This is a genomic window from Paenibacillus sp. FSL R7-0026, from assembly GCF_038004485.1.
GTDB lineage: Bacteria > Bacillota > Bacilli > Paenibacillales > Paenibacillaceae > Paenibacillus > Paenibacillus xylanexedens_A.
Genome location: NZ_JBBORG010000001.1, coordinates 519,044 through 576,714 on the forward strand (window position 1 = coordinate 519,044; position 57,671 = coordinate 576,714).

Below are 57,671 nucleotides of genomic sequence, written 5' to 3' on the forward strand. Positions count from 1 at the left end.
CAATATGGGCGTGAGCAGAATCAGACAGATCGAACAAAGGTGCGGCCGGCATATGGCAACATCTATGAGAACTTGGTCATGCTAGGGCAGCTAGAGGAAGGCGTCCGACTGGGGATTTTTACAACGGAAGACTTCGATCTGCTTCGTGAGACGTTTGAGAACATTAATGAGCAGTTAGAAACATACCAGCATCACGCAGGGACATGGGGGATCATTCATGGGGATATTACTCGCAACAATCTGCTGATAACGGAGCAGGGAATTTCCATGATTGATTTTTGTCTACACGGTTATGGTTATTATCTTTTTGATGCCGGAGGGGCAGCACTTATGTTCAATCGGGAGGAACGTGACATATTCTTATCCGGTTATACCCAACAGATCGCGCCACTGACGGATCGTGATATTCGATTAATGGAAGGGTTCATGTTGATCTTTACACTGGGTTATTATGCCTTTCAGATGGCGAATGAGTCGAGGCACGAATGGATGAAAGATCGCATGCCGAAGCTATGCAGCAAGTATTGCCGACCTTATGTACAGAACAAGAGCATCTTCTACGAACTGTGATTTATAATCCAGATGTGCAGACTCGGATGGGCTACTGAGTAGTGCGGTTCAAAATAGATGGTTGCCTGAATACCCGAACGGTTTCGTGGACAATATCATAAATAGTAGTGAGCACATCATTGATTGAAGTAGAACGAAATAACCTGTTTAAAAGATCTTTTTATCGCATTAATGTAATGAAAGCTGACAAAATATTCTGGTTTTCCTTGGTTCAATAGGAAATGATGGATATACACCCAAAGAAATCGTCAAGTTTGTTGACACTGATCTTCCGGTCGATTAATCTTAATGAAGAAGAAATGAATGACTTCCATGACTGTTCTGACATAAGCTCAGAATGGTTCCATACGGCGGATGATAACGAGCGGGAGAGACCTGGGTTAGCCAAACAAAATGGCTAGTAGTTCAGGCACCGAAGGAGCAAGCTGCTGCGCACCCGGCGCAGTGGTTAATCTCTCAGGTAAATGTACCATCGTTGGACGCAACTCTGGAGAGTGCGCGAACTGCGCCACCCAAGGGGTATATGATCAGTCAGCCCGGTGAACTTGTCTGTAATCGCAGGCAATGCACCTTGTCATCAGACACTGCTGATCGTGAAACTCTCAGGTATCGAGGACAGAGAGAGGGCCTGAGGCCTTCTTCTGTCCTTTTTTGATGTCATCATTCAGTAAATAAGGAACAATGTGGATCAGATTCTGGATGGAAATGACGAATACAATTGGAGGGTTACAAGTGCGATTTAAAGATGTTTTTTCAATTATTGGTCCGTCGATGACGGGGCCTTCAAGTTCACATACAGCTGGAGCGGCAAGGTTAGGGAGAATTGCTCGACAGTGGCTAGGATGTACGCCAGATCGTGCTCGGCTGACGTTGTACGGTTCATTCGCTGACACGTATCAGGGGCACGGAACAGATCTGGCACTGATCGGCGGTCTGCTGGATTATGTCACAGACGATCCGCGTATCCCGGATGCAGAGCAATACGCAGAGGAAGCGGGCATGGAGGTTGAGTTTTATACAAGTGGCCTGCCTGCTCCTCATCCAAATACGGTCAAAATTGAGTTGTGGCATGGAGAACGTGCCTGCTCCTTGATTGGTGCATCCATTGGTGGTGGAAGCGTATCGGTGCATTCGATGAATGATTTTCGTGTTCAGATTAGTGGTGAGTTCCCGACACTCGTTCTGCGACATGCAGACAAAGCAGGGGTGCTTGCGTCGGTAACGTCCACGATCAGTTCATCGGGGGTTAACATCGGCTATATGCAGGTGGACCGGAAAGCCCGTGATGGCGAAGCACTGACTGCGATGGAGATGGACGGTGTGCCTAATCCTGATATGCTCAAGCGTCTAAGGGAGCTGGACCATGTGTTAGACATTCGTGTCATAGATTTGAAGAGAGGAGTTGATTCGGATGCGGTTTAAACATTTGCACGAACTGAATACGATCTGTACAGCGGAATCCAAAACCATTGCTCAGCTGATGATCGAGGAGCAAGTTCAGGAGACCAATACACCGGAAGCGGATGTTGTGCAGCAGATGTCAGAATATTATCAGGTGATGAAGGAAGCGGTACGCAAAGGGTTAACGGAAGATACGACATCACGCAGTGGACTAACAGGTGGAGACGGTAAAAAATTGGCCGAGTACATTCGCAAAGGTGAGACTTGTTCAGGAGATGCTTCCGCACTTGCCATGGCGTATGCCCTGTGTGTATCTGAAGTGAATGCCTCCATGGGTCGGATCGTGGCAACACCAACAGCCGGTTCCTGCGGCATTATCCCCGGTGTGTTTATCAGTTCACAGGAGCGGTTTGGTTGGACGGACGAACATTTGGTGAACGGGTTGTTCTGTGCGGGAGCGATTGGTTATGTTATTGCCAACAATTCATTTATCTCCGGTGCCGAAGGTGGCTGTCAGGCGGAAGTGGGTTCCGCGATCGGCATGGCTGCGGGTTCCATGGTTGAACTGCGTGGAGGTACACCGGAACAGGTCGTTCATGCCGTTGGTTTGGCGTTAAAAAATACACTGGGCCTTATCTGCGATCCGGTGGCAGGCCTTGTTGAAATTCCGTGCATCGTCCGTAATGGACTGGGTGCAGTTACGGCGCTGGCTGCGGCTGACATGGCCTTGGCCGGAGTGCGTAGTGCTATTCCGTCAGATGAAGTCATCGACGTCATGCTGGAAGTAGGCAGTGCGATGCCTAGCCGTCACCGGGAGACAGCCCAGGGCGGGTTGGCCCAGACGCCAACCGGCCGCAAAATGATGCAGAAGTTGGCTAAACCAAAGGCAAAGCGTGCCGAGCCTGAGCCGGAGTCTCCTGCTGAAAATGACGTAGAACCTAAGGCATAAATAGGATGGATATGAATTAAATCTAACGCTAACTCGTGAAACCTTGAGCCTTGATTATTAAAGGTGAAGAAGAGCTCATTACTTGATACGAAAAGCCGATACAAACCTTCCTGGTGAAGAGATGTATCGGCTTTTTTGTCTTTTTCCAACGAAGAAAAACAAAAAAACATTGACGACATATATATCGTATTGATATATTAACTACTGTCATATATCGATACGATATATATGAGAGCGAAACAAAATTAAAGGAGATGGATAGAATGAAAGGTATTTTCCAGACGAGTCTACTGTTTTTGAAAAACGGAGCCACCATTGTAGGTTTAATTACGGCCGTGCTGTTCCAGGTGTTTTTTAATATCATCTGGCTTAGTGGATACGATCAGGTTAACGAAAGAATGACTCAGTTGGCTGTCACCATCGTGAATGAAGACGGGGTAGCGGCTGAACCGGTGGCCAAGTCTTTGGCGGCAGGTCTGAATTTCGAGATCAAACCATCTGAATCAATGCAAGAAGCAAGACAGATGTTAACGGATCGGGATGTGTACATGATTATTGAGATTCCATCCGGATTCATGCAGCAGGCAGAAGACTTGTCGAAGCCGATGACAGTGAAGTATGTGATGAACGAATCAAACGTGGCTACCGTGAAAAGTGTGATGCAGAACGTAGCTGCACAAGTTACAGCCACATTGAATCGTGAAGTACAAGAGAATGGCATTCGCGGAGTGCTGAATCAGTCCGGTATGACTGCTGATCAGTCCGATGCGCTGGCGCTGGGGTTGTCTTCACGCGTGGAGGCAGAGGTGGAGCGACTGAATCCTGTTGATAATTTTGCTTTCTCCATGGTACCGATGTTGATTGTAACGGCTACGTTTACCGGAGCGATGTTGCTTGGCATGAATCTGCAAAAGGTTTCTGGAGAACTGAGTGGCAGGGCAGGGAAATGGGAGCGCTTCTGGGCGCGTAACATCGTGAATGTTGGTGCGGCATTTATCGTTTCGCTTGTTGGATCGGGGATGATGCACGTTATGGGGGTATCCTCAGCAGATGGTTGGTTAATGTTATGGCTGTTCCAGTTGCTGGTCACCATATCTTTTATACTCATGGCTCAGTTGAGCTTGTTGTTGCTTGGCAATGCTGGGGCTTGGTTAAACAGTGCGCTGTTGCCTCTGCTGATGTTGTCCTCGGGCTCAACAATTCCGCGCGATGTAATGTCTGAGTTCTACCAAGGGATCGGTCATTATCTACCGGCGACCTATGCGGTAGAGGGGATGACGAACCTTGTGCTTGGGGGAAACGGGATTGGCCGGGATGCATTGTTTCTTGGGGTAATCGGAGTTACAACGCTGACTCTGGGTGCTTTTAGCATCTGGATCAGACGTTCCAACCCGGCAATCTCTGAACCTCGGAGGGAGAAACAGCCTGCTACTGTACCTGCTGCTCTGGAAGCATCCGTGTCTTCATCCGATCATTGAATATGGGGGGCTGATTGTGATACGTTAAGAGGAATGGAAAGGAGCGGTGCACCGATGAACACGCAGCATGTCATCCTCGGAATACTGCACAATCAGCCATGTTCGGGTTATGAGATCAAGCAGTACTTTGAACAATATTTTTCATTTTTCTTTGATGCCAGCTTTGGCACCATATATCCTACACTCGCGAAGATGGAGAAGTCAGGGTTGCTCACGAAGGAATCGGTGAGGCAGGAAGGGAAACCCGACAAGAACGTGTACTCATTGACTCCGGAGGGAGCAGCACAGTTTCACGCCTACCTGATGAGTCCCCTGGAAGACGAGGTGTTCCGTTCTGATTTTCTGATGCGGTTGTATTTCGGAGAGTTGGCGGATGAGAATACTGTAACGGGGTGGATTTCAACAGAGTTGAAACGCAAGGAATTGTTATATGACAAGCTTCAGCGTCAGATGAAGGAGTTTGGCGAACACATTTCGCCTTCACAACGGTTGTGCATGCAAGTGGGACTTGTGCAATATGAAGCCACCATTCAATTGCTCAAGGAACAACTGGATCAGCCGGAGTAATCCCATGATAGTGATTGATATGCGAAATAGGCGCTCCACAGATCAGGAACAGATCTGTGAGCGCCTATTTCGTTTGATATGCCGATGAATTAAATAGACTCCTGTCTTGCATATGAGCAAGTGTAACTTGATATTTATGTGAGACTAGTACTCAGTACGGCATATCCATACGCGGGCAATTCAATGGCGAGTACGCCATCTTCCTTGGCAGTACGATGGTTTCCGCCGAATAACTCGGTCCATTCCTCGTCACCAGCCTCCAGCTCGACAATAGCCGTCTCCTCTGATCGATTGAACAGAACCAAAAGGCGTTCCTCCTCATTTTGTCGCTCAAATACCAGTTGGCTGCCATCGGGACGAGCCTGCAGGAAACGAACGGTGCCTTCTGCACGCAGGGCAGGATGAGCATGACGCAGGGAGATCAGTTTCTGATAAAAGTCGAACAGCTCTCGGTCCTGCTTCGCTTCATCCCATTCCATGCATTTACGGCAGCCCGGATCATGTTCGCCGTCCATGCCAATCTCATCTCCGTAATAGATGCACGGAGCGCCCATGTAACTGAACTGAAATAACGCAGCCAGCTTCATCTTGCGCTGGTCGCCTTCACACAGCGTAAGCAGTCGCGGGGTATCGTGACTGTCCAGCAAGTTAAACGCCACTTCGCTGGCCTGAAGCGGATAACGGGACAACTGTCGCCCGATGGAGTTTGCGAACTGTTCGGCGTGCATTGTATTTTTCACAAAAAAAGCATTCACGGCATCGGTAAACGGATAGTTCATGGAAGCATCGAACTGGTCGCCTTGCAGCCAGGAAGAAGACTCGTTCCATACTTCGCCCAGAATATAGGCATCCGGATTAGCGGCTTTGACTACACGGCGGAAATCACGCCAGAATGCATCGTCCACTTCGTCTGCCACATCCAGCCGCCATCCGTCCGCGCCCACTTCCTTGATCCAGTACTCAGCAACCTCCAGCAGATAAGCCTTCACCTCGGCATTTTCCGTATTCAGCTTTGGCATGTGCGCTTCGAATCCGAAGGTCTCATACGTTGGAATGCCGTCCTTCACGTCCAGCGGGTATTCGTGTACATGGAACCAGTCCTTGTATTTGGATTGTTCTCCGTTCTTCTGTACATCCACAAACGGCGCAAATGTCTTCCCGGAATGGTTGAACACAGCATCCAGAAGTACGCGAATTCCACGTGCATGGCACAGCTCGACCAGTCGTTTCACGGTATCTGCGTCACCAAAGTGACGATCTACCCGCAGGTAGTCTTCGGTATCGTATTTGTGATTGGTGGTGGCTTCAAAGATGGGTGTGAAGTAGATCGCATTAATGCCAAGATCGCTGATGTAATCCAGATGGTCGATCACGCCCTGAAGGTCACCGCCGAAGAAATTGAAAGGTGTCGGCTCGCCGCCCCACGGCTCTACCTTTTCCGGACTAATATCCGGGTTGCCGTTGGCGAATCGTTCAGGGAAAATCTGATAGAACACCGCATCCTTAACCCATGCAGGGGGTGTGAATACAGCTCCGGCATGAATATAGGGGAACTGGAACATACGACCCGGATCGTCCGGTTCTTCTTCCTGGAAGTCCGTCTCGGTCATCCAGATCTGTTCGTCTCCGTTTTTGAGCAGAAAAGAGTACTTCAGTCGGTGGTAGGGAGGTTTCACTTCACCCTCGAAGTAATCGAACATGGAGTCAGAGGTGAACTTCGTTAAGGGAACCAGCGCTTTGGTTGCATCCCACGCATATTTATCCCCAGTCAGGGCATGTACCTCGGTCAGATCATTCTTTTTGGCACGCAAACGCAGATGGATTGTATCTTGGTCATAGGCATAGGCCCAGTTTCGTTTCGGTTGATGATAGATGGCTTCCAACAGCATAATGAATTTCCTCCCGTCAGGTGTAGAACTAGTATGTACTTGGTAGACTTGATGGATATGACGTTACCCGAGTTAATGGATAAGCTATAATTAGAATGCGTGGTAACGTAAGAGACTTCAACATTTCAATAAGACATGAATTCATATGTTATAGGCAGCTTTTATCATGATGATGCTCAGATATATCATTAACCCAATGGGGACAGAAAGGAAACGAATATTCGGATGAAAACCAAACTGTTATATATTGAAGATGATACGGAAATTGCGACTTGGGTCAGAGCCGATCTGGAGGAGCGCGGTTATGAGGTGGTATGGCTCGGCAGTGGTGAAGGTGCAGCGGAGGCTGCTGTCGGTTGCTCACTCATTATTCTGGATGTCATGCTGCCCGGGCTGGATGGATTTACGGTGGGCCAGCGACTGAAAAAAGAACTTCCTGGGGTTCCCATTGTCATGCTCTCGGCCAGAACGTCCATTGACGACAAGTTGCACGGTCTTGATTTTGCCGATGACTATGTGACCAAACCATTTCACCCCGATGAACTGGCTGCCCGGATTGAAGTACAACTGCGTAAGGCAGGAACAGCGGTCTCATCGGATACAGCCCTGAAGCTGGATCATCTCTCCATCTATGAGAAGGACAATCGGATCGTCAATGAGGAGACGGGAGATGAGATTATTTTATCGGGAAAACAGTTCCACATCTTCGCCTACCTGCTACGACATATGGGCATGATTCGAACCAAAGAGCAGATCTATGAAGCCGTCTGGAACGAGCCCTATCTGGATGGGGACAAAACTTTAATGGTACATATTCGACATCTTCGCGAAAAGCTGGAGCTTGATCCGGCCAATCCTGTAGTTATTCAGACGGTCCGCGGTGTGGGATATCGTGTGAAGAAGCCATGATTCGGTGGTTCAGGGAACGGAAGATCATGAAGGGTGAACGGAAGGGAGAACGAAGCATGGATCAAAAGCAATCCGGGCGGCGCAAGCTTCGCTTTGGGCGGTCCTTGATGTCCAGATACATCATCCTGATCTTGGCGGCTGTATTATTTGTGCCCGTTGTGCTTCCGATCATATCCGTTATATATATTGTCGTAGTGAATAACACGAACACAGACCGAGCGGCACCTTACGGTGACGTTACCCGAATCAGTAACCTTTGGTCACGTGAAGCGAAGAACCTGGATGGGGCTTCGGATGAAGAGATTAAGGCCCGGTTGGAGCAATTACATGGCTCGTATCCTAAATCTTCCATGTATCGTGTGAATGTGAGCGGTGAGACTCTCTTTATTCTTGGGGGTGAAGATGTAACGCTTCTGAAATCCACGTCGCCGGATGGCAGAACAGACACGACACTGAGATGGTCACTGGATTCCGGGCAAACGACAGAGACTCATATTCCAGCCTTATGGAATGTAAACAATACCGTGCAATTCATGAAAGAAGCTTCCTTTCGCGATCCACTGACCGTAGTTGCATATATTGGCGGAGATGAGCAGGACAAAGGACAGGGCTTCATGATCATTGAAGTGCCGAGATCACTTCTGCAAATGAATCACAGTAACGGGCTGCTGGAACTTTTGTATCTCGGCATTGTAATGACCATCATCTTTCTGAGCTTCATCATGATGTCGATTCTCTTCTTCGCACGCATTCGCAAACGACTTATTCGTTTGCAGACCGCCATGATGACCACAGGCAAGGAAGGCCTCCCGCTTCCGGTAGATATCCGCCAGTCAGACGAGATCGGTCAACTGGAAGAAGCCTTCAATCAGATGGTGCATCAACTGTCCGACAGCCGTCACCGTGAACGCGAGGAAGAACAATTGCGCAAACGTCTCATTGCGGGGCTTTCCCACGATCTGCGTACCCCGCTAACGGTGATTCGTGGACATATGCATGCCTTGCACAAGGAAGAGCTGAGCGAGCAAGGTGACCGTTCATTACATCGAATGGAAGCGAAAATGGAGGACCTCGGCGGGCTCATTGACAACATGTTATCCTACAATTTGCTCACGAGCGGGAAATATACACTGAAGCTGGAAGAGAAAGATATCCTGCGGATCGTCAGGGAAACGGCGGCGGCCTGGTACCCGGTCTGGGAGAAAGAGCAATTTGAGATTGATATTGACCTCCCGGAGGAACCGCTGATCTGGCATATGGATGAACAGGGCATGCGCCGTGTACTTGATAATTTGTTCCAAAACGTGATTCGTCATGCCGCCAGCGGGAAGTATATTGGCATATCAACCCAGGAGATTCAGGGTGAGACGGCTATTGTTATTCAGGATCGGGGTCCGGGAATGCAACCGAATTCCGACACAAAAGGCACAGGTCTGGGCTTATCCATTGTAGACCTGTTGATTCGTGAGATGGGTCTGCGCAAGCGGGTAGACAGTTCCGATACGGGTGTCCAGACATATATCTACAGTGGTAAGGGGAAACAGGGAAACAACAAACCGCTGAAATAGCTTTTTAAACTAAACTTAAACTGGAGACTACTTTGGCTTTAACCTTGGAAGGTTACGATAGTTCTGAGGTGATCATACAGTGAGTGAAAATATTATTCAAACGGCTAATCTATGGAAAACATACCGGGACCGTGCAGCGGTCCGTGAACTTGATCTGCATATTAAAAAGGGAGATATCTACGGCTTCCTCGGTCCCAACGGTGCCGGCAAAACAACAACGATTCGCATGCTTCTCGGCTTGATTAAACCAACCAAAGGCGTGATTCGTGTCTTCGACAAGGATATCCGCAAGGATCGCATGGATATTTTGCGCCGTGTGGGTTCCTTGGTCGAATACCCGTCCTATTACGGACATCTGAACGCAGTAGAGAATCTGGAAACTTTGCGTCGCATCATCAATGTACCAAAATCAAGAATTGCTGAAGTGTTGTCCATTGTAGATCTGACCAAGGATGCCAAACGTTCAGTGAAGGGCTATTCCCTTGGGATGAAGCAGCGTCTGGGTATTGCCAGCGCTTTGCTGGGTGAACCGGAGCTGCTGATTCTGGACGAACCAACGAATGGGCTTGATCCTGCCGGTATTCAGGAGATTCGGGAACTGATCAAACGCATGCCTCTGGAACATGGCATTACCGTTCTGGTTTCCAGCCACTTGCTGAGTGAAGTCGAACAGATGGCAAGTCGTGTTGGTATTATCCGTGAAGGCAAGATGGTGCTTCAGGATACTATCGCAAGTCTGCATAGTCAGACGGGTAGTTCTATCCGGTTAACGGTTTCCGAGCCGGAAGAGGCTATGAAGCTGGCAAAAGAACAGGGACAATTTGGTCATCAACAAGGTGCTGCGTTAACGTTCCCTTATATGGATAACAGTTCAGTGGCACTGCTTGTGCGCCGATTAATTGAGCAGGATCATGATGTGTATCGTGTAGAGGAACAGCGTCAGTCGCTGGAAGATCTGTTCATGCGGGTCATTGGCGAGGGGGCTTCCATATGACCGGGCGTGCATTATCGTCAGACTGGCTCAAGATTCGGGGGAAAGGGATCTGGTTTCTTGTCTTTCTGGCCCCTCTTGGATTGACAGCGATGCAGGCGCTTAATTTTGGCTTACGGCTGGACTATCTGAAAGAGCAGTATGCAGATAACCTGTGGGGCGGATTGCTCGGCAATGTGGTTGTCTTTGTGCCCTTGTCTCTGATGCTGGGAGCAACCATTCTCAGCTCCATGATCGCTAATGTTGAGCATGAACAGGGATCGTGGAAACAGTTGCTTGCGATGCCCATTCCCAGACCAGCCGTGTATTTAGCCAAGTTCCTGCTTGCTTGTGTGCTGCTGGTGATCTCCTGCCTGCTGCTAACCGCAGGAATTGTAGGTCTGGGTCTGATCCTCGGATTCCATGCCAGTGAGATCCCTTGGACACATGCGATCAAGCTGGGGCTGTTGCCTTTGGCTGGTGCACTTCCGGTGTTGTCGTTGGAGTTATGGCTCACGATGGTTAACAAGAATCAGGCGCTTCCCGTCACCCTGGGCATCGTTCTCGCGATAACGGGTATGTTCTCGCTCAGTATCTCACCGAGCTTTCCGCTCGCATGGGCACAGATGGCCTGGAATGGGCCCAATCCATACCTCTATGCAGGCATGGGAGCAGGTCTTGGGATATTGATCCTGTTGCTAGGTATGGTGCATTTTAGCCGGAAGGATGTGGCCTGATATGAGCTTTGCAACAACGTACTTCCGAATTTTGTCCGCTGAACGATTGAAAATGGGCAAATCGCCCATATGGCTCCTGATTCTGCTGAGTCCACTCATTGCGCTGTTCATCGGACTGTTGTCCACGCCATCGGGGAATTGGCAGGTATTGATGACCACGATGGTTTTCCTGCACGGATTGTTATTGTTACCGATGCTGACTGGCGTGTTTACATCCTTTGTCTGCCGTTTCGAACATGCGGGTGGAGGGTGGAAGCAGATGCTGGTTTTGCCACTCACACGTTCAGGTGTATATGCAGGTAAGCTGACGATTGTACTCATGCTTCTGGCGGGTACGCAAGTATTGTTGCTGATGTCCATTCTGCTGGCAGGCATGGTTCACGGCATAACGATGCCAGTACCTTGGGGATTCTTGGCGAGCAAACTGCTGCTTGGGTTGCTGGCCTGTGTACCCCTGGCTGCCCTGCAGATGTTCGTTTCATTGGTGTGGAGCAGCTTTGCCGCACCGCTCGCACTGAATTTTGCACTGACCATACCGAATATTCTCATTGTAAACTCGGCGACATACGGGCCGTATTATCCATGGGCACAACCGATGATTCTGATGACACCCGTGGACGGCGCAGGTTTCGGAGCCTACAACGTACCACTGATCACAATGCTGGCGGTTGTTGGAGGTAGTGCTGTCATTTTCATTGGAATCGGCATGATATATTTTGCGAAAAAAGAAATTTGAATAATCCGTACACACTTGGTTATCGTAGATAAAAATCCTCTTTAAGCAAAACATGCAAGCTCTATTGTATGTATGCTTCAGGAGGATTTTTTTAATGTCTGACCCACCCATCATGAATGGTCAGCTCGCTAACGAATCTGAGGAGTCTTAATCAAGGATTTGAAGTGATCTCAGAAATCTAAGGAACCTGAGACATGTTATATCCAATGAAACAACCGTTTGCAGCGTTTATGTCAGGAGATTATGGGGATTAACGTGTCTGATGTTCTTTAAAATTTAAAAAGGGCACTTGGACGCCAAATAAGATGTCCTGGGTTCTTTAGAAAATCGCTTAGCCATCCGCTAGAATCAGCTGATTTGGAATTGAACTTCAAGCTTGTTAGAGGCTTACATTGATCCTTGTATAACTTGTGTGCCTTTACAGGCACCTCCTAAGTAAAATCAAAATTCCAAGTATTACCTCACACATCATGTGAATTGAATCATAGATTGTAAGCAAAATGAGACGAGAATCTGGTAAAATAAAAAAAGCTGTTTCTAGGCAGGCTTACATGGTTATTCGAGGGTAGGCCTATTTTTGTAAGGGATAATTAATCCCTCCTGTTAGATGAAGATATTGGCTGAGAAAAGAGGGGTAAGCCTTGGATATTAATAAAACGGAAACCCTGAAGCGCATTATTTCTGAGGGAAGTTCTTACCAATCACTGTTTTTTAACCATCCGGATGCCATTTATGTAATGGACATCCATGGAAATTATATTGATGCTAATCCCTCGGTAGAGCGGATATCTGGGTATACACTGGATGACTTGATTCGTATGAATCAGAGTGAGATCTGTCCTCCGGACAGTGAAAATTCACGCAAACAATACATTAAAGAGGTACTGGCTGGACGTTCAGTCAGTAATCCAATTACTTTTTATCATAAAGATGGTTCCCTGAAACAGGCAGAGATAACGTATGTGCCTATAACGGAGGGAACAGAAGTTGTAGGAATCTATGGCATTGCCAAAGATGTTACCGATATCCTGGAAGTGCAACGTGAGCTTAAGGAGGCACAGGAGAAATATCAGGTGCTGGCTGACCATGCACAAGATCTGATTACAACTTGTGCTACGGATGGCGAGTTGTTATACGTTTCCCCTTCCGTGTACACCTTACTGGGTTATAAGCCGGAGGAAGTCATAGGAAAGTCCTTCAAGGATTATTGTTATCCGGGAGATTATCCGGACCCTATGGATCTTTCCAAGATCGGCAATGGCTGCAAGATGCGTGTGTTGCACAAGAAGGGACATTATATCTGGATGGAGACATTGGCGAAACCTGTTGCTGGAGAGCGTGGCAAGAGTGTCCAGATTGTAAGCATCAGCAGGGATATCACCCAGCATAAGGATGCGGAAAGACGTCTTCGGGAAAGCCGTCAGCGATACAGATCGTTGTTCGAACATAACCCGGCAGCTGTGTATTCATTGAATCTGGAAGGTAAATACAGCGCAGTGAACAGCAAACTGGTGCAAATGTTGGATATTCCGCGCAATAAGCTTATTGGCCAATCTTTTTTATCCAATCTGGATAAATGCGAAGTGCAATATGGCAAACATTATTTTGACATGGTGAAGCAAGGCGAACCGCAATATTATGAGACCCGAGTCGTTAATTCAAGTGGTCGGAAAATTGAAGTATCTGTTACGAATGTGCCCATCATTGTGGATAAGGAAATGGTGGGCGTCTATGGAATCGTGTCCGATATTACCGAGCGCAAGGAATACACGGAACGGATTCAGGAGCTCAGCAAGCAGCATGAGCTGATTCTCAACACGGTTACAGAAGGAATATTTGGTTTGGATGCGGATGGAATCACCATGTTTATGAATCCAGCAGCAGCTTCAATGTTCGGTTATGAGGCGAAAGAATTCATTGGCAAAAACTCACATCCCATCATCCATCACACCCGTGCAGACGGAAGTCATTTGCCACAAGAAGAGTGTCCGATCCACATGACCGTGTTGGATGGACAGAGACGTTCAATCAAGGAAGATGTATTCTGGCGTAAAGATGGCAGCAGCTTTCTGGTGCAGTATCAGGTGACGCCGATTATTGAACAGGGACAGATTCAGGGCGCGGTGGTTGTATTTAATGATGTGACTGGCGAACGTGAAATTGTACGTGCCAAAGAGACAGCTGAGCTGGCAGCTCAGGCCAAGTCGGAATTTCTGTCGATGGTTAGCCATGAGATCCGGACACCGATGAATGGGATCGTGGGGATGACAGAATTGTTGATCGGTACCGATTTATCGGAAGAACAGCGTGAATATGCCGAGATTATTCGAGACAGCGGCGATGCTCTGCTGAACATTCTTAATGATATTTTGGACTTCAGTAAGCTGGAATCCGGGAAAATGGCACTGGCTTATGAACCATTTGCATTACGCAAGATGTTGGAACAGGTTGCCGAACTGTTTAAACCGCGTGCAGATGAGAAACATCTGGAGATCAGATATCGTCTCAATCCGAGCATCCCTGAGTTCATGGTCGGTGACGCCATACGTATCCGGCAGATTCTGGTGAACTTGGTTGGCAATGCGCTCAAGTTCACAGATCAGGGAAGCATTGAGGTTGCCGTGGATATTATCAAGGGCAGAAAGCCTGAAGACAGCGTTCTTGATTTTGCAGTGCAAGATACGGGAATTGGCATCCCCGCTGACAAGCTGGATCAGTTGTTTCAGTCCTTCTCTCAACTGCATCCGGTGATTAACCGGAAGTATGGTGGTACCGGACTGGGACTGGTCATCTCCAAGCGACTCGTGGAGATAATGGGAGGCAGTATCAGTGTCGAGAGTATAGAAGGGGAAGGCTCAACCTTCCGGTTTGCTGTTCCTGCGGCGAGTGTAGATGCTTCGGCAGAACAGACAGCAAGTCAGTTCCATCATGATCGCACACGTCAAAGTGACAAGGTCGCCATGCGTATTCTGGTGGCGGAGGATCATCCGGTGAATCGGAAGATTTTGCGAGAATATCTGGAGAAGCTCGGATACCAGGCAGATGTGTGTACTAATGGCGTGGAGGCAATTGATGCCATCTCTCAGAATGCTTATGATATCGTCCTGATGGATATTCATATGCCTGTGATGGATGGATTGAAGGCGACAGACCTGTTACACCGCCTAATTCCACAGGATCGCATACCTCCAATCATCGCAGTTACAAGCAATGCCAAACGTGAAGATAAGGAAGCTTGTCTGGAGATTGGAATGCGTGACTTTATTAGCAAACCGGTTATGCTGAGTGAGTTGAAGCGGGTGTTACAGCAATGGGGGCCAAGGGACGAACCTCAACTTGCACCCAATTGAACAACTACTCAAATCAATTATGAAATTGATTCATCTGGCTGTGAAAATAATAAACGCAAACACGCCAATAATCCTCCACTGATGGAGTGTTATTGGCGTGTTTGCGTGGACAGGCTTTTGAAGTTGAGCCGAAGCATACAAAGTGGAGTTGTACACGAATGGCTTATACCAGTGTCAGACGATTGATGTTACCTGATAGGATTTCACAGGAATTGTTGAATTTCTCACGTTCCGTTGCATCCAGATTCAATTCGATAATCTCTTGAATACCATTGCCACCGATGATTGCAGGAACACCGACGCAGACGTTATGTTGCTCATACTCTCCGTCCAGGATAGCCGATACGGCGATGATCTTGTGTTCGTCATTGAGGATGGAACGGGTGATATGCGCGAGGGCATTGCCGATTCCGAATTGGGTAGAACCTTTACGGGTAAAGATCTCCCAGCCTGCATCTTTCGTTTTGCGTGCGATATCCTCCAGATCCAGATGTTTGAAACGCTCCTTGTGCTGATCCATAATGTGCATAATCGGTTTGCCACCGATGGTCACATGGGACCAGGCCACGAACTGGGATTCTCCATGCTCCCCGAGAGCATAACCATGCACACTGCGTGGATCGATGGAGAAGACTTCAGACAGTAGTGTTTTGAGCCTTGAAGAATCAATGGACGTGCCTGTACCGATGACGTGTTCGCGCGGGAGGCCGGATAATTTCCATACCATATAAGTTACTATGTCAACCGGATTGGCAGCGACGACAAAAATCCCGTTAAATCCACTGTTCATGATCGGGACCACGATGTCTTTGGCAATCGATTCCGCTTCCTCCAGAATATCCAGCCGTGTCTGTCCTGGCTTGGGATTCGCCCCGGCAGTTAAGATAATAACATCCATATTGCCACAATCGGCGTACGTGCCTGCATATACCTTGGTGCGGTTATGTGTGAAGTCCATACAATGGGAAAAATCCAGTGCCTGTGCTACAGCACGGTCATACGTCCGGTCCACCATCATAATTTCCCTGCAAATTGATTGATTAATCATGGAATACGCACAACTCGAACCGACAAGACCCGCCCCAATCACCGCTACTTTGCCTGATTTGCCTAACACTGCCGTTCAGCCCCCATTTAGATTGAAATTTATCCGTTACTAATGCGTCCTATGTTAAGTATAGTCCTTTATTTTATGCTGGAATCCACTTCTACGTTACATAAGATAACACATGGAAAAGCTGTGCAGCAATGATATCCGCTATCGCGGGAGCGTATTGGAGTAACGGAGTTAACAAAATTGACATGAATAATTCATAATCATAAGATTTGACGGCGTTTGCACCTGTGTCATTCGACATGACAGCATTCATGCTCGTTGTCGGATTTGGGGTTATTTGTGCGGATCATATACCTGACAAAACTTCTTAGGAATCCGCAGAAACAGAACAAAACCGCCAAAGGGATCTGCCGAGAAGCTGACGAATACATACGGACAAGCAAAAGATAAGCATACTTGATCCATGAGACAGGTTGCCCCGATCCGATGACGGTTCCATAAAGGAACGCTGAAGCCATAATGTTTTTATCCAAGAATCAATTTCATAACTTACTAAAGTTATATGAAATTGATTCCCAAAAGACTTCATTCCGGGAGGGAATTAATGATGATTGAAGAAGCAGGAGCAACGACGGAAACGGCCAAGAGCCTGGGCATAGGTGCCAGTACTCTTCGTAAATATGCGGCAGCACTGGAAGAACAGGGATACCGGTTCGAACGGTCCGCCAACAAATCCAGACTATTCAAGTCCGACGACATCGAGTGCATTGAACGTCTGATGACTGAACTCAGAGAGCATAATCTACCCCTGGCTGATGCTGTGGTGACTGTATTGGCTCCAGAAGTACCTGTAGCTGTAGTAGAAGTAGATGTACCAGTGGTGGGAATTGAAGGTCTGTCAGAGACGGAATGTGCAGCGACAGTCATGTCATCCGTATTCCCTGAAGAACCTGAAATAATGGGTAATCTGAGATCCTATGAAGGTCTGGGGCAACTGGTAAGTGAGGTGACTTATGGTGCTGTAGAACAACAGCAGGATGATCGGGTACAGCTGCTGCAACAGCGAGTCGATGAACTGGAGCTGACCCTTCAGCATCTGGCTGATACACATATGGCTCTTCAGGAACAGATGGAAAAACAGCGTCTATGGATGAACGAGAAGCTGGAAGAGGAGCGAGATCGTGAACTCGTAACCAATCTGCGCAGTTTCCAGGGAAGAAAACGCAAACCCAAAGGAGTATCCCTGCGTATGTTGTTTGGGTTCCTGCCCAAGAAGCATAAGGAAGCTTGAATGACAGGCTCTGACTCATCGTGATTTTGCATTATGGGACTGATATAATAAGCTCCATACAACATGAAGACTGGCAACGGACTGCTCAGTATAGATAAAGACTGAGTGGATCTGGAAGCTGGCGTGGGAGGATCTGTGGAGCTGCGACGAAGTTGGCAAAGATTGCTCGGACTATGGACGGATCGTCCTCGGCGGGAAGGCACGACCATTGCTGAGCGTTATACAATACAGGAATTGCTGGGTATGGGGAGCTATGGGCTGACATACCTGTGTACAGATGACCAGAACGGCAGGGAAGTGGCGTTGAAGGAGTCCAAGCCTAGCAAGGGCAGACTCTCTGCGCACCTGTTGGAGCGGGAGGCGGACGTGATGAGACGTCTGCATCATCCGGCGATCCCTGATCTATTGGATGTGTTCACATCCGGGAGACGAAGTTATATCGTTACCGAGTATATTCGTGGACAGACGCTGGAAGATTGCATATTTGAGCAAGGTCTTCGATATACGGAGCGGGAATGTCTGGAATTGGCAGGTCAACTGCTGGCTCCGGTGGCTCATGTGCATGAGCAGGGATATATTCATGGAGATGTGCGGATTCCCAATGTTATTTTACGTGAAGGGGCGGTACATCTGATTGACTTTGGCCTGGCGAGACGCTTGGGGGAGCCGTTGTTGCCGGAGCTGAAGCGACGTATGCGTGAAGTCCCTGAGCCTGAAGATGAACCGGCTACACCGGATCATGATTTGCAGGATATCGGCCACTTTCTTCTCTTTATGCTGTATTCGGCTTATGAGCCAGAGAAGGGCCGCGAACCAGCCAGCTGGCAGGAGGAACTTAAGCTTACGCCGGAATTGCACCAGATGCTGGAGCGACTCCTTGGACTCCGTCCAGGTTATGAGGGTGGGGCGACAGAGTTACAGGCGGAGATTGGGAATGTGTTGCTGAAATTACAATGAAATAAGCTCTGTAGGTGGACCTATATTTGTTATCCGTGACCTCTTCGTATGATCTCTGTAGGGGTCTTTTTCCTTTTCGCTATAAAGAAACAAATAAAGGGGTGTTCTGTTAGCCGTGTGTATGGCTAGCGAACACCCCTTTATTACATATTCAATTATTGTAGCGTCTAATAAGCTGGTGTGATCATTGCTCTTTAAAAGCAGTCGTGTAAGCCGCTTAGCTGGAGCTATATTTTCTGCTTTTGTAATACCCGGAGCCACTACGGCTATCCCGGTATTTCACATCCGAAGAAGAATAGCGCTTGTAGGAACGCTTGCCTGAGGAACTGCTGTGACGTTTATATGAGCGCCTGTCTGAGGAGCTGTAACGTTTGCGGTGAGATGAAGATTTGGAATCGATAAGTTTGCCGATAATCTTTTTGAACATGAGCTTTCACCCTTTCGACTTCAACTGTTTTAAGCATATACGTGGCTAGATCAGAAGGGGTTTCGATTTTTTCATGGATAATTGTGTTCATTGGACAGGAGCTTGGCGTATAATAGGATGTTGCTGATTGCACGGAATTTTTTATTTTGAGCGTTTAGCGTTACAATAGAGGACAGGATAAGATTTTAACGGACAGGAGTAGTTGTTATGATTACATTGAAGACCAAAGAACAGATTGAATATATGAAAAAAGCCGGAGAAATTCTCGCCGCATGCCATAGAGAAATTGCAAAGATGATTCGTCCAGGCGTTACAACACAGGAGATCGACCAGTTTGCAGAAGCTTTTATGAAGAAAAATGGCGCTACACCGGAACAAAAGGGATATAACGGGTACCAATATGCGACATGTGCGTCGGTTAATGATGTGATCTGTCACGGGTTTCCGGGAAAATATGCATTGAAAGACGGCGATATCGTTACAATCGACATGGTCGTTAATCTGAATGGCTGGCTGGCGGATTCGGCTTGGTCATATGCCGTAGGTGAAGTGACTCCGGAAGCACAACATCTGCTGGATGTAACCAAAAACTCTCTGTACAAAGGCATTGAACTTGCCGTGGTGGGCAACCGGATCGGAGATATCTCCAATGCGATTCAAGTGTATGCAGAAGGTGAAGGCCTATCGGTTGTGCGTGAGTTTATCGGACACGGCATCGGTGAGAAGATGCATGAGGAACCACAAGTGCCTCACTACGGTCCGCCTCATCGGGGTCCACGTCTCAAGGAAGGCATGGTTATTACGATCGAACCGATGCTGAATATTGGTACGTTCCGAAGTAAGCTGGATTCAGATGGATGGACTGCTCGTACTATGGATGGAAGTCTGTCTGCCCAGTATGAACATACGATTGCAATTACGGCGGATGGTCCAGTGATTTTGACAGCACAATAATAGCCAAAAGCAGCTACAATGTGACGATATTTGCATATTTCAAGGCGGCCCACGTTTGTGAACCGCCTGTTTCGGTTTAAACTATTAAGAAGTGATAACACAGAGCCAGTGGTAAGTGATCTCAGCTGACAAGGGTTAACCTTGCGTCCACTTGGCAACAAGGAGGTAATTTTGGTGTCTTTAAATAAACAGATCGTACTTGCTTCTCGTCCCGAAGGTGCCCCTTCCAGAGAGAATTTCAACTTCATTGATGCACCTCTTCCTGAACCGGAAGCTGGGCAAGTCCTGGTACGTACATTATATTTGTCGGTTGATCCATACATGCGGGGCCGCATGAAAGATACAAAATCCTATGCTGCACCGTACGCGTTAAATGAAGTGATCAAGGGTGGAGCCATTGGACAGGTTGTGGAATCTTCGGAACCGAATCTGCGCAAAGGTGACCTCGTATCCGGCATGTGGGGCTGGCAGCAATATGCCGCAGTGAACACGGCCGATCTTTCGCTAATTGATACTGAAGAAGCACCAATCACGGCTTACCTCGGTGCGCTGGGCCTGACGGGTCTGACGGCTTATTTTGGTATGGAGGACATCGGCAAACCGAAGGACGGCGAAACAGTCGTTGTATCGGGAGCAGCCGGAGCGGTAGGCATGATTGCAGGTCAGATTGGTAAAATTGTGGGAGCACGCGTGGTTGGTATTGCAGGCTCTGATGAGAAATGCGCTTATTTGAAAGAAAAGCTGGGCTTCGACGTGGTGTTGAACTACAAGAAGGAGCAGGATATGTCAGCGGCCATTGAACGGGCTTGCCCGGATGGTGTAGATGTCTACTTTGACAATGTGGGCGGTGACATCTCGGATGCAGTCTTGCGCCACATCAATCGGAATGCACGTATTCCGTTATGCGGTCAGATCTCGTCCTATAATCTGGAGAAACCGGATATCGGGATGCGACCACAGACATTGCTGCTAACCAATACAGCATTAATGAAAGGTTTCCTGCTGGGTGACTATACGAAATCCTTCAAAGAAGGCCGCGCCAAGTTGGCGAAATGGATCAAGGAAGGTCATATCCAGTATGAAGAAAACATTGTGGAAGGGTTCGAACAGACCCCGGAAGCATTCATGGGTCTTTTCTCGGGAGATAATCTGGGCAAGCAACTGGTTAAGGTTGCAGATCCTGAATAGATATTGAATGGTTTACATGTACAATTAGGTTGAAAATGAAAAGACACGTTCTGCACACCGAGGGTGCAGCAGAACGTGTCTTTTTTATCTGTAAATCTGTGCGTGGTCTATGTAGGGTGACTAGTGTTCGGCGACCAGCACTTCTTTGTAGTGTTTGTACATATATACACGCCAGCGTACAATCATGCCAAAAGCCAGCAGGAAGAACAATCCGCCTGTTTGCGGAATACTTACATATCGCTGAATGACTTCATGCAGGATCAGGCGTACGGCCAGCAATCCAAGCAAGATAAAAGCAAAGCTGCGAGAACGTGTGGCAAAAATTTCTTCACCTACTCGTTCAAACCGTGTACTGCGAATGAGGGGATAGGAGAAGAGGAACCAGCCCACCAGAAACGCAATGAATGCCCAGAGTAGAGGAACATGTGTTGCCGGTACAACAAACATGAGAAATCCTGTGCTCATACCGAGCGGAGGAATAAGGATTTTGCGAATGGTCACCGGTCTATGACTGGCTTTCATGCGGATGAAGATGGCAAGCAGTGCCATGACGAGCATGCCCACGGTTGCTCCGATTTGCAGGTAGTACGGACTGATTTGAGCCACGTAGAACTCCCTCTTTCTGGAATAATATGTTATCCGGAGATCCGGAACCCAGTACGAATTGCCGGAATTTTCAGTTCCTATTATATCACAAACGTAGAAAGCCGATAGAAAGCTTAGTGTATCATATACCCGATATGTATTCACAGGGTGTATTTGAAAATTTTGTATTATTGTGCCCGTTGTAAGGCCGTTTATTCGATTAAGGGGAAATCATGCAATGATTGGACAACAATGGATGTATTTCAAGCTTATCGGCTCACATCATAGAGGGTGGCTTGTGAGTAATACAGATTGGTTAGTACATGTGGTCAGCCTTGTATGTGCAAGTGTACTGGCTTTTTTGCTGGTTATCTACGGTTACATCTTATGGATGAAATATAGCAGTAGGCGCAGGGAAAAGGTTAAGACGGTACTGATGCAGGAATTAATTTCTGAAGATTCGGTGCTGCAGCGGTATCTGGGTCAAGGAGAAGTAAAAGTAGACTTATTGAATATGAGTGGAGATCAACAGATCGTTTTGCAGCAATTGTTATTGCAACGGCTCGCTCAAGGTCCCGCAGAGCATGAGATTTTGCGAATTCGTCTGTTATCTTGGCAAGTCTTTGGAAGCTCATACCGATTGGTTCTGAAGACGGGAAAGTGGAGTGAACGGGTCAACACGTTGTTATATATTGAACAGTTTCATATGATAGAGCTTCTGCCCAGGTTAGAGGATATGCTGCGGGTTACTTCCTGTACGCCGCTTGAACGCTTCATCATATTGCGCATATATGCCAGAACCGGTTATTTCAGAATCGTGAAGGAATTGTTGCGTGAGCAATATGTATGGTCCGATTCGCAGTATCTGCAGATTCTGCTGTTGCTTACCGATTCATCCTGGACTCGTTTGAAGGATCATTTGAAGGATGTACCTTACCAGGTCCAGTCTAATATCGTCCATGCCATTCGTATTCGGGATGACCAGACGGAGGGTGCCGTTGTTCTACTGGAGAAGCTTATTCTTGGAGAGGATGCATTGCTGCGTACCTACGCTTATCAGGCATTGGCTCAAGTGGGCAGAGGGCGTGAAGATTTGCTGAAGAGGCTATTGCTGGTATGGAACGAATCTGGCGAGGAAAGGCAACGCTCTGAAAGACTAACAGTGACCCGGCTTATGGGCACTGTTCATGCGGATGCTTTTATTCCTAGACTGAAGGTAATGATGGGTGATCCTTCTTTTCAGATCAGACAGGAAGCGGCGAACTCCCTTGCCCGGTACGAGCAGGGACTTGAAGAACTCCGGGAAACGGCTGTAAACCATCCGGATAGATATGCAAGGCAGATAGCGAAAGAAACGCTGGAAAGGATGCAGTATGGACGATAGATGGATTGAGATGCTGCGGAGTTTTGTTTTGGCATGTTACGAGGGGATATTTATCTATCTGGTGCTTGCGATTTTGACGTGCAGTGTTCTGGTAGTTGCTGCCGCTCGCACATTGATCCCGAGAAGGGATCTGGACCCGCTGCAATATCACGAGATGTTGGATGAAGAATTGGCTCCGGCGGTATCCCTGCTTGTCCCGATGCGTAATAGTGAGAATACGATCGTACAGCGAATTAATTGTCTGCTGGATATTCAGTATTCACGCTATGAAGTTATTATTATTAATGATGGATCAGAGGATGGAACAATGCCACAGTTAATAGAAACCTATGATCTGATGCCTATTCGGAGTAAAGTTCATTATTCGGGACTCGGCCAGGAGACGGCTCAGATTAAATGTGTCTACCAATCCAGGCTGCATCATCGTCTGATTGTAATCGACAAGGCGTATGGAGGACGAATGGACTCCCTGAATGCAGGCCTGAATATCTCGCAATATCCTTATATCGCCTCTGTTGGACCCTGGACAGTTCTGGAACGGGATGCATTGGTGAAGATTATGAAACCCGTTATGGATGCTCTCCCAGGAGAAGAGGTCGTTGCTTGTAGTGGACGAGTAGATCTCATACCCCCCAGAAATACGAATCATACAGATTTAACGGATAATAGCACACGACTTATGGGCAGTACGTTGTATGTAATGCAGACCATTGAATACGTGCGTGCTTTTTTAATTGGTGGTGTGGGACTTGTTCGTTACAATATTAATGTGCTTTTATTTACGGCCCAAGTATTCGGTGTATTCAAAAAGAACCGGGTGATGGAAGTTGGTGGGTACAAGCGCAATGACCAGGTTGCTCACATGGAACTGGTGATGCGGTTGCAGAAACATATGAAGCGAACTCGGGAACGTGGTCGTATTATATATATTCCCGATCCGATCTGCAGGGTAGAAGTACCCGGTACATGGCGTCAGCTGCGCACACAGCGTACCCGCTGGTATATGCAGCTTGCGAGCAGTCTATGGGCCCAACGGAGCATGATTCTTAATCCAGCCTATGGCTGGATGGGGATGGTATCCATCCCGTATTTTATTCTGATCGAATTGCTGGGACCTGTGATGGAACTGGGAGCGATTTTGCTGTTCATCTCAGGCATAGGGCTACAGTTGGTGGATATCAACCTATGCATCATTCTCGCTCTGCTGCTGACGCTCTATGGTTCACTGTTGTCCGCAGGTATGGTAATGTTCGAAGTATGGTGTTCACGCAAAGCGTACACGTCCAGAGAGGTGACGCGTCTGTTATTGTATGCTTGTTCGGAGACGTTCTGGTTCAGACCGCTGAACAATATATTCCGTATGTTTGGCATTTTGCAGGCTGTGGGATTGAGAAAGGAAAAGGAGAAGGAGAAGGAGATCAGGAATGGATTGGGGTAATCTAACGGTAATCCTGGTAACACCTTGGAACAGAGCAAGGAGGAATACGCTTCATGAAAAAAAGTTACAGGCCAGCCACGATGTGGACGTTGGCTTGTTTTACAGTGGTATCGGTGGTGCTGGTTGTCCCCTGGATTATGTGGCAATCTCAGGCCCCGGTTCCCCTGAACATCATGATTATTGACAAGAGCAGACCGGACTTGTCCTATCAGGGGCACAAGGGGTTGGTCTGGCTTTTGAATCAACAGAAGATTGTACAGCACACAGGGGAATACTACTCGTATGAAGAGGATTATTACGGCTATGATCTTCAGAACGGGCCTCCCCGGATGAAACAACTGCTGCCTGATGAGGTGACAGATACGGATCTGATCTATCTGACGGCAAATCGCAGTAGTCTGTCTGCACAGAAGAGTGAAGGGAAACAAGGTGGTATCTATGAAGGATTAACGATATATGATGTGCAAAAGATCCGCGAGGCTGCGTATAAAGGGGTAACGATTGTCGCCGAATACAGTGCATTGGCAAATACGGCTTCGAAGATGACCAAGGAGCAACTGTATCCCATTTTGGGAGTGAACAGCAGTGGATGGCAAGGGAAATCGGTATCTAATCTGCAAAGTATAGATGAAGTACCCCGCTGGGTTAGGGCGCACTATGAGCAGCAGGAGAAGAAGAAATGGTCTTATCACGGAGCGGGTATGCTGCTGATCCATATGGATGGACAGGTCATGGTACTGGAGAAAGGCCCGGATGTGAAGACAGGCAATATACAGATTGCATTTACACCGGAAGGCAGCGATTGGAGCGGTATAACCCAGGATATACATTACAATGGCTGGTTCGATATCATTGTGCCGCAACAGAAGAATTCCATACTGGCCTGGTATAAGACGGACCTGACGGAGACAGGCGAGCAGAAGCTGGTGGATGCAGGAATTCCGGCGGAATTTGCTGCACTTGTCCGATATGACGACTATAATCGGTCGTATTACATGGCAGGGTCCTTTGGAGAGATGAAGCATTATTCCTTCTGGCGCCGAATCCGGGGATGGGAGGTCGTCAGGTCCAAGCTTACGCCAGATCAGAAAGATATTCCGGACATGTTCTACTGGAAGGTGTACGTGCCAGTGATGAAGCATATTCTGAATGAAGTGCAGGATGGAAGGCAGCAATGGCCATAGATAGGCTATCGAGAACCGTTTCGATGGAAAGAGGGAAGCCAAAGTCCATTCCACCTTGCGAGAGGAACGGGAGATGTACATATTAGATAAGTGCGTCGTTGTGAGTGGCAAAAGTGTGGTTGAGAGACAGGGCGTATCAAGTAAGCATCGGATGGCCAAGTGAAATGGGACTGGGACTGGGGAGATCGAATACGTTCCAGAATCTTACCACCATGAACAATGGGAGTTGTAGCTAGATCCGAAACAAGAATTATCCCACTGGGGCGTACATGTAGTGTAATCATATTAAATGATTCGTATTAGGACACGTATTAAAACAAGTACTAAAGTGTGTATCACGACCAGAGTAAGCTTCGTATCTAGAATCGCAACAATGTGTGCACTGAACTGTAGCGTGATCAAACATGTACCACTATGTGCATTACGAGCAAGGTAAGCTCCGTATCTAGAATCGTCCCAATGTGTGGACTGGACTATAGCGTGATCTATACATGAATAGTAATAAAACATGTACTACCATGTGCATTACGAGCAAGGTAAGATCCTTGTCTAGTCATGTACCCGCATCCGCATGATCAATACAATTTGGAGCATGAACACTCCGTATTTAGAGACCATAACACAATGTGTGTCTGGACTTATGCGCCAATATGATGAGTGGACGAGTGTCTATGGCATCGTGATCTGAAGCACCGTACGTAGCACATTCTAACGAACTCAGCACATCTTATTGGGCCTAATTTGGTACGGTGGTAAATGTAACGAATCACAGACACGTTAAATGACGGAATATACTCGTTATTCCTGTCCCGCAGCCAGTTTTCTGCGAAATAGGACGTGTGGAGTTCGTTAGTTGTTGTTATTCGCTCTAATTGCCGTTATAGCGTGTCCTCGGTTCGTTAGATTATGGTCAGAGGGCACCGATCATGGCATCACGCAACCGAGGCGCTCTTTTCTTCTATATTAAATGAAATTGTAAAGAAAGAAATTATAAAGAAGACAAGCCGACGAAAGATGAATTCAAAGTGGATGTTAATGTGTTAAAAGTCATCGGCGCAACTATAACATTATTACTGTCAAAATCTATCTATGGGATGTACCCAGTACACGACAACGTAAAAAAGGACTGCAGCGGATCTGCAGTCCTGTTTCATGATGCAATGCGTGCGTACTAATTTTCTTGAAGATGCCGGAGTCCGTGCAGGAATGCGGATACGGTCAGACGCAGACTTTCGTCCGGATCAAAGTTCATGCCGAAGCCGCCCTGTGCCTCAATGGAGGCAAATCCATGGCAGAGGCTGCGCAAACCACGAACGGCGTGCAATGCTTCCGCTTCGGTGAGCGGGTAGGGCTGCAAGCTGTGCAGCAGCAACTCCAGCGTAGCTGTGCTGGCCGCGGCGAGCTGGGGCTCCTCGCGATCCGGGGCATGAAATGAGGCTTCGTACAGCCCGGGATGCTCGCGGACGAAGCCAATGTATGCCGCAGCGATGGCCTGAATGGCATCATCGCCAGTGCGGTCAGCGATAGCCGCGGTTAATGCGTGGCTAAGCTGTTGCACGGACATCAGCGCCATTTCCTGGCGAAGCCCGGGAAGCCCGCTGATGTGGTTGTAGAGCGACGGTGAGCGCACATCCAGCCGCTGTGCCAACGCGGCGAGTGTCAGCGCCTGAAAGCCGTCGCTGTCAGCAAGCTGGGCGGCGGCGCTGAGCAGAGCGCCGCGATCCAGCCCTTGCCGGGGGCTCATAGTTGCCCCCCGGCAAGATCAAACCGCTGCTGTGCATCAGCGGTTGCCGCGCGCATGGCGGCCGCGGGCTGGCGCAGCATCCGTCCGTGGCCTACAGCCAGCACGGACGGTTCCAGCTCCGCCAGGCGCTTCGCGCTGGCAAGGGCCGCTTCGCGGTTCCACGTCGCCAGCGCGGGGAACGGGAAGAGCGGGCGCATGCGGCCGGATACGGCAAGGCCGCCTTGCAGCTGGTACGCGTCGCCAGCGATGAGCACGCGGCTGCGCGTATCCATGAAGGACATATGCCCCGGCGTATGTCCTGGTGAGGCAACGGCGACCAGTGAACCAATCTGGTCACCGTCATCCAGCAAGTGGTTTGGCTGGGTGCGCACCGCTTTGGGCTTAGGCACGCCGCCGCGTACCGGGGTTTGTGGCTCACCGGGAAGAAGGGAAGTATCACCCGCCAATAGCCGGGCATCCCGTCTCGAGATGAAGACCTCGGATTGGGGCAGTGCCTCTTTGAGACGATCCAATGCACCAATATGGTCGCTATGCGCGTGAGTCAGAATGATCTTGGTAATGGGTTTCCCAAGGGACTGGGCAGTTGCCAAAATCCCCTTAAGACTGACCGGTATTCCGGCATCAATCAGGGTTAATCCATCTTCCTCTTCAACCAGGTATACGTTCACAGGGAAGAGTCTTGGAAAAAACGTAACTTGAACGACATCAAATTCTCGGGTAATACGCATCGTTAAACCCTCCTTAAAACTAATGGTATTAGTATAATAACTAATAGGATTAGTTTTAGCAATACCTGTTGTTCATTTTATTCGAATAAAAAAAATTTTAAATAATGATGCACTTTACAAAAAAAGCGTTTTCAAATTGAAGATTACCGATTATAATAATCACGTAAGCCCTTTCATATGTCTATCTTATTGGAGCCCTTCGCGTAGCGAAAGGCTCACTTTTTTGTTCTTTTTTGGATTAAAATGAAGACGGGTGTTAATCCTAGCTTAATTGTGTTGATGAGCTGTAAGTATTGGTATAACAGGAAAAATCACGTTTGATCTCCATCCTGGACGAAAGTTGACAAACATAACTGTTATTCATATAATGACAGTTATACTTACCTTGGGTTGGAGTTCATCGGTGTTGTAAGCCGGGAAGGAGTAAGTTATGAACAGCGAATTTACCATAGCGGTGCATTGTCTTGTTTTTCTGTCGATGAGAGATGAGTGTATGGCCAATAGTGAAGATTTGTCCCAGAGTGTGGGTACACACCCGGCCAGAGTCCGTAAGGTACTTAGTGTTCTGCGCAAGCATGGTTACCTGACGACCAAGGAAGGTGCTCATGGTGGGTACATGCTTAGCCGTCCAAGTGAAGAGATCAAGCTGGGAGAATTGTACAGACTGGTAGCTGGTGGTTCACTCGGTCCCAGCTGGTGCTCAGGGGAGTCCGGTTCATCGTGCGTGGTATCTTCCAATATGCAGGATGTGATGGGGAACATTTATAATGGTGGCGAAGAGGCGCTCAGCGCTTATTTTGATCGTATATCCATTCAGGATGTGAAAGAACGCATAGGTCATGGGGAAACGTTGAACTTATCGCTGAAGGGATTATCTGCAAAGGAGAAGTCCTGACGGAGTCCACAACGAATGGTCCTCCATGAATATGGTCTTGGTTTAGTCAGGCATGGTGGACAAGTTACGGCATGGGCGTATGCTCCGGTGAAAGATCCATTGATGTTCTCAAGCGATTCCGGGCATAACCTGAACACAGATGAGGAGAAATCGTCTGCGCTGATGTTATTTTCGGAAGGAAAATCCCTGGTAGAGTAAACTTCGAGATCACCTTGCGAAAGTAAAAGAAGTATAAACAAATTAGATTCTGGGGAGTGGAACACATGTCAGGCATTGAAAAAAATGAAACACTTCGCGTTATTAGCGAACGCCATGCTGTCAAAAAGTACGAAAAAGGGTTTGAATTGCCTGAAGCTGATCTCAATGCGATTCTGACAGCAGCTGCGGAAGCACCATCTTCATGGAACCTGCAACACTGGAGATTCCTCGTAATTGAATCCGAAGCAGACAAAGCGAAATTGCTGCCAGTTGCTTACGGTCAAAGTCAGATCGTGGAAAGTTCGGTTACGATTGCTGTTCTCGGAGATTTGGAAGCAAACCGTAACACCGTAATCTACGATCAAGCTGTTGAAGCAGGCGCACTGACTGCTGAGGTTCGTGACGCATTGGTTGGACAGATCAACGGTGCTTACCAAAGCCCGCAAATCGCTCGCGATGAAGCGATCCGCAATGCATCTTTTGCTTCCCAAAATATTATGCTTGCTGCACGCTCCCTGGGTTACGATACATGTCCAATCGGTGGATATAATCCACAAAAACTGATCGAAACATTTAACATTCCTGCACGATTTGTGCCAACGTTGTTGATTACTGTAGGTAAAGCTGCACAGCCAGCTCGCCCGTCAGGACGTTTGCCGTTGTCTGAAGTTGTTGTTAAAGGTTCTTTCTAAGTTAGAAAGTTAAATCTGATGATTGCATCAGTGATATAGGTATAATACAAACGGCCGCACTTTCCTGATGAGGGAAGGTGCGGCCGTTTGGCATATTGGAGTTTGTGCGGAAAAGGCCATTCATTGGGACGGATTAACCACTCAAGTGAGTTCTTAGCTTCCACCAAGGAAATATTACTTCTCAGGTGTTTCCGGGATTTGTGGTGCATGGAACGATTCCATGTACTCGATTGCGTTATACACCATCACTGCTGCTTCGGCGCGAGTAATCGTTTGTTTGGGATTGAAGTTTCCGTCGGCATCCAGTTCATTGATTTTGAGAACGAGTGAACGCTGAATGGCACCTTGATACTCTGGCGTAAGCTCCTGTTCGTCGGTAATATCCACAGGTTTGATATTAATCATCGGCAGACCGCCTTTGGCCTCGATGCCTTGCATCAGGAACAGTGTGAATTGTTCACGAGTAAGCGGTTTGGACGGATCGATATCCTGTGACATCTGAATGCCATTATATTGTGCGCGGATAAATGCATCACTATACCATACGCCATCTTTTACATGAGAGAAGTGGTCACTTGGCAGCGGCATTTTGATAAAACGAATCGTGTCCAGATTCAGATTCAGTCCGTCCGCAATCAGTTGAATGCCCTGAGCGGTATTTAACTCCAGTTCAGGTTTGAACAAGCTGTCGCTCACACCTTTGATGAATCCATCTTTATGGAGGGATTCAATTTTGTCTGCTCCTGCGATACCTTGAATATCCGTGAATTGGGCCTGCGCAGCGTTGATCGGGCCTGCACTTAGAGACAGCGTGAGCAGAGCTCCCGCAGTTAATGTAGCCAGTATATTTTTTTTCATGATAGGTTCGCCTCACTTTTCCAGGGATGATCCCTTTATATAAAAGTTATTTGCCCCTATAGACGACCCTTCTGTTCAAAAGGTTGCTGGAATTTGCCAATTGAATTCATGAGGATTCTGAAAGGCTTAAGTGAAGGCACTGCATCTATCCTTTGGATTTATTTCGATAATCCGTGGGTGAACGTCCCATCATTTTGCTGAACAGACGGGAGAAATAGTACGGGTCCTTGAATCCAAGCTCGGAACTGATCTGCTTCACAGTCCAATCGGTAAAATCCAGATAGCGGCAGGAATGCTGGATCTTCAGCCGCAGGAAATAATCGATGGGCGAATGCCCCGTAGCTTGCTTGAACAACTGTGAGTAATGAGGGACAGACAGCCGGGCGTGTGCCGCCAGTTCCTTGAGGGTGATTCCGTTCTCCAGGTGCTCCAGCATATATTGAACGGATTGTTCGGCCGCACGTTTGCTGCTCACGATCCCACCATCTGTTCCTGTCGTCTCCGGTCCATAAGCGAGCATACCAAGCATATAACCGATAATCTGGGAGGCATACGTCATCGTCTGCATGGAGTAACCCGTCTCTAACGCGCCGTAACATTCATGGAACAGCTCAAGCCATTTTTGAGCCTTGGCCGGTGGCATGTTAGTAATATGATGAGTTAACAAGGGTTCTATGTAGGATAAAGCGTGTTCCCCGCGCAGATGAATCCAGAAGATGCTCCATGGTTTAGCTGCGTTGGCTCCGTACACATGAGGAACATGTGCAGGCAATATAACGAGGTTTCCCGGGCTGACATCATATGTCTTGCTGCCATCCATCGTATACCAGCCTGTGCCTTGGACACAGTACATCAGAATGTGTGATTCACAACCATCGGGACGGTCACGGTAATGATGCTCCGCTTCGTGAAAGTAACCGATATCGGTAACGTATAATCCGGACGTGACCGGATAAGCTGCGGTTTCTTGCAGCAGGGAGTCCGGAAGCACAATGAGTTTTTGCATACGAAATCCGTCAGATTTACGCTGTAGGGGTGGTCTGTTGTTAGGTCTCATACTTTGTATTATGGTGAGAGGCGATAAGGGAGTCAATGACAGATATGAGAGCGCTCACCGGAGGTGTTCTCGATTTAGAAAGCCACGTTACAGGAAGTGAAGCAGTTGCCCGTAAATTGGGTAAGTACATACCAGTGGGAAGAATCAGAACAGTGAATATATAGGAAAAGGGAGAGATTTAGTTATGGAACCAGTCACAACTCAGGAAACGCTTTTCTATACAGGTACGTATGCTTCAGCGGATGAACCAGGAATATTCCTATGTGCGTTGAATACGGATTCAGGAGAGATGAGGATCGTCAATCACATGGATGGTGTGGATAATCCGTCTTATCTGGCGCTAAGCCCGGATGGAAACTGTCTGTATGTGGCGAGTGAGACGGACGAGGGAGAGGTGTTGGTCTATCGGAGAGATGCGGCAACGAGTGAGCTGCACCTGATGGATCGAAAACAGACCAGAGGGGCTTCTCCATGTTATGTGTCTGTCTCCACGGATGGTCAGTGGGTGTTCTCATCCAACTATAGCAGCGGCAGTGTCAATGTATTCCCGGTTGGTGATCAGGGGACGCTTGGTGAGATGAGTGCATGGGTGGAGCACACGGGAAGTGGAATCAACGAAGAACGGCAGGAAGGGCCGCATGCACACTCCATTCAACCCGATCCGTCCGGACAGTATGCTGTCGTATGTGACCTCGGTCTGGATCAGATTATTGTGTATCGGTTGGAAGAGGGACGTCTGGTTACCCATCGTGAGATGGATCAGCCACCAGGCGCAGGGCCAAGGCATCTTGTGTTCCATCCCAACTCGAAGTGGGCATATGTAATCAACGAATTGGACAACACGGTTACGGCATTCCTGTACGATGAGCGCAGAGGAGAGTTCACTACGGTACAGCACATTTCCACACTTCCAGAAGGGCACAAAGGAGAGGGGACGGCTGCAGACATCCGTGTATCTCCATGTGGACGTTTCCTATATGCATCCAATCGGGGAGATGACAGCATCGTACTTTATCATATTGATCAGGAGAGCGGTGAGTTGGAAGCCGTAGAGTGGACGTCCACGATTGGGCAGACACCGCGTAACTTTAATATTTTGCCTGGTGGGATTCTGGTTGTGGCGAATCAGGACAGCAATAACCTCGTAGGTTTCCAGATCAGTGAAGAAGACGGACGTCTGACGCATAACGGGTTCAAGCTGGAACTGCCTCGTCCGGTATGTATTGCTCCCGTGGTATAAAAGTTGTAATACGGTGAAGTAAATGTGGAATATTACATCTGAAAAGTGGCCTATAAGCTGTGAAATCATGGAGAAACACATGGTTTTACAGTTTTTTTTAGTCTTTTTATGAGAACATGGGAATCGTCCCATATCCGTGATTTAGTTGATTGTGATTCCAGTCGACTGAAGCAATTCGAAGAATGGGCAACGGCTAACCAAAGGAGAAATCCTTCGGCTTTTTTATGTACGAACCTTTAATCACTAAATTAGACCTATAGATGGAATTATATGTTTAATTTAAAATGAATATATTAAAGCGCTTACATAAAAAGATGGCGCTACAAGGGCATCGGGCTTACCAATACAATTGGGGAGGCAATTGTTTATGGGGAATCGATCATCATTGTGGAAGCGCACATTACGTACAGCCGGAGTATCGTTGTTGAGTTCCGCGTTACTGGTCACTTCGCTTGGATTGGGCAACCCGTCAATAACACATGCAGCGGGAGCAAGGCAGATGGAATATCTGGATCGCGGTGTGGTGGCTGTGAAGACCGGGACAGGTGTGTTTGTCAGTTGGCGGCTTCTGGGAACGGAAGGATCGAATGTATCGTTTAATGTCTATCGAGATGGAACCAAGGTGAACGCTACGCCCATAACAAGCAGCACCAACCTTCAGGATGCAAGCGGGACAAGCAGTTCCAAATATACGGTTCGCGCTGTAGTCAGTGGAGCGGAGCAGGCTGCTTCAGCGGCAGCAAGCGTATGGGGCAATAACTATCTATCTGTACCGCTCAGTGTACCCGCAGGTGGGACAACGCCCGATGGAGTAGCCTACACCTACAGTGCCAACGATGCCAGTGCAGGTGACCTGGATGGTGATGGTGAGTATGAATTGATTGTGAAGTGGGACCCCTCCAACTCCAAGGATAACTCCCAGAGTGGTTATACCGGGGAAGTATTTATCGATGCCTACAAATTAAATGGAACACGCCTCTGGCGAATTAGTATGGGCAAAAATATCCGTGCCGGCGCTCACTACACCCAGTTCATGGTGTATGATCTCGACGGTGACGGCAAAGCCGAGGTTGCGATGAAAACAGCCGATGGCACCAAGGATGGCACTGGCGTGGTCATCGGTGATGCAAGCAAGGATTACCGCAATTCCAGCGGTTATGTATTATCTGGCCCCGAATTCCTGACGGTTTTCAATGGGCAGACCGGCAAAGCACTCTCCACGGTGAACTACGAACCGGCGCGCGGCAATGTGTCCGACTGGGGAGATAACTATGGCAACCGGGTGGACCGATTCCTTGCCGCCATTGCCTATTTGGATGGGGAGCGCCCAAGTCTGGTCATGGCTCGCGGGTATTATACGCGCAGTGTGCTCGTGGCCTATAACTGGCGTAATGGACAGCTGACCAAACAATGGACATTTGATTCCAATACCTCTGGCAATTCAGGTTATGCTGGGCAGGGGAATCATAATCTGAGCGTGGCGGACGTGGATGGGGATGGGAAAGACGAGATCGTCTATGGTGCCATGGCGGTGGATGACAACGGCAAAGGATTGTACACAACAGGACTTCATCATGGCGATGCCATGCATTTGAGTGACCTCGACCCGGACCGCCCTAGACTTGAGGTATTTCAGGTTCATGAGACGCCATCCAATGCCGGAGTGGAGTTCCGGGATGCAGGTACAGGCCAGTTAATCTGGGGAGTCAAAACAACGAAGGATATTGGACGCGGCATGGCGGCAGATATCGATCCAAGATATAAAGGCGCTGAAGTATGGGCAGACGGCAGTCTGTATACGGCCAAAGGGCAGAAACTCGGGACAACCCTACCGTCCTCCACGAATTTTGGCATCTGGTGGGATGGGGATTTGCTCCGTGAACTGCTGGACAGCAACCGAATCGACAAGTGGAATTATGCCAACAGCACAACGATGAACCTGCTCACCGCATCCGGCGTTTCTTCCAACAACGGAACCAAATCTACGCCGAATCTGCAGGCGGATCTGTTCGGGGACTGGAGAGAGGAAGTCGTGTGGCGGACGAATGACAGTTCGGCGCTGCGGATCTATACCACAACAGCAGTTACGGACAAACGCATCTATACGCTGATGCATGATCCGGTGTACCGTCTTGGAGTCGCTTGGCAAAATGTAGCCTACAATCAACCGCCACACACCGGTTTTTATCTGGGAGAAGGCATGAGCACACCACCGGTACCGAATATCCGGTATGCGGGCAGATGAGGAATGGACAAGGTGTGGCCGTCCAATTCCGTTTATGTTTACAATAGCCAGCGAAGCATGGGATTCGCTGAAGGGAACAACGGACGATGGTTCGTTGTTCCTCTTTTTTTTGCCAATAGCCCAGAAATACGGTAAAAATCGGAAAAAACGTTTGACAGGTATATAGACTGCCTTTATTATACGTATATAACTTACTAAACAGGTAGGAATAATAAAAATGAATCTGTTTTCATTGTGAAAACGGTCATTTTACAGACAGATGCAACCATGCAACCTGAACAGAATAACGTTCTCACCGTATAGACGGAGGAACACCGCAGCGCATCCTTTTCAGATGGAGCATGCACGGCCTTAAGCCGGCATGACTTTATGGGGAGAAGTGCGCGTGGGTTCCTCCGTCTTCTTGTTTTTTTACGGGGCGTTCGATCCTGTTCAGCCGGCCTGAGGTAGTCATGCAGATCTATATCGGGGGAGTGTTATTTATGAAAAAGAGAATTCATAAGGGTATTTTGGTTGGTCTGGCACTGGTATTAACAGGAGTTCTGGCAGCATGCGGATCGGATAGCGGCGGATCCAGTGCGGCAGGAACATCGGGGGGAGCGGAAGGCGGTACAGAAGGGGCCAAGGCCATCGAACTGCTGAATGTTTCCTACGATCCAACGCGGGAACTCTATGAGCAATATAACAAAGCGTTTGCGGCGCATTGGTTGAAAGAGAAAGGCCAGGAAGTGACCATCAAGCAGTCCCATGGGGGATCGGGTAAACAGAGTCGTTCTGTTATTGACGGACTGGATGCGGACGTGGTGACACTGGCATTGGGATACGATATTGATGCGATTGAAGATGAAGGTCTGATTAATGAAGGTTGGCAGGACAAATACGAGCATAACAGCTCTCCGTATACCTCTACGATTGTATTCCTTGTACGTAAGGGTAATCCAAAAGGCATCAAGGACTGGGATGATCTGATCAAAGGGGATACGCAAGTCATCACCCCGAATCCCAAAACGTCCGGCGGGGCGCGCTGGAACTATCTGGCGGCATGGGGATATGCCCTTAAGCATAATAACAATGATGAAGAGAAGGCGAAGGAATTTGTTGGTGAATTGTTCAAACATGCGCCTGTGCTGGATTCGGGTGCTCGCGGATCTACGACAACTTTTGTTGAACGTGGCATTGGGGATGTGCTTCTTGCTTGGGAGAATGAAGCTTTCTTATCGGTAAAAGAGTTGGGTCCGGACAAATTCGATATTGTCGTGCCATCGGTTAGTATCTTGGCTGAACCACCGGTTGCAATTGTGGACAAAAATGCAGACAAAAAAGGAAGCCGCGACGTGGCGGATGCCTATCTGAAATATTTGTACAGTGAAGAAGGACAGACGATTGCCGCTGAAAATTATTACCGCCCAACGCTGGACAGCGTGGAGGAAAAATTCAAAGATCAGTTCCCGGCACTTGAGCTGTTCACGTTGAAAGATGTATTCGGTACATGGCGGGATACTCAGGCCAAACATTTTAATGACGGCGGTATCTTCGACCAGATCTATGTTCCAGGCAGCTAAGGTTGCTCTGTTCAATGAACACCTGATCAATCGCGCTGTGAGCGGCCAACCAGCCTTACCGGCTGAAGGCAGAGAGGATGAACGTGCATGAGCAAGGTGGTTGTGGCGCGGAGACGCACATTGCCGGGATTTGGATTAACGATGGGTTACAGTGTGTTCTACCTAAGCCTGGTTGTACTTATTCCACTGGCTGCGCTGTTGTTTAACTCCACAGGGCTGACGTGGGCAACCATGATTGAGGTTGCGACCAATCCCAGGGTGCTGGCTTCCTTCCAGGTCAGCTTCCTGACCGCAGGTGCAGCGGCGCTGATTGATCTCGTGCTGGGGTTACTCCTGGCATGGGTGCTTGTTCGGTATGAATTTCCGGGCAAAAGGCTGTTTGATGCGGTCATTGATCTGCCTTTTGCCTTGCCGACAGCGGTAGCAGGGGTTGCTCTTACGGCGATCTATGCGGGCAATGGCTGGATTGGGCAGTTTGTAGAGCCTTTGGGCATCAAGCTCGCCTATTCACAGGCGGGGATTACACTGGCGCTGATGTTTATCGGAATTCCGTTTGTAGTTCGCACGGTGCAACCGGTGTTGGAGGAGTTGGAGGCTGAGGTGGAAGAGGCGGCTGCCACACTGGGGGCAGGAAGATGGCGGATATTCCGCACGATTCTGTTGCCAGATCTGATTCCACCGTTGCTGACGGGTTTTGCGCTGGCTTTTGCCCGGGGCATTGGCGAATATGGCTCGGTTGTATTTATCTCAGGTAATATGCCGATGAAAACGGAGATTGCTCCCTTGCTGATCATGGCCAAGCTGGAGCAGTTCGATTATGCAGGCGCTACAGCTGTAGCTTTGCTGTTGCTTCTGGTTTCTTTCATCCTGCTGCTGATCATTAATTCCTTGCAACGTTGGAGCCGGAAGGCGGGCAGAGCATGACGATGAAGCATGATGGAATATGGATATTAAAAGACGTCACTCACCCAAACCAAAGGAGGTGCAGCATATGGCGGGTTCTGTCCCACTGAGTCCTGTTCCACCCGTACGAGCTGGCCGCGGAACGAACCGTGCAACAACGGAAGCTCCATGGGTCAAATGGTTATTGATTGGACTGGCGAGTCTGGTACTCATATGGCTGCTTATTTTGCCACTGGCCATTGTGCTCATGGAGGCTTTGAAGCAAGGCTGGGGTGTGTACATCGCTGCTCTTACCGAGCCGGATGCCATGTCTGCACTGAAACTCACGTTATTGGTTGCGGCGATTACAGTGCCGCTGAATACGATATTTGGTGTGGCCGCTGCATGGGTCATTACCAAGTTTCAGTTCAAGGGCAAGGGACTTATGATCACCCTGATTGATCTTCCCTTTTCCATCTCGCCTGTGGTGGGCGGGTTGATCTTTGTATTGGTCTTTGGTTCGAATGGGTGGTTTGGGCCGTGGCTGTCCGAACATGATATCAAAATCATTTTTGCGCTGCCAGGCATTGTGATTGCAACGCTGTTTATTACCTTCCCGTTCGTAGCCAGGGAGTTGATCCCACTAATGGAGGACCAGGGAACCCGGGAAGAAGAAGCAGCGGTTACGCTGGGTGCTTCCGGGTGGCGAATCTTCTGGAGTGTAACCTTGCCCAACATCAAATGGGGGCTGCTGTACGGCATTATTCTGTGTAATGCTCGTGCTATGGGTGAGTTCGGAGCCGTATCTGTGGTGTCCGGACATATCCGCGGGGAGACCAATACGTTACCACTTCATGTGGAGATTTTGTATAACGAATATCAATTCTCGGCTTCGTTTGCCGTAGCATCCCTGCTCCTGATTCTGGCTCTCGCCACGTTGCTGCTCAAGAGCTGGCTTGGATACAAAGCCGTTTCAGAAAAGTGATGATGAGAAGAAGAAAATACAGATTGACAGCTACTGGAAGCCCTGCTAATGTATAAACCAAGTATATAGGTTGGATAAGAATGATTTATAAATCCGTTGGATGACAGCGTACTTAGGAATATGGCGGGCAATAGCCCGAGAAGAGGAGGCGGCTCTATGGCTAAGCCGTTAAAAGTGGATGAGGTATGGTTGGACCGAATTGCCGGACAGCTGAATGACATGGAGTTTGGTTCTTTGCATATCGTGGTGCACGAAGGTCAGATTGTGCAGATGGAGCGGACCGAACGCAAGCGTTTTGAAAACACGCCCTCAGGCAGCGCCTCCAAATCCGGAAGCACGGCACGAAGCAGTTCAGCCCGTTCACTACGCGGATCAAATGCGAGTGCAAAGGGATAGAGAGTGACGTGAGGGAAGCGAAGATAGGTGCATAGAAACACACAAATGTATACTTTTCAGAAACTCATGGGAAGTGCATGTTCCAGATCTTCCTACTTATTGTGCGCGACTTGTCTCCATATGCTCCTTATACCAATGATTCGCTTCAAGCAATACCTGTTGCCCACCTGCATCCATGAATTCTTTCACAAAGGTATCGAAATACCCCACAGGCTGATCGCCAGTGATGATGGAGATGTATGCTCTATCTCTCATGCGAATCAATTCAGATGAATATTGAATCAGGGCAGGGGTTGCAACCTCCAGGCGATTATAGATACCATTCTCCGTCAACCCTGCAGATGCAGCCCACTGTTCACGTTTGTCCGAGGGTGTACCTGGAACCGTCATGCCGATACTTGAGCCGATCATATTAATATAATTCTCCATTCTGTTGTATGGGTAAAGTAAATGGAACGAGTTTGAATCTTCAGCGCTCCAATTCCAGTGTTTTCCTGGAAGGCCATACTCCATTTTGATCTGCTCCTCCGGATCGGGGTTGGCACTTACATAATCGAGTATCTCCAAAATTCTCTCCAGTTTTCCCGGCTCCTTCGCAGCCTCAGCACCTATAGCAATAAAATTCATCAGCAGATTGTTCCCTTTTGAACCGCTATGTCCATCAGGGCCAATAACAGGAGAACCAAATACAACCTCTGCAGTTGCGTTCTTCTGTAACAGCTCATTAACATTGAACGAGGCTCCTACAGGGGTTTCTTGGCCATTTTCATTAAGGACACTGTAGTCTCCCTCTTGATTCCAATGATAATAGTTGCCCATCGAGGTCATCCCAATTTTTCCATTAATAAAAGTATGGGATAGATGTTTATAGCCGCCTTTATTTTCGCCGGTTATAAACTCAGGGTCGATAATCCCGTCCCGATACCACTTTTGCATATAAGTCAGGGCTTTTTTCATCTCAGGCTCCAAAGCACCGATCACAAGTTGGTTGTTTTTTTCATTAAAATACAGTTGCTCGGTGAAAACGGACTGTCCAAAGGCACCAAACACGACATTTAAGCCCTCTCTGGATAGGCCATACGTATCTTGTTTACCATTTCCGTCCGGATCATCTTTGGCAAAAGCATACATAACCGTTTCAAATTCATCTAATGTCTTTGGCACCTCCAGACCAAGCTGCTTAAGCCAGTCCTCTCGGTATACAACAGGGGTTCGATAGATGTTGGTCTGATTAATGGCCGGAATTCCATATAAGGAGCCGTTTATTTTTCCGTACTCTAGGTAACGTGAATCATAATCGCGAATTCGCTGTACGATATTTGGCGCATATTGTTCAAGGACTTCCGGGGAGATTTCCGCTAAGACCCCTTGCATTTGATATTTAAGCAGATCATGCGGTTGTCTGATCCGGAACAGATCCGGTATTTTCCCTTGAGCAAGCTCCAGGTCCAACAGTTCCTCGTACCGCTTGTTCTCAAGATTCCACACCTGCAGATCGACATCAAACCGATCCTCAATATATGCAATCATCTCCGCGTCTTCAGGAACAGGGATATTTTGATGCATGGTCCAGGATATCGTATATTGCGGTGCTGTATCCTTCTCAGCGCTTGCTAGATGGTCCTGCTGTTGCACTTGTGCTGTTTCTCTCCCTAAAAAGGTACACCCACTTGTAAATACGAGAAGGAGAAGCATTGCGGAATATAGCCATAGCTTTCTTGACAAGTTAAGGTTCATAGCAGCTCCTTTCCTAATTCTAAATAGGTTCAATTTAACATTTACACAATAACGGAGAGGACAGAAAGAACCTGAAAGAGCGAAGCTACAAGTTTTCTGTAAGAAAACTACTTCGAAAGCATACGCTACGCCTAAAAGCTTTCTGAAAGAAAGCTGCATCGGAAGCATACGCTATTCCCGGATTTCCCCCTTTTAGAAAAGGGATCAAAGAAATCTGGGAATAACAGCGATCGGAAGGTTGTTCTGTCATCGGAGTGTCCGTGTAAATATTCCTAATTGACCCTATATAGATCCCTGTTCCATTAGACTGCGCATGAAGTTTTTTGGCGTACAGCCGTGAATTTCTTTGAACTTCTTAATAAAATAAGCAGGGGTACGGTAACCGACCGTACTTGCGACCTGCTCAACCGTAATCTCACGTTGTGTCATGAGTTCCCGTGCGCGTTCCATTCTCTGATTCGTAACATATTCGGAATAAACAATCCCAGTTTCTTCCTTGAAAAGTTTACTGAGATATTTAGGGCTGATGAATACTTGCTCTGAGACATGATCCAGCGTGAGATCGCCCGATAAGTGCTCGTGAATATAGGCTTTGACAGCCGAGATGGTATCCACACTTCGTACCTCACTTCGCTTCTCCATCTGCATCACAAATTCGGTCACGAGATGAATCATCCATTCCGAATAGCGGTTGATATTGTAGAACAAAGAAAATTGCTTGTACATATTCAATGAACTCGCCTCAGCGGGTTGCAGGCGCACCTGATTAATACATTCAGCGTAAATAGATACCGTTTTTAATAAGATGATCCGGCTGTATTCGGCGGAATAGGGGCCTTCCTTTATTGTCGCGACCAATTCCTGAATGGCCTGGACCGTACCTTGCACATCCCGAGTCTGCAATTTCTTTTCAAAGTTTACGAGGTATGACTCCGGAATCTCCAAACTGCTGGCTTCCCTGTTCAGAAGATCAAGATCCTGAATGGCAGATTGCTCGGGAAAGAAGTAGCTGTATCGAATCAGGGTATTCGCCTGATGATAGCTTGTGTGAATCTTCGTGAAGTGCTCTACCCATCCGCCTAACGATAGTACAAATTCCAGACCAAATCTGCTGCTCGCCTCAGCGTGAATAAAGTCTACAATGTGATCAGAGAGCGGTTCTTCGGGTTGGTTGGTACAGATGATTACTGCTATTTTGTGATCCTGCAATTCCTCTGCCAGCAGTTGAGTTCCATCCATTTCTGCGATCTCCAGTTGCTGGATCATCGTATACAACGTATGCTGCAACTGTCGTGGCTGCAGATCCTTCCACTTCTCATTGACGGGGTCAATGACGATGCAACGGAAGCGAGAGTAGGCCATTGAAATGTGAACAGACTGGAGCTGTTCCGTAAGTTCCTCGGGTGTAAATCGGTTATTTAACATATTGAGCATAATACTATGCTTAATCATTTTGTGATTGGCCTGTAAGGTTTCTTCAAGACTATCAACTTTATTGGACAGACTGTTAAACGTTGTATCAATGAACCGATATTCGTCCTGCTTTAAGCTGGTTGGGCTATCCATCCGGCTTTTGATGTTATTCATGATTCGTTTAAGAGGACTATAGTTGGCCCTAGTAAAGATGGACGACATCGCTATCCCAACCGCAACAGCCAATAAAAAGAGAAGAACCGAAATCTCCTTCAAGCTATCCAATTTATAATAGAAGCTTTCATTAGGTGTGGTTGTGTAGATTCTCCATGCATTTCCTTTAAATTGATCTTGGGTAACGACATGAGAGTCATAGTTAAATACAGGTGTGAAGCTCTCATCTGAAGTATGAAAGGTGAGCAGCGACTGCGTCAGATTCTCCTCCGTGGAGCTGCCTATTAACGTTTTGTCCGCGGCAGATATGACAGTTCCGTCCTGATCGATGATTAATGTATTTGCATAGTCAGCAGGGAGCATATTTTTAATGATCTGACTGATCGCTGATTCTTTGATATCAATCGCAATCATGGCCTTACTGTCTTGTCCAGACGATTGAAACGGGTAACTATGGACATAGGAAATTAGAGGACTCATCTTGCCTTGTTCCCGTGATTCGATATAAATATCCTGAGGCACCATGCGAGTCTTCATCCATAGGGAGCTTTCTGGAGTCTCTTTCATCGCAGCAATCCAATCCGTCGTATGATCCACACTCGAAGGCGTGTCTTCATAGAGCAATAGCCCATATACAGATGAGACAATGAAGTGGTTCTTCGTATCGTACACATGAATAGCTTCAATGAGATCGGAATAATTTTGCACCATATTTTTGAGGGACTGTTCGATGTCCAGGATTTTGCTATGGTTTCCTTTTAAGCTATCTAAATCGATACTTGCTGCATTACCGAGTGCCAGGGACAGATAGACCTGATTCACCTTCTGGATCACGGAGCTCTCAATATAATTGACAGTGCTTTTCAGCGAAAGTTGATTATTGATTCGAATCTCTTTGCTGTATTGATGGGAGAAGAAGAGGTATAGAATGGAGCCGAAAAGAAGCGCAATGACAAGAACGACAGCAAGGTAGGAAAGAACCATCTTGGATCTTACAGATTGAAATGGCTTATGCATTCTTTTTCCCCCTTCATGTCTCTTTTCTAAACAACTTCATCATTATATAGCAGGCCGAGGACTAGAAATCATGTTGATCGAAATTTAACAAACTCCCACTCCATAATTTACTTTCAGTTAATAAAGCGTTTACAAAAGTAGGTATTTTAATTGATAAATGTAGTATCTAACTCTATTTTTCTTGGATATAAGCTCCGGAACGTACGATTTTGATATAAAACGGAATTTGTTCTATAGATGCGAAACGCTCCCTAATGCTACAGTAACGGCAGATCAGACATCTGTATAGAGTCTTTCTTACTCATTTGCAGATGCAGAAGCAAAAAAATAATTTACCATAACAGGAGCGTGTATTTGCAAGCCATGAGAAAACCACTTAAAAAGTCACTGGCATTACTTCTAATGTTGTCTATGGTAGGTCCGACATTTGCAGAGAAGAGTTTTGCAGCCGATCAGAAGATTCAGTTCTCTGATATTAAGGGACATTGGGCGGAAGCAAATATTCAAGCATGGGGTGATGAAGGATTAATTCGAGGTTACCTGGATCATTCATTTAAACCAAATACGTATATTACCAGAGCAGAATTTATGAATTTGGTAAACGGTGCTTTTGGATATTCCGGACAAGCTAAAATTACCTTTAACGATGTGTCTGAGAGTGCATGGTATTACGAAGCAATTTCTATTGCAAATGCGAATGGATATATAGATGGATACACCGATGGCACAATGAAGCCGCAAGATCCGATCACCCGTCAAGAAGCAGCTAAAGTGATCGCTGGTATTTTGAATCTGGAGTTAAATGAAACAGCAGCGAATGTATTTAGCGATTCATCGTCTATTGCGGCGTGGAGTAAGGGAGCTGTAGGTGGAGCGGCAGCAGCGAAAATTATCTCTGGTTATGCAGATGGAAGCTTCAAACCGCTTAATTCCATTACGCGTGCCGAAGCGGTGTCTGCGCTCGTTAAGGCTGTGGAAACAGATGCTACTACAGCTGCCAAACCAGCTAAGCCAAAAGGAACGGCAACCGTACTGAATGTTAATCCCCCAGCAGATGAAGCTCGGTTGTCCGCCGTGAAACACGGAGCCAATGCCGGAGACGACACCTTGAAAAATATTGCGGAAACCAATCCGTTTATTGATATTTTGGACGGTTTTGATCAAGTGTGGTCCATGAACCAAGCGGATTGGAGAGATGGAACAGCGGCAACTAAAATTGGAGCTGACGGAAAGAATGCAAAGTATGGAGATGGACCGACTCCATACTATGACGGCTTTAAGAATGATCCAACCGTAGCTGTCGCTGATCAGAAAACATATGCAAATGAAGAGATCCGAAACAAAGCAACTTGGGAAGCCAATATCAAATATGTAGAAAAGGTCACGCAAAATCGCACAGGTGAAGAGACATTGGCAGCCTATTATGATGACCAAAGAGATAAGATCTATAGCGTGATGGAGGGCTTTGGTCCGTTGGCTAATACGTATGTAGATATCATCAAGCCAAAGACAAACGTTGAACGAACGGTGGACGAGATGAATGTGGTATTGACCGAAGAAACAGTGGAAGATGAAAGCCAAGGCATTGGAGATTGGGAAGCAAAGACGGAACTTTCAGACTTGGTCCATTTAGTTGATCTGGTTCGATTCAAAATTCCTGCCTCATCTAATCCTTCTAAATATTTCTACTCTTCCCCTAGACCGTGGAGAATGAATTCCAATGGAGAAGTGAAAGAAGTTGTTGACAGCAAAGGACTGCCTGTATGGGAAACCTTGGGCGAAGGTGAGAAAAAAGAAGTACCTTTGGCTTCAGGCGGAACCAAGTCAACAGGAGAAAAACATTACCAGCAATACGAAACCAACGTTAAGCTTATTCCTGCGTTAACGTATGTCAAACGAATCGCTGAGGATGGAAGAGGAAAAGATGGCGGATTTCCGAGCGGACATACCAGTGCAGCTTACTTATCCGTATTTCCTTTGGCATACGCTACACCAGAACGATTCTCTGAATTGTTAACGAGAGCAGCTCAGTTGGGCGAGAATCGAATCGTAACGGGGATGCACTCACCGCTTGATGTTATAGGAGGAAGAATACAATCCACAGCCATGGCTGCATATGCACTTAATCAGGCTGAGAACAAAGATGTGTTAGAGAAAGGTTATGAGAATGCAGGAGAAGTATTTGGAGCTGCAGCCAAGGAAAAAAATATGAGTCTGTATGAGTATGCACATACCGTAACAGAGGATTACACGTTCAAGAGTGCTTACGATGAACACAAATGGGAAGATCACGATGCCAATAAAGCCTTCTATAGAGAAAAGATGACTTACGGTTTACCACAAACCGGAACCAAAGGTTTGGCTCCAGTTGTACCGCAAGGAGCAGAAGCCCTGTTAGAAACACGTCAACCGTATTTAACAGATGAGCAACGCAGACAAGTATTGTATACAACATCCATTGACTCTGGATATCCTGTACTGGATGAATCCAAGGGCTGGGGTAGAATTGATCTGGTCACGGCAGCGGATGGGTACGGTGCATTCTTGAACAATGTAACTGTGGATATGGACGCTTCCAAAGGGCGCTTCAATGCACAAGACTGGTGGAGAAATGATATCACCGGTAGTGGAATGCTCACGAAAAAGGGAACAGGAACCCTTACATTGACAGGGAAAAATAGCTATACTGGCGGAACGTTGCTGCAAGCAGGAACACTGGTAGCTGAATCTGCAGCTGCTTTTGGTACAGGTGATCTGTATGTAGAAAATGGAACAGTTGTCGTTGATGTCGACGGAGCACTCAACTTAAATAGAAACTTTACCATGGATAACGGTACGTTGGAATTGGTAGTGGCTGACAACAACAGTCAGCTGAACGTAGGCAGAAAACTCTATATTGATGGAGGAAGTCTCAAACTGGACTTGTCCAACTATAAGATTGAAGGTTCCAAAGATATTATGTTAATCACGGCTAATGGAATTACAGGTGAGTTCGACAGTGTAACGGCAGATGGTTATGACGTTACGGTCACGTACGAAAATGGTCGTGTCATTGCACATGTTGTAGCCAAATAAGTGAAGTAATTATGCATGATATAAAGTGAACTAAAGAATGTCACACATGCGACTTCGATGACAGAATAACTTTACGATCATTCTTCGCAAGACAAAATTAGTAATATAGAAAAGGGCTGAAGCTACAATGTAGTTTCAGCCCTTTTTGCGTACAGACTTGCAGAATTAAGATCGTGTCTTCAAACCTACTGAAAGCTAAGGCGTACATGATCAGCTTGTTATATCGTTTTTGTCGATAGATTTTGGGAAATAACGTGTATGATGTTCCTTACAATGTTGAAAGAGGACGCAGAGGGTCAAGTAAGACGTCCTGAGTTCCTTAGAAAATCGGCTGGATGCGTTAGTTATTCGTCGGTATTGGGAACTGATTTACGACGTGTATTCACTTCCATCTCCGTAGAGGTTTGCTTCGTTGGTTCCAGCTCCGTATGCCCTGCATAAGGGCGATCACTGCGAGAGCGTGTTCCGGTCAGACTGAAGCCTGAAGTGAACAAGATTAACTGTAATCCAAGAGCGTAGGGCGCAGCAACAATTCCAATCAGGTGGAGTAAGGAGCATAGCGCGATCACCAAGGAGAGTATTTTGAATACTGTACGTGGCTTATCCCGACGTGGGCTGGCCCAGAGCAGGTAACCATATATGATGGTGATCATTAGGGAGACCGCGCGAATCCATGGCAAGATACTCTCCCATGAGTCTACAGACACATCCAACATCCGTTGACCCAATACCAGATCTGTAACCAGAAATCCAGTGGCCGCCAGTGCAGCTGGTTCGGCTACGGGCCGAAGGATGGTCCAAACTGCTGTGCCCCAATGATCTGCATGTGTATCCCGGCTGAGTTCATCTGATAATACGGTGCATTCTCGTTCCAATGCTCTGTGCATCAGTCCGAGTTTGGCAGGGTCATGTTCCTTGATACAGTCACGAATCTGATCCTGTAGTTGGGGGGATAGGTAAGATGCGGCTTTGCAGGCTAACATTGCTGTGATCAGATCGTTATGTTCGGGTTCCGACGGTTCATAATTCCGATTTTCCTGGATGGTAAGTTGTCCCAAGAGGGCTGTACTTATGTATAATGTATCTCGTATCCTTCGCATTCGCCTTTCGTGGCTGCGGCGAACTTCAGTGGCAGACCATATGTATATCCCCAGAAGCAAAGCCATGACGCCAAGCAGCACAGCCACAGCACCTGGGCGCGATGTTAGATCTGCAATCCAACGTTGAAACACACTTGTTCCTCCTTTGCAGCAACTTCACGTAAGCTTTCTCTCACTATTACACAGGAAGTAGATGAATTCAAGCAATTTAAGAAAGCCGAATTTCCCCACCCATTGATAGGAGAATTCGGCTTATTAAAATAATTAAGATTTTAAATAGATGTTTCATCTGGAGTTGAGTCTTCTACTGTGGCAGTTTCTATTGATAAATTATATGTAACAAATGACACCTGGTCGTCTTCATCATTATTTTCAATAGTATAGGTTTGTCTAGTTGAATTGTTATCAATCATGAAAACTGTTTCGTCTGGCTCGGAATTTTCTAGAGAACGGGTTTCTGCTCCGCTACTGAAGTTCACAATCACATCGTCTTCGTCAGAATTTTCTGAAGTTTCAGTAATTTTGGTGAATCCTGAGAATTTAATTTCATCCGGTTCAGTATCTTCAATTGTTGTTGTTATTTTTACATTAAAGGACATTTGCATTAACTCGTCATAGTGTCTTGTTGTTTCAATAAGAGGAATTGACTTAATATATTTTGCGATATAAGGTGTTTTCATGTTATCTCCTAATTATAATTATTTGAATTTGGTTTTTATGGATTATATTATTTGCATCAATTATCTCAGTGATTTGGGTAGAATTAGCATTATAAGCTTTTAGAATTTCAAAAATGCGCGAGTAATTATCAGTCGATTCTTCCTTGTTGCTTATAATAATAATTTCCTTATAATCATTTTCCAATAATCCAGTTTGAATATTGTTTAACAAGTCCTCGGACTTTGAGAAAAAAGATTTTGTGTCTAGAGAGCTATCTAAAATATGAATTTCGTTTTTGGTTTGTGAAATAGTATGAGGTTTCTTCTCAAAACCATTATTAATATTGAGAGCTGTTGCCACGACTAAGACTATTATGCTCCAAATCACTATGTGGGTTAAATATTTCTCCATGTTCTTGATCAAGGTTACTTCTTTAGTAGTGCTATTCCTGATTTCTTGCCAATCAAAGTAAAGACCCGATATATACTTAATAGATGTTTCGTCATTACTGCTAGCATTTTTAATTTTATTGAAAAGAAACTGACGATACGTTTGAACCTTGAGAAAATTATATGAGAAAAACAACACGTTGACCAGAGAAAATAATATTATTATGCTTGAAAGGACATAAATAAAAGTTGGTAAAAATGGTTTGTTGAAAATACTATCAATACGTAATATGTAAGGAAGATATATCGGAATAAGTAACGCAATTATTGCGAGATATGCCAAAAATTTATTGAAACTTTTTCCTCGTATTAATTGAAGATCATTTATTTTATGCAGAATAGTGTTAGTTAATATTTCTTTTTGAAAAGCTTCTTTCAGTATTAAAACATTCTCAAAATCATCTCTCTTTTGTGATAGTTCTTGGTCAGTTAGTTTAGGTTGTAATTTATGTAAATTTATAATCTTTCCCCAGCCGAATTTAAAAATATTTCCTGGTCGTGGAGTTCTATTAACCCATAATGAAAACAAATACAAATCAGCTTCTAAATAAAATAGACAATATATTTTTGTGCCTAAACTTACACTGAATAAATTAACTTGAATAACTTTGGAATCTTTTTTTATTTCTCCAAAGTTACTTTCGTCAATTATACGAAAAAAAGGCATAAAGGAAAAAAATTTAAGGATATAATAAATAGGATTATTCATAAATTGTGTTTCCTCCTAACAGATGATCAATTATTGCAGAAGATATATTTAGTGATAGTGCTTGCTCAAGCCATAACCATTGTCCGTTAGGATTCACTTCTAGAAAATAATAAACACCATCTTTTAGAATGAAGTCAAATGCTCCGTAGTTGATATCTAGTAATTTCATTAAATCAAGGCATTGATTAACTAATGTATTAGGTATAGAAGCCTTAGTATAATGTACTTTGGCGGTCGTCCTTCTCCAGTCAACTTTATCACTTGATTGGATTTTTACGGTGAAAACACTTCTTCCAACAATTGTTACCCTGTATTCTTCATCTTTATCAACGTATTTTTGAAAATATGAAGGGGCAATCTCCAAGTTTTGAATTGGGATTGCTTGGTCAACTATATTTGTTTGTATGTAATTGATTTTTTGTAATTCAAGTATACGTCCTACGGATAACGGTTTTACAATTGAAGTCTGATTGTTACAGAAAGAAGAGGCATCAGTACAGTCATTTGTAATAAGAGAAGCTGGAATAACAAATCCAAGTCTGGAGGCAAAATGTAATTGGATAACTTTGTTCTCAGCTCGCTTTAAAATAGAGGGCTTCGTTAGAATTACCTTTCCTGAAATTTCTGCAATCCCTTCAATAAGAGTTAGAATATCTCTCTGCATTAATGAGTGGAACTTATAATCATACAAGGTCATATCGGGTAACATTGGTTTTCTATAATATACTGCATCTATGTAATCGGCTGTTATTTCTCCAATGGGGCCATTAATGATTACACCCGATGTTGTTACTTTAATTTGATAATTTTGTAGCTTATCTGTATTAATTCTATAAAAATTCAGTTTGTGTTTGAACTTACTAATTAAGTAATCTACAGTTTGATCTACAGTACTTGTTATAACCAATACAGTCTTTATAAATAGCGCCCCTTAATCTTATATATATAAAGACTAGTATACACTAATAGTGCTTTGAAGCATTGGGAGAATTTAAATAAAATACCTTTGGGAAGTGTATGGGAGACTACTACTATCTTTTAGTGATGTTTCACTCGAATTTTAAGATATATTAAGCTGCAAGAGGCCAAGTTAGTACCACATTAACATGTATTATCAATTTGGTATTAAGCATTCGGGGCATAGCATTACCGTGTCCGAGTTTTAATGAACCAAGGGGAGAAATTAGTTATTGGAGAGGGGCACAATTCATGGATCATGTGAATATTGAACACACACCACCCGCATCAGTGGAGTATCTTGCCTTACGGCAGGTTTCGGGTCTTAGCCAGATGAGCAGGGAAGGGGCGGAGATTGGATTACCGAATAGCCTGTTTGCCGTATGTCTGCGAGAAGAGGATATGCTGATAGGCATGGGGCGAGTGATTGGAGATGGAGGTTGTTTCTTTCAGGTCGTCGATATTGCTGTACACCCGGATGTTCAGGGCATGGGGTATGGAAAACTGATCATGAGCGAGATTATGAATTATCTGCGTAAAGCAGTACCTGCCCGTGGTTTGGTCAGTCTGCTGGCGGATGTTCCGGCTGATCAACTTTATGCTCAATTTGGATTTGAATACACCAGCCCAAAATCGGAGGGTATGTGGTGGAGGCAGGGAGACTAGTGAACTAGTTAAATAACATATTCGGCGAACCTTTGGATATATCCAAAGGTTTTTTGCTTTACAACCATTTATTTACATGTATAATGTAAATAAAATCCAATTTACGATTTACAAATTACGATATACGGTTGCACTCGTGAAGAATGGAGGAAATGAATATGTACAATGACCAGAAAGCTCAGTTTAACCAGATGGTGGAACGATCTGTGGAGCAGGCGAACAAAAACCTTTCAGGAGCCAAGGGAGTTGTTTCCGTTCGATTAAGTCAGGAAGAGATTGATATCATTGATCAGCTTGTATTTCTTGAATTAGCCAAAAACCGTTCTGATGCGACTGCAATGTTGATTAGGGAAGGCATACGAACCCATCAGACCTTATTGGACGAGATACGCGAGTATACGGCTGAACTTGAACGGGTAAAAGCCAAGATACAACAGACCATTCGAGATTCAGGTTTGGTTACACGTCTGCATCGTATTAGTGATGATGAATCTGTTATGTACGAGGGAGAGGCGCGTGAAAAAGATGAAAAATGAAATTCGCGGCGACAGCTATCGGGCGGTTTTGCGCCTTCCTTCTTTTGTTGTGCTTCTTGTTGGTAGATTGATTTCTGGCGCAGGGCAGATTTTATTTTCCATGGCGACGATGTGGTATATCCTCCAATTAACGGAGTCGGCACTTGCTGCCGCACTGATTCCGATGTTGCCGTACTTGATCTATGCATTTTTGGGCATTCCTTTGGCTACGATCAGTGATCGCCTGCCGAAAAAGCAACTTTTGATCTGGACAGATATATTGCGCGCAGGCGTAGCTTGCATATTGGCTCTTTTGTTCATGACAGGATCCATGCTTCCGTGGCATATATACGCAGCCAATCTGCTCATTGCAATCCTTGGTTTTTTGTTCAATCCGGCAACCCAGACAGTCATCCCCGCTATTTTGCCAGAACCTGCAAAACAATTAGCTCCAGCCAATGCACTACTGAACTCTTCCTCCAAAACGATTGAATTGCTTGGATACGCCTTGGGGGGCATATTGATCGCGCTCATCTCCGTTCAGTCCATCCTGTTCATCTATGCCGTTACATTTCTGCTATCCGCCATATCCATTTTCTTTATCCGCATCCCTGTAACCAAAGTTGTGAAACAAAAAGGAATCTCCGGTTTTGTTAAAGATAGCATGCAGGGAATTACATTCCTGTTTTCCCGTAAAATTTTGGCCTGCTGCATTATCTTTGGAGCCATAATCAATTTTGCGGGTGCGCCGTTGCATATTTTCACGCCGATTTTTGCCAATATGGTGCTCCAGGCCGGACCACAAGGCTACGGTCTGCTTCAGTCAGCCTTTGCCGCTGGCAGTATTGCGGGCTCTCTGCTCAGTGGTAAATATGCCAAACGACTCTCGCTCGCTCACTGGTTTTTGATCAGTTATCTCATCTCAGGCACAAGTTTGCTGCTCATGCCGATGTTTCCTAACCTGTATATCGCGATTGCGTGTTCATTTTTGTTGATGATGGGACTTGCTCTTGTGAATGTACCATTGGTTACTTCCATTCTTTTATCCACCCCGGAAGAAAAGAGAGGACGTGTCATGAACAGTATGGGTGTCTTGATGAGTGGCATTAGTAATCCGCTTGGGTTGTTGCTGGGAGGGTGGTTCATTGAAACGTACAACCCTTCATGGGTGTACATGGGGATTGGTACATTTGTTATTTGTATGGGCATGGCAAGCCTATTTGTCCGACCTTTCCGTGAGGAACGGAGCAAGCGTACCCGGCAACAAACGACCTCGATGTAGTCTGGAATCTGATGTCATATTGCGCCTCTTTTTAGTCCGAGGAAACAAGTAATTTGACATGATCAGGCGAAATAAATGGATTAAGTAAATAATATATGTAAAATAATTCAATTAAAAAGAAGGAATATCAAATTTTATGTAGAATTTGGTTTAGAAGAGGGGGAGACAAATGGGAGGTAATATATCATGGAAAACAAGGAAGTTTTATCTGTACAGGATTTGATGGCACTAGAGGTTGAAGAGGATAACAACATGTTTGAGGAAACAAGCTTGTGTACAGTGTGCAGCTGGACTAGCTCACAAACAATTGTTGTCGAGAGCTAGGAACTTCTTTACACGCTCTATTCACTGAATCATTTGAAAGATAAGTCTTTGATTTTCGCGCATTACTAAAATAATTGTACCTCCCCCTCTTATTTTATTCAAAAAAGGAGTGATTCTCATTGAAATTCGCAAGCGTAACCCCCAAGAAGGACGCCTTTGAGAACGCTTTGGAACATATAATCCGGGAACTTCCCCAATCCATCCAATGGTCGAATGACGGCCATTGGATTTGTTTTAGACCGGAAGAATTAAGGCTTCCCGCACAGGGCTGGAAAATTCATCTGTCTGTTATCCCTGTGGAAGGAGCTGAATTACTGCGACGCATTGCACCTGTTCTCACAGAAAATGATGTGCAATGGAAAGTAGTGAGCAGCGGTCTGAAACTAATTGAAACATCTAACGGTTCCATACCTCTCCCTCAGACTGGGAAGTGTGTCACCATCTACGCACGAGACGAAGAGCAATTCTTGAAGTTACTTGAGCTAATGCATTCGTGTACAAGCGATCTGAAAGGACCAGCTATTCCGACAGATCGGGCATACCTCGGTAGCGAGTGTGTATTTTATCGATATGGTGCATTCACTGATCGTTTCTATTACGATCGTTACTCGGGTGCAAAAGTGTATGCCATCCAGAATCCAGAAGGTAAGCTGGAGGAGGATCGAAGAACACCTGGCAGGTATAAACCGGAGTGGGTGAGTGAACCTGAGGAATTACTGCGGATTCAGGCGATGGAGAAGAATCAGGCTGCTACTCGTCATTCCGATTCCAATAACAATGAGTTTGGTATACGAAATATTCGTGTGAGACGTGTACTTAAGAAGTCCGGCAAGGGAGGAGTATTTCTCATCTCCGGCACATCGTATGAACAGGCAGTTATGAAAGAAGCGGTCTACCGCATGCGTGTAGACGGTGGTGGGCGCTCTGCTCATAACTATTTGGACAATGAATATCGCGTGCTTGATCTGATGAAGGATACGGGAGTTACCCCAAGGCCGCTTGATCTGTTTAGTACTGAAAATAACCGCTATCTGATCCTGGAGTATTTTGAAAGCATCAGCTTGCGTGAATATATCCATCGCAGACATGTAGCCGCAGACTACAACCGGGCAGATATGCATCGGATGGGTATACATATTCTCGATATGGTGCAGCAATGTCACGATAAAGGAATTGTGATCAATGATCTGACGCCCAACAATATTGTTGTGCTGACGGACGGAAGTGTACGCCTGATTGATCTTGAACTGGCTTATGTCAGAAGTGATGAGGGTCAGGCCGATCCATTGACCGGTCATACTCCGGGCTATGTGCCACGGGGACGTGAGCACAGCAGGCGATCCAGTTATACGGATGATCTGTATGCACTGGGAGGTGTCTTCTATTACATGGCTTCATCCATCGACCCCTATCTGAAATATCGGCAATCCCATCTGGAAGCTGCACAGGCTTATCTGAATCATCAGAGTAATACACAGCTTCGTGGCTTGGGGAGTCTGGGCATCGAGATCATGTCTGGCGGACATGTGGAGCTATCAGAAATTCGTGAAACACTGGTTTCATTGCTGGAACAACAAGAGGTCAATTCAGGAGGAAGCAGGGATGTAATAGAGAAGGATGAATGCAATATGGAGCCAGAAGAAGTACTCCGTCAGGCCGAGCGTATGGTAAACACACTGTATACTTCTCTTGATTTTAATAGCCCCTTGCAACTGTTCCCGGAAAACAGCATGAGCAAGATGTTTCATCCGGCGAATTTCAACTTTGGCTGGACAGGGATGATCTTTGGTTTTAATCAGCTTGGTCAGATTACACAAAACAGACAGTATCATCAATATGCGCATAAAGTGTTGGAATGGATCTTGACGAACCATCCTTATGTACCCAACGAGACACCTGTAGGTCTGTATTTTGGATATGGTGCTGTTCCCTGGGCACTTGCAGAGACAGCTGAACGAATAAATGATCCATCGTTGCTACGACGTGCAGAGGATCTGGCATTGGAAATCACCCGATATGATCCGGTGCAGACCAATATTAGTCATGGAGCGGCGGGGTTGGGATTGATGCTGCTTGAAATATACCGTATTGGCGGCCGCCCTGAACTTCTGGCAAGAGCAGAGGAACTGGGAGTTTATATTTTGGAACAAGAAGAGCAGACAGATGAATCATTGAGTTTGTGGAAAGTGAAAGATAAATCGGACAAAAAAGGCCATCATTCCCTTGGATTCTCTCATGGCATCGCAGGCATCGGATATTATTTGCTTGCCTTGGCGGAGCGTACAGGTAAGGAAGCGTACTATTCTGCTGTGAAGCGAATTGTAGATACACTCGATCGTACGAGTCATGGAGGACAGAATGGCGTGAGCCTGTGGCCTGCATCGTCGGAAAAACCGGATACACTCTGGGTACACTGGTGTAATGGATCGGCGGGTATTGGTCGATTTTTGATGGCAGCGGCTGATATTTTACAAGATCCCCTCTGTACCAGACTTGGACTTCAAGCAGCGGATGCAGTGGCACAGGCAACGGTATTTGCTTCTTTTGGGCAGTGTCACGGAATTGCAGGCAATGGAGATTTTCTGCTCTTAGCTAACCGCAAGTTCCCAGGCAGATATGAAACCAAACTAGCGGAGTATACACAGAGTTTGTATGTATTGCGAAGTGATCTACAGGAAGACATATGGATGTGGCCTCTGGAGGACATGGAGTCCTTCTCCCCGGATTATATGACCGGTTATATGGGGATCTATACATTCTTGCTACGCCGGTTTTATCCGTCTGTTGCATCCGAACCACTGGTTTATTCAGGTTTCGATTATAACAGGGAGGGGAAAGCGTATGATGCTAACATCCATATCTGACATCCTGCCGAAATGCCAGCACGAATCGGGGAAAACGGGTGATCGCTATTATGCAGTTGAACCTGGAAACGACGAAACTCTATCTTCGTTCATGGTAATTGATCAGGGTGAAGGGCAGTATACATTGGATTTATGGAGTGAAGCACATTCCAATCTTTATTGGGAAGATCGGATGTCATCCGTTTTGGATAAAATCACATGGTCCTCTCTATATGCAACTGCTCCTGCCTCATTTCCGTGGGAGAAGCTTGGATACCGGGCGGACGTTCTTGCACATCGGTATCGATTTTTCGGCAAGTTGAAGGACATTCCCGTGCCGGCTATGCCTAATGAAGACGCGGTTTGGATGTCTGCGGAGGGGCAGGTGGATTCCCTTGCACACTTGCTCCAGGCCAGTGATCCTACCTGTCCAGGTTGGGAAGCTGCTCGTCAAGCTATCGGGGATATTTATCAGGGTGTATATGGCAAGCTGCTGAAAGGTTCCGGGCTTGTTGAACTGGAGGGAAGTAAGATCGGGGGCTGCCTGTTAAGCGATGAGTTTGGGAGTGTACTCCTTGCTCATATATTCACAATACCAGAAGCGAAACGTCAAGGATGGGCCCGATGGCTTGCTGCATATGGCCTCCATCGATGCAGTTCAGATCCGAATCAGTGGATTAAAGCATCACTTGATGCAAACAACCGGGGTAGTTATCAATTGATGACGGCACTGAATTTACAACAGGTGCCTGAACTTATACACGTATGCCGAATCACGAAAGAGAGTGAACTTTCATGATGCCTGTCTCACTGGAAAGTACGGATTATCATGATCTGAGAAGTAAATGGTTTCGTGTGAGTCATGAACCTGGATTGTTTGTCGTTGAAGGGACATCAGATGCGGTGAAGCATGAAATTCACAAACTGAGAACGCATTGGCAGGATAAGGCTATACAAATTGCGGTTGGTGATCCGTATGCTACTCTCCCGCTGATCTATCAACTAAATCCATTTCAGCCAATAGATGATCTTGTGGCATGTAAAAATGCGTTATTGAGATTCCAAAGATCAGGGTGGACGCCTGGTAATCGGAAATGGGTTCTGGTTGAAGTATCTTCCTACCTTCACCCTGCGGATCTGGGAGCCATCCACTATATCCTGTATCGACAGAAACTAAGGGGAGTAAGTGTAGTGCTTTTTTTTCATCGGTATCCAACCATGGCGAGTAATCCTGAGGACATACCCAAACTTCCGGTATCTATTGTCAGGGATACGCCCGATCAGACCCGACGTTTGTTGGAAGAACATCTACAAATGGTAAGTAAGGATAAAGGGAAGGAAAAAGAGGCAGCATTGGCGCTCTACAATAGGCTGGCCTGGGTTTTGTTGTCCAAATCGGCTGATCCGGCCCGCTACACGTCCTGTTTTCATTTTTTCGACCATAATTCGTTATTTCAACGGTTGTCGGCGACACAGCAGGCAGTACTCTGGTTTGAGTTGGGTCAGCTGTTGACCAAAAACGGGAAGCAGTATACCGAAGCACGACACTGTTATTCGAAAGCTCGGGAAATCATTGCCCATGATGAACTAACTGAAACGTATCGTACTGGGAAATGGGCTGCACTTGATAATGGTGAAGCATTAATTGAGATGCAGGAGGGCAATGTAGAACGCGCAAT

Annotated in this window: 48 protein-coding genes and 2 riboswitches (2 of these 50 running past the window's edge); of the genes, 35 read left to right on the forward strand and 13 right to left on the reverse strand. The window is 46.5% G+C overall.

The annotated features are described in order from the left end of the window. From MKY44_RS02510 to MKY44_RS02530, 5 genes are all read left to right on the forward strand, one after another. A protein-coding gene (locus MKY44_RS02510) for a phosphotransferase enzyme family protein (protein WP_341005917.1) crosses the window boundary here: on the forward strand, positions 1–570 show its 3' portion. 447 nt of this gene lie to the left of the window's left edge; 570 of the gene's 1,017 nt are visible here — the last part of the coding sequence; its start codon lies off the left edge, out of view; it ends in the stop codon at positions 568–570. A gap of 355 nt (positions 571–925) precedes the next feature. Then, a riboswitch (glycine riboswitch) is annotated at positions 926–1,051 on the forward strand. 4 nt (positions 1,052–1,055) lie between these two features. Continuing rightward, a riboswitch (glycine riboswitch) is annotated at positions 1,056–1,191 on the forward strand. Between the two features lie 111 nt (positions 1,192–1,302). Next, on the forward strand, positions 1,303–1,992 hold the full coding sequence (sdaAB, locus tag MKY44_RS02515; RefSeq protein ID WP_074093257.1) for an L-serine ammonia-lyase, iron-sulfur-dependent subunit beta: 690 nt from the start codon (positions 1,303–1,305) through the stop codon (positions 1,990–1,992). Next, the gene (gene sdaAA / locus MKY44_RS02520; RefSeq protein ID WP_341005918.1) at positions 1,982–2,920 is read left to right on the forward strand and encodes an L-serine ammonia-lyase, iron-sulfur-dependent, subunit alpha; all 939 of its coding nucleotides are present in this window, start codon (positions 1,982–1,984) and stop codon (positions 2,918–2,920) included. Before sdaAB ends, sdaAA begins: the two co-directional genes overlap by 11 nt. A 263-nt stretch (positions 2,921–3,183) precedes the next feature. Continuing rightward, positions 3,184–4,398: a YhgE/Pip domain-containing protein gene (locus MKY44_RS02525; RefSeq protein WP_341005919.1), complete on the forward strand. Its 1,215-nt coding sequence runs from the start codon at positions 3,184–3,186 to the stop codon at positions 4,396–4,398. 54 nt (positions 4,399–4,452) lie between these two features. Then, on the forward strand, positions 4,453–4,965 hold the full coding sequence (locus MKY44_RS02530) for a PadR family transcriptional regulator (protein ID WP_341005920.1): 513 nt from the start codon (positions 4,453–4,455) through the stop codon (positions 4,963–4,965). Positions 4,966–5,099: 134 nt separating this feature from the next. On the opposite strand, the gene MKY44_RS02535 is transcribed toward MKY44_RS02530, so the two are convergent. Next, a complete protein-coding gene (locus MKY44_RS02535; protein WP_341005921.1) occupies positions 5,100–6,854 on the reverse strand; it encodes an alpha-glycosidase in 1,755 nt (584 codons plus the stop codon). A gap of 225 nt (positions 6,855–7,079) precedes the next feature. Here MKY44_RS02535 and MKY44_RS02540 point away from each other — a divergent pair, with 225 nt between their 5' ends. The 6 genes from MKY44_RS02540 (at position 7,080) to MKY44_RS02565 (ending at position 15,124) form a co-directional block, all read left to right on the forward strand. Then, positions 7,080–7,763: a response regulator transcription factor gene (locus MKY44_RS02540; protein WP_341005922.1), complete on the forward strand. Its 684-nt coding sequence runs from the start codon at positions 7,080–7,082 to the stop codon at positions 7,761–7,763. A gap of 56 nt (positions 7,764–7,819) precedes the next feature. Next, positions 7,820–9,331, forward strand: coding sequence for a HAMP domain-containing sensor histidine kinase (locus tag MKY44_RS02545; RefSeq protein ID WP_341005923.1), 1,512 nt, complete (start codon positions 7,820–7,822; stop codon positions 9,329–9,331). Positions 9,332–9,410: 79 nt separating this feature from the next. Continuing rightward, positions 9,411–10,325: an ABC transporter ATP-binding protein gene (locus MKY44_RS02550; protein ID WP_036607503.1), complete on the forward strand. Its 915-nt coding sequence runs from the start codon at positions 9,411–9,413 to the stop codon at positions 10,323–10,325. Beyond that, positions 10,322–11,038: an ABC transporter permease gene (locus MKY44_RS02555; RefSeq protein ID WP_341005924.1), complete on the forward strand. Its 717-nt coding sequence runs from the start codon at positions 10,322–10,324 to the stop codon at positions 11,036–11,038. The genes MKY44_RS02550 and MKY44_RS02555 overlap by 4 nt, the downstream gene beginning before the upstream one ends. Position 11,039: 1 nt before the next feature. Next, the gene (locus tag MKY44_RS02560; protein ID WP_341005925.1) at positions 11,040–11,774 is read left to right on the forward strand and encodes an ABC transporter permease; all 735 of its coding nucleotides are present in this window, start codon (positions 11,040–11,042) and stop codon (positions 11,772–11,774) included. Positions 11,775–12,415: 641 nt separating this feature from the next. Next, positions 12,416–15,124 (forward strand): PAS domain S-box protein, encoded by a 2,709-nt coding sequence (locus MKY44_RS02565; RefSeq protein WP_341005926.1) that lies wholly within the window; start codon positions 12,416–12,418, stop codon positions 15,122–15,124. Between the two features lie 163 nt (positions 15,125–15,287). Here MKY44_RS02565 and MKY44_RS02570 read toward each other — a convergent pair whose 3' ends face one another. Beyond that, on the reverse strand, positions 15,288–16,241 hold the full coding sequence (locus tag MKY44_RS02570; protein WP_036607494.1) for an L-lactate dehydrogenase: 954 nt from the start codon (positions 16,239–16,241) through the stop codon (positions 15,288–15,290). A gap of 544 nt (positions 16,242–16,785) precedes the next feature. On the opposite strand from MKY44_RS02570, the gene MKY44_RS02575 reads away from it, so the two are divergent. The 4 genes from MKY44_RS02575 (at position 16,786) to MKY44_RS02590 (ending at position 20,998) form a co-directional block, all read left to right on the forward strand. Further along, entirely contained in the window at positions 16,786–17,472 is a 687-nt protein-coding gene (locus MKY44_RS02575) for a hypothetical protein (protein WP_074093267.1), read from the forward strand. A gap of 135 nt (positions 17,473–17,607) precedes the next feature. Continuing rightward, complete coding sequence (locus tag MKY44_RS02580) at positions 17,608–18,429, forward strand: serine/threonine protein kinase (RefSeq protein ID WP_341005927.1); 822 nt, start codon at positions 17,608–17,610, stop codon at positions 18,427–18,429. A 634-nt stretch (positions 18,430–19,063) separates the two neighbouring features. After that, on the forward strand, positions 19,064–19,810 hold the full coding sequence (map, locus tag MKY44_RS02585) for a type I methionyl aminopeptidase (RefSeq protein WP_341005928.1): 747 nt from the start codon (positions 19,064–19,066) through the stop codon (positions 19,808–19,810). A 174-nt stretch (positions 19,811–19,984) separates the two neighbouring features. Then, a complete protein-coding gene (locus MKY44_RS02590; protein WP_341005929.1) occupies positions 19,985–20,998 on the forward strand; it encodes an NADP-dependent oxidoreductase in 1,014 nt (337 codons plus the stop codon). Positions 20,999–21,118: 120 nt separating this feature from the next. On the opposite strand, the gene MKY44_RS02595 is transcribed toward MKY44_RS02590, so the two are convergent. Beyond that, on the reverse strand, positions 21,119–21,604 hold the full coding sequence (locus tag MKY44_RS02595) for a CcdC family protein (RefSeq protein WP_179088578.1): 486 nt from the start codon (positions 21,602–21,604) through the stop codon (positions 21,119–21,121). Between the two features lie 217 nt (positions 21,605–21,821). Between MKY44_RS02595 and MKY44_RS02600 the strand changes: the two genes are divergently transcribed. The 3 genes from MKY44_RS02600 to MKY44_RS02610 are packed head-to-tail and all read left to right on the forward strand — an operon-like array spanning position 21,822 to position 25,589. Then, the gene (locus MKY44_RS02600; protein ID WP_341005930.1) at positions 21,822–22,967 is read left to right on the forward strand and encodes a HEAT repeat domain-containing protein; all 1,146 of its coding nucleotides are present in this window, start codon (positions 21,822–21,824) and stop codon (positions 22,965–22,967) included. Further along, positions 22,957–24,405 (forward strand): glycosyltransferase family 2 protein, encoded by a 1,449-nt coding sequence (locus MKY44_RS02605; protein WP_341005931.1) that lies wholly within the window; start codon positions 22,957–22,959, stop codon positions 24,403–24,405. The genes MKY44_RS02600 and MKY44_RS02605 overlap by 11 nt, the downstream gene beginning before the upstream one ends. Before the next feature lie 53 nt (positions 24,406–24,458). Next, positions 24,459–25,589, forward strand: coding sequence for a hypothetical protein (locus MKY44_RS02610; RefSeq protein WP_341005932.1), 1,131 nt, complete (start codon positions 24,459–24,461; stop codon positions 25,587–25,589). A gap of 1,171 nt (positions 25,590–26,760) precedes the next feature. Here the strand turns inward: MKY44_RS02610 and MKY44_RS02615 are convergent. Next, positions 26,761–27,333: a TetR/AcrR family transcriptional regulator gene (locus tag MKY44_RS02615; RefSeq protein WP_341005933.1), complete on the reverse strand. Its 573-nt coding sequence runs from the start codon at positions 27,331–27,333 to the stop codon at positions 26,761–26,763. Beyond that, positions 27,330–28,061, reverse strand: a complete 732-nt coding sequence (locus MKY44_RS02620) for an MBL fold metallo-hydrolase (RefSeq protein ID WP_341005934.1) — start codon at positions 28,059–28,061, stop codon at positions 27,330–27,332. The genes MKY44_RS02615 and MKY44_RS02620 overlap by 4 nt, the downstream gene beginning before the upstream one ends. 430 nt (positions 28,062–28,491) lie before the next feature. Here MKY44_RS02620 and MKY44_RS02625 point away from each other — a divergent pair, with 430 nt between their 5' ends. The 3 genes from MKY44_RS02625 (at position 28,492) to MKY44_RS02635 (ending at position 29,846) form a co-directional block, all read left to right on the forward strand. After that, positions 28,492–28,956: an RrF2 family transcriptional regulator gene (locus MKY44_RS02625; protein WP_341005935.1), complete on the forward strand. Its 465-nt coding sequence runs from the start codon at positions 28,492–28,494 to the stop codon at positions 28,954–28,956. Between the two features lie 15 nt (positions 28,957–28,971). Continuing rightward, entirely contained in the window at positions 28,972–29,154 is a 183-nt protein-coding gene (locus MKY44_RS02630; RefSeq protein ID WP_341005936.1) for a hypothetical protein, read from the forward strand. Positions 29,155–29,219: 65 nt separating this feature from the next. Continuing rightward, positions 29,220–29,846: a nitroreductase family protein gene (locus MKY44_RS02635; protein ID WP_076215923.1), complete on the forward strand. Its 627-nt coding sequence runs from the start codon at positions 29,220–29,222 to the stop codon at positions 29,844–29,846. Between the two features lie 174 nt (positions 29,847–30,020). On the opposite strand, the gene MKY44_RS02640 is transcribed toward MKY44_RS02635, so the two are convergent. Both MKY44_RS02640 and MKY44_RS02645 read right to left on the reverse strand, forming a co-directional pair. Next, positions 30,021–30,704 carry an S-layer homology domain-containing protein gene (locus MKY44_RS02640; RefSeq protein WP_341005937.1) on the reverse strand — a complete coding sequence of 228 codons (684 nt, stop codon included), beginning with the start codon at positions 30,702–30,704 and terminating at the stop codon, positions 30,021–30,023. A 145-nt stretch (positions 30,705–30,849) separates the two neighbouring features. Next, a complete protein-coding gene (locus tag MKY44_RS02645; protein WP_341005938.1) occupies positions 30,850–31,710 on the reverse strand; it encodes an AraC family transcriptional regulator in 861 nt (286 codons plus the stop codon). Positions 31,711–31,945: 235 nt separating this feature from the next. On the opposite strand from MKY44_RS02645, the gene MKY44_RS02650 reads away from it, so the two are divergent. The 6 genes from MKY44_RS02650 to MKY44_RS02675 all read left to right on the forward strand — a co-directional run bounded on the left by MKY44_RS02650 (position 31,946) and on the right by MKY44_RS02675 (position 39,071). Then, positions 31,946–33,001 (forward strand): lactonase family protein, encoded by a 1,056-nt coding sequence (locus MKY44_RS02650; RefSeq protein ID WP_341005939.1) that lies wholly within the window; start codon positions 31,946–31,948, stop codon positions 32,999–33,001. A 367-nt stretch (positions 33,002–33,368) separates the two neighbouring features. Continuing rightward, complete coding sequence (locus MKY44_RS02655; protein WP_445670630.1) at positions 33,369–35,246, forward strand: rhamnogalacturonan lyase; 1,878 nt, start codon at positions 33,369–33,371, stop codon at positions 35,244–35,246. A gap of 482 nt (positions 35,247–35,728) precedes the next feature. Next, positions 35,729–36,808 carry a sulfate ABC transporter substrate-binding protein gene (locus tag MKY44_RS02660; RefSeq protein WP_341005940.1) on the forward strand — a complete coding sequence of 360 codons (1,080 nt, stop codon included), beginning with the start codon at positions 35,729–35,731 and terminating at the stop codon, positions 36,806–36,808. An 87-nt stretch (positions 36,809–36,895) separates the two neighbouring features. Next, on the forward strand, positions 36,896–37,732 hold the full coding sequence (gene cysT, locus MKY44_RS02665) for a sulfate ABC transporter permease subunit CysT (RefSeq protein ID WP_127547780.1): 837 nt from the start codon (positions 36,896–36,898) through the stop codon (positions 37,730–37,732). A 67-nt stretch (positions 37,733–37,799) separates the two neighbouring features. Continuing rightward, positions 37,800–38,675, forward strand: coding sequence for a sulfate ABC transporter permease subunit CysW (gene cysW / locus MKY44_RS02670; RefSeq protein ID WP_341005941.1), 876 nt, complete (start codon positions 37,800–37,802; stop codon positions 38,673–38,675). Positions 38,676–38,831: 156 nt separating this feature from the next. Beyond that, a complete protein-coding gene (locus tag MKY44_RS02675) occupies positions 38,832–39,071 on the forward strand; it encodes a YezD family protein (RefSeq protein ID WP_036607453.1) in 240 nt (79 codons plus the stop codon). Positions 39,072–39,167: 96 nt separating this feature from the next. On the opposite strand, the gene MKY44_RS02680 is transcribed toward MKY44_RS02675, so the two are convergent. Together MKY44_RS02680 and MKY44_RS02685 are read right to left on the reverse strand one after the other, a co-directional pair. Then, positions 39,168–40,706 (reverse strand): extracellular solute-binding protein, encoded by a 1,539-nt coding sequence (locus MKY44_RS02680; RefSeq protein ID WP_445670631.1) that lies wholly within the window; start codon positions 40,704–40,706, stop codon positions 39,168–39,170. 384 nt (positions 40,707–41,090) lie between these two features. Further along, positions 41,091–43,412, reverse strand: coding sequence for a helix-turn-helix domain-containing protein (locus tag MKY44_RS02685; protein WP_341005943.1), 2,322 nt, complete (start codon positions 43,410–43,412; stop codon positions 41,091–41,093). A gap of 363 nt (positions 43,413–43,775) precedes the next feature. Here MKY44_RS02685 and MKY44_RS02690 point away from each other — a divergent pair, with 363 nt between their 5' ends. Then, positions 43,776–46,487 carry an S-layer homology domain-containing protein gene (locus MKY44_RS02690; RefSeq protein ID WP_341009767.1) on the forward strand — a complete coding sequence of 904 codons (2,712 nt, stop codon included), beginning with the start codon at positions 43,776–43,778 and terminating at the stop codon, positions 46,485–46,487. Between the two features lie 344 nt (positions 46,488–46,831). Here MKY44_RS02690 and MKY44_RS02695 read toward each other — a convergent pair whose 3' ends face one another. From MKY44_RS02695 to MKY44_RS02710, 4 genes are all read right to left on the reverse strand, one after another. Then, positions 46,832–47,719, reverse strand: a complete 888-nt coding sequence (locus MKY44_RS02695) for a hypothetical protein (protein WP_341005944.1) — start codon at positions 47,717–47,719, stop codon at positions 46,832–46,834. 140 nt (positions 47,720–47,859) lie between these two features. Continuing rightward, entirely contained in the window at positions 47,860–48,267 is a 408-nt protein-coding gene (locus MKY44_RS02700; RefSeq protein ID WP_341005945.1) for a hypothetical protein, read from the reverse strand. Between the two features lies 1 nt (position 48,268). Then, positions 48,269–49,405 carry a hypothetical protein gene (locus tag MKY44_RS02705; RefSeq protein ID WP_339311955.1) on the reverse strand — a complete coding sequence of 379 codons (1,137 nt, stop codon included), beginning with the start codon at positions 49,403–49,405 and terminating at the stop codon, positions 48,269–48,271. Beyond that, positions 49,398–50,312, reverse strand: a complete 915-nt coding sequence (locus MKY44_RS02710; protein WP_341005946.1) for a hypothetical protein — start codon at positions 50,310–50,312, stop codon at positions 49,398–49,400. The genes MKY44_RS02705 and MKY44_RS02710 overlap by 8 nt, the downstream gene beginning before the upstream one ends. A 302-nt stretch (positions 50,313–50,614) precedes the next feature. On the opposite strand from MKY44_RS02710, the gene MKY44_RS02715 reads away from it, so the two are divergent. The 7 genes from MKY44_RS02715 to MKY44_RS02745 form a co-directional block, all read left to right on the forward strand. Next, a complete protein-coding gene (locus MKY44_RS02715) occupies positions 50,615–51,028 on the forward strand; it encodes a GNAT family N-acetyltransferase (protein ID WP_341005947.1) in 414 nt (137 codons plus the stop codon). Between the two features lie 158 nt (positions 51,029–51,186). Next, on the forward strand, positions 51,187–51,564 hold the full coding sequence (locus MKY44_RS02720) for a hypothetical protein (RefSeq protein WP_062837265.1): 378 nt from the start codon (positions 51,187–51,189) through the stop codon (positions 51,562–51,564). Continuing rightward, the gene (locus MKY44_RS02725) at positions 51,554–52,825 is read left to right on the forward strand and encodes an MFS transporter (protein ID WP_341009768.1); all 1,272 of its coding nucleotides are present in this window, start codon (positions 51,554–51,556) and stop codon (positions 52,823–52,825) included. Before MKY44_RS02720 ends, MKY44_RS02725 begins: the two co-directional genes overlap by 11 nt. 186 nt (positions 52,826–53,011) lie before the next feature. Further along, complete coding sequence (locus tag MKY44_RS02730; protein WP_341005948.1) at positions 53,012–53,149, forward strand: hypothetical protein; 138 nt, start codon at positions 53,012–53,014, stop codon at positions 53,147–53,149. Positions 53,150–53,268: 119 nt separating this feature from the next. Next, the gene (locus MKY44_RS02735) at positions 53,269–56,013 is read left to right on the forward strand and encodes a lanthionine synthetase LanC family protein (protein WP_341005949.1); all 2,745 of its coding nucleotides are present in this window, start codon (positions 53,269–53,271) and stop codon (positions 56,011–56,013) included. Then, on the forward strand, positions 55,991–56,791 hold the full coding sequence (locus tag MKY44_RS02740; protein WP_341005950.1) for a hypothetical protein: 801 nt from the start codon (positions 55,991–55,993) through the stop codon (positions 56,789–56,791). Before MKY44_RS02735 ends, MKY44_RS02740 begins: the two co-directional genes overlap by 23 nt. Then, positions 56,788–57,671, forward strand: the 5' portion of a protein-coding gene (locus tag MKY44_RS02745; protein ID WP_341005951.1) for a tetratricopeptide repeat protein. It continues 583 nt past the right edge of the window; 884 of the gene's 1,467 nt are visible here — the first part of the coding sequence; it begins with the start codon at positions 56,788–56,790; its stop codon lies beyond the right edge, outside the window. The genes MKY44_RS02740 and MKY44_RS02745 overlap by 4 nt, the downstream gene beginning before the upstream one ends.

Excerpts from the sequence above, each read along its gene's own strand:
- sdaAA (WP_341005918.1), top strand. The coding sequence starts at position 1,982 with ATGCGGTTTAAACATTTGCACGAACTGAATACGATCTGTACAGCGGAA.
- MKY44_RS02525 (WP_341005919.1), top strand. The coding sequence starts at position 3,184 with ATGAAAGGTATTTTCCAGACGAGTCTACTGTTTTTGAAAAACGGAGCC.
- MKY44_RS02530 (WP_341005920.1), top strand. The coding sequence starts at position 4,453 with ATGAACACGCAGCATGTCATCCTCGGAATACTGCACAATCAGCCATGT.
- MKY44_RS02535 (WP_341005921.1), bottom strand. The coding sequence starts at position 6,854 with ATGCTGTTGGAAGCCATCTATCATCAACCGAAACGAAACTGGGCCTAT.
- MKY44_RS02540 (WP_341005922.1), top strand. The coding sequence starts at position 7,080 with ATGAAAACCAAACTGTTATATATTGAAGATGATACGGAAATTGCGACT.
- MKY44_RS02545 (WP_341005923.1), top strand. The coding sequence starts at position 7,820 with ATGGATCAAAAGCAATCCGGGCGGCGCAAGCTTCGCTTTGGGCGGTCC.
- MKY44_RS02555 (WP_341005924.1), top strand. The coding sequence starts at position 10,322 with ATGACCGGGCGTGCATTATCGTCAGACTGGCTCAAGATTCGGGGGAAA.
- MKY44_RS02560 (WP_341005925.1), top strand. The coding sequence starts at position 11,040 with ATGAGCTTTGCAACAACGTACTTCCGAATTTTGTCCGCTGAACGATTG.
- MKY44_RS02575 (WP_074093267.1), top strand. The coding sequence starts at position 16,786 with ATGATGATTGAAGAAGCAGGAGCAACGACGGAAACGGCCAAGAGCCTG.
- map (WP_341005928.1), top strand. The coding sequence starts at position 19,064 with ATGATTACATTGAAGACCAAAGAACAGATTGAATATATGAAAAAAGCC.
- MKY44_RS02600 (WP_341005930.1), top strand. The coding sequence starts at position 21,822 with ATGATTGGACAACAATGGATGTATTTCAAGCTTATCGGCTCACATCAT.
- MKY44_RS02605 (WP_341005931.1), top strand. The coding sequence starts at position 22,957 with ATGGACGATAGATGGATTGAGATGCTGCGGAGTTTTGTTTTGGCATGT.
- MKY44_RS02610 (WP_341005932.1), top strand. The coding sequence starts at position 24,459 with ATGAAAAAAAGTTACAGGCCAGCCACGATGTGGACGTTGGCTTGTTTT.
- MKY44_RS02615 (WP_341005933.1), bottom strand. The coding sequence starts at position 27,333 with ATGAGCCCCCGGCAAGGGCTGGATCGCGGCGCTCTGCTCAGCGCCGCC.
- MKY44_RS02620 (WP_341005934.1), bottom strand. The coding sequence starts at position 28,061 with ATGCGTATTACCCGAGAATTTGATGTCGTTCAAGTTACGTTTTTTCCA.
- MKY44_RS02625 (WP_341005935.1), top strand. The coding sequence starts at position 28,492 with ATGAACAGCGAATTTACCATAGCGGTGCATTGTCTTGTTTTTCTGTCG.
- MKY44_RS02630 (WP_341005936.1), top strand. The coding sequence starts at position 28,972 with ATGGTCCTCCATGAATATGGTCTTGGTTTAGTCAGGCATGGTGGACAA.
- MKY44_RS02635 (WP_076215923.1), top strand. The coding sequence starts at position 29,220 with ATGTCAGGCATTGAAAAAAATGAAACACTTCGCGTTATTAGCGAACGC.
- MKY44_RS02640 (WP_341005937.1), bottom strand. The coding sequence starts at position 30,704 with ATGAAAAAAAATATACTGGCTACATTAACTGCGGGAGCTCTGCTCACG.
- MKY44_RS02645 (WP_341005938.1), bottom strand. The coding sequence starts at position 31,710 with ATGCAAAAACTCATTGTGCTTCCGGACTCCCTGCTGCAAGAAACCGCA.
- MKY44_RS02650 (WP_341005939.1), top strand. The coding sequence starts at position 31,946 with ATGGAACCAGTCACAACTCAGGAAACGCTTTTCTATACAGGTACGTAT.
- MKY44_RS02655 (WP_445670630.1), top strand. The coding sequence starts at position 33,369 with ATGGGGAATCGATCATCATTGTGGAAGCGCACATTACGTACAGCCGGA.
- MKY44_RS02660 (WP_341005940.1), top strand. The coding sequence starts at position 35,729 with ATGAAAAAGAGAATTCATAAGGGTATTTTGGTTGGTCTGGCACTGGTA.
- cysT (WP_127547780.1), top strand. The coding sequence starts at position 36,896 with ATGAGCAAGGTGGTTGTGGCGCGGAGACGCACATTGCCGGGATTTGGA.
- cysW (WP_341005941.1), top strand. The coding sequence starts at position 37,800 with ATGGCGGGTTCTGTCCCACTGAGTCCTGTTCCACCCGTACGAGCTGGC.
- MKY44_RS02675 (WP_036607453.1), top strand. The coding sequence starts at position 38,832 with ATGGCTAAGCCGTTAAAAGTGGATGAGGTATGGTTGGACCGAATTGCC.
- MKY44_RS02685 (WP_341005943.1), bottom strand. The coding sequence starts at position 43,412 with ATGCATAAGCCATTTCAATCTGTAAGATCCAAGATGGTTCTTTCCTAC.
- MKY44_RS02690 (WP_341009767.1), top strand. The coding sequence starts at position 43,776 with ATGAGAAAACCACTTAAAAAGTCACTGGCATTACTTCTAATGTTGTCT.
- MKY44_RS02700 (WP_341005945.1), bottom strand. The coding sequence starts at position 48,267 with ATGAAAACACCTTATATCGCAAAATATATTAAGTCAATTCCTCTTATT.
- MKY44_RS02705 (WP_339311955.1), bottom strand. The coding sequence starts at position 49,405 with ATGAATAATCCTATTTATTATATCCTTAAATTTTTTTCCTTTATGCCT.
- MKY44_RS02715 (WP_341005947.1), top strand. The coding sequence starts at position 50,615 with ATGGATCATGTGAATATTGAACACACACCACCCGCATCAGTGGAGTAT.
- MKY44_RS02720 (WP_062837265.1), top strand. The coding sequence starts at position 51,187 with ATGTACAATGACCAGAAAGCTCAGTTTAACCAGATGGTGGAACGATCT.
- MKY44_RS02725 (WP_341009768.1), top strand. The coding sequence starts at position 51,554 with ATGAAAAATGAAATTCGCGGCGACAGCTATCGGGCGGTTTTGCGCCTT.
- MKY44_RS02730 (WP_341005948.1), top strand. The coding sequence starts at position 53,012 with ATGGAAAACAAGGAAGTTTTATCTGTACAGGATTTGATGGCACTAGAG.
- MKY44_RS02740 (WP_341005950.1), top strand. The coding sequence starts at position 55,991 with ATGATGCTAACATCCATATCTGACATCCTGCCGAAATGCCAGCACGAA.